Below are 56,519 nucleotides of genomic sequence, written 5' to 3'. Positions count from 1 at the left end.
GTTGTCGGCCAGCCCGGCCAGTTTGAGGAACTGGCCGAGCCGGATGGTGTCGTCGGCGATCTGCACTTCCCGGATGCTCATCGCGAGTGAGCGTACGGTCAGGCGTGCTCAAGGGCGACCTGGGGGAGTCGCCGCTCCAGCCGGCGCGGCAGCCACCAGGCGGCCGGCCCGAACAGGCGCATCACCGCGGGCACGATCAGGCAGCGGATGACCAGGGCGTCCAGCAGGACCGCGACGGCGAGGCCGAGGCCGAACTGCTGGAGCATCCGGCTCGGGTCGAGCAGGAACGCGCCGAACACCGCGATCATGATCGCCGCTGCGGCCGTGATCACACCGCCTGTGCTGGCCATGCCTTCGCGGACCGCGTGTTGCGCATCGCGTGTGCGCCGCCACTCCTCGTGCATCCGGGACACCAGGAACACCTCGTAGTCCATGGACAGCCCGAACACGATCGCGAAGATCATCACCGGGACGAACGCCTCGATCGGACCCGCTGTCGCGCCGAACAGCCCGTCGCCGAACACGAGCGTCATCACACCGAGGGACGCGCCGATGCTCAGCAGGTTCAGCACGGCGGCCTTGAGCGGCACCAGGATCGACCGGAACACGACCATCAGCAGCAAAGCCGACAATCCCACCACGACCAGGACGAACAGCGGCAACCGGCTGCTCACCGCGCCGGCGAAGTCGGCCGCCGCGGCCGTCGCTCCGCCGACCAGGTACGTGCTTCCGGTGGAAAGCGCGGGCAGGACGTCCGAACGCAACCGTTTCACCAGATCGTCGGTGGCCTTGTCCTGGGGTGCGCTGGTGGGGAACAGGATCAGCGTCGAGTAGCCCGGACCTGGTTGTGGCGGAAGGACTTTCGCCACACCTGGCGTCTTCGCCAGGACGTCGTGCGTGGTGGACGCGGGCTGCTGGCCACCACGGGCGACCACGACGAGCGGGCCGTTGAAGCCGGGCCCGAAGCCCTTGGCGAGCATGTCGGACGCCTGCCGGGTGGTCGACTCCTTGGGATCCATGCCCGGACCGGCAAAACCGAGTCGCATTCCCAACGCGGGCAACGACAACGCGCCCAACGCGACGACCGCGAGCACCAATGCGGGCCACGGCCGGCGCTGTACCAACGCGGCCCACGAGCGCCACTTTTCGCCGTGTGGCTTGTCTGCCCGCTTGAGTACGGACCGCTCGATGCGTTTCCCGAAGATCGAGAGCAACGCGGGCAGCAACGTCAGCGAAGCCGCCAGCGTGAGCAGGACCGTGAGGGTCACGGCCAACGCGATCCCTTGCAGGGAACCGAGTCCGAGCGCGAGCAGGCCGAGCAGCGCGATGATCACCGTGCAGCCGGCGAAAAGCACGGAACGTCCCGCGGTGTCCAGGGCCTTGCTCGCGGCCATGTCCCGGTCCCGGCCGCGCACGAGTTCGGCGCGGTACCGGTTGAAGATCAGCAACGCGTAGTCCACGCCCACGCCGAGACCCACCAGGATCATCACCGGCGGCGCGTAGTTCGGCAGGTCCATCAGGTGGGAGGCGAGCATGATCACCCCGACCGTGCTGCCCACCGCGAACACCGCGGTGATGATCGGCAGCCCGGCCGCGATGATCGACCCGAACATCAACACCAGGATCACCAACGCGACCAGCACGCCGACACCTTCGGCCGCGCCACCCGCCGCGTTCGCCGCCGCGGCCACCACGTCACCGCTGTACGCCACCGTCAGCCCGTCGGCCGAAGTGCCGATGATCCGACGAACGTCGTCGCCGGGGACGCCTTTCGCGTCCAGTGTCACGGTCGCGTACGCAACGTCACCGCCCTGGGTCGGCTGGCCCACCGAAGCCACATGCGGCAGTCCGCGGATCTTGTCGAGCACGCCGGCCAGGCGGGTCATGTCACCTTCGGCGACCACCTGGAGCGTGTCGGTCTGCTTGGCCCCCAAGAGGTCCGCCACTTCCTGGGACTGGGTGCCCGGCAGGGAGTTGTCGTTGTGGTAAGTGCTGCCGATCGCCTGCGCGGCCACTGTGATCCCGCCGAGGGCCACCACCCAGAGCACCACCGCCAGCAGACGGTGCCGCCGTGCCCACCCCGCGAGCCGCTCGAACCGGCTGAGAGTCTGTCCATTCACGTCACCCAGAGTCGGCCGGCCGACCCGTCCCGGTCGTCGGCCCCGAGCGGGCACCTGGTGTACCGCGCGAGTTGACACCTACGGGCTATCCCGTACGACCAGGGTTGTTGTCTAGCATTTCGGCATGGAGCCCTTGGCGGACATAGTCGCCAGATACGTCGACTTGTACTCCCAGTCGTCCGCGCACCCGCAGGTGAGGAAGGTGCTCCTGACCGAACGCCCGCTGGACGGCACCGACACCTGCCCGCAGCCAGTGGCGATGGAGACGTTCGAGCCGCGGTTCGACCAGATCAGGTCCACGGTGGACGGTCGCTGGGTCCGGCTGTCCGGCGAGCGGCTCAGCCCGGACGGCACCCTGGTCCTCACGGTCGAGCACGTCCCCGGCCGCGGGGTCAGGGACATCACCGACAGGGACATCATGGTCAACTTCTCGTTCCCGGAGACCTGAGCTCGGTAGGGTCAATTGTCACGCCACCGCACGGAGAACGATCGACAATTCATTCCGTTGCCGGACTGCTAGGGTCGTCTGTCAGACGGCGGCACTGTGCTCTGGACAAATACCGGGACGTTGACGATGGCCACTGCTGGTGAGCTCGAACTTCGGCCGAGACGGCGCTTCTTTGTCGGCATGGCGGTCGACCGGTATCCGGACTCGCCGGACGGTGGGCTGACCCGGCCCTCGGTCGACGCCGAACGCCTTGCGAGCCTGCTGGCTCCGGCGGGATACGACCAAGAACTCGCCGGAATGGGAAACTACTGGACAGCGGACCAGGTTCGTTCGTCGGTGAGCGAATGGTCGAAACACGTCAGTCTCGGCCCCAGCGACGTGGTGGTTTTCTACTTCGCCGGACACGGCCTGGTAGCAGATCGGGACCGGCACTACCTGATGTGCTGGAACAGCGACGCGGACGACCCGGCGGCCACGGCGCTGGCGACCGAGGACCTCGTCCGGATACTGACCCGGACCGGGTTGCGCAACCTGTTGATGGTGCTGGACACCTGCTACGGCGGGACAGCTGCGGCAGACGGGGCACAGGTGGCCTTGCGGACGATCGCGCGGCAGTTCACCAGCACGGACTCTGCCGGCGTATGGCTCCTGTCGTCCGCTCGCGCCAAGGACGAGGCGATTGACGGCGTGTTCATGGACGCACTTGTGCCGGCGTTGCGGGAGGTGAGCCAGCGAACCGGGCAGCGCCAGCGTCATCTCGATCTCGTCCACGTGGTGGACGCCGTGAATCGGCGATTTCATGGGGCGGGTCTGCGTCAGCGCGCAGAATTGGCCGCCGGTATGGTGACCGGTCTCGCTCCTTTCTTGGACAACGACGGCTACCGCCACAATCTGCCCGCCGGTGACACGGATCTTGAACTGCAGCGCCTGCTCGGCAAACGTGACCTGCACGACCATTTCGGGCCACGATCCCGAGGTGTGGAGTTCGATTCTGAGCCGGGCCTGTATTTCCACGGCCGGGAACGACTGCTCGAGGCTCTCGTTGGATGGCTGACCACCGAACACGCCGATATCAAAGGGCGGGTGGTTACCGGAAGCCCGGGATGTGGGAAATCGGCCGTCCTTGGCCGTATCGTGGCCATGTCCGATCCCTCATATCGGCGGAAACTGCTCCAGGAGCCGGGTGCTGCCGGCGCGGAGGTGCCCCCCAGGTTGGTCGACGTCGGCGTCCACGCCCGACACAAACTCCTGCCGGACATCGTCCAGCAGATCGCCTCCGGGCTGGGCGTCGAGGTCGACGGTCCCGGGCAGCTGCTCCGCGAGGTAAGCGTGCGCGGCCGGCAATGCGGTCCGATCGTGATCGTGGTGGACGCTCTGGACGAGGCCGGCTCCGGCACGGCCGCGGACGCTGGCGGCAAGGGCGAGCCACGCCGGATTGCCCGTGAGCTGCTGCGGCCGCTCTCCGAGGTGCCCGGGGTGCGGCTGCTGATCGGGACGCGTCCGGAGTTGGTCAGCAGCCTCGGGGTGTCGATGCACGTGCTCAACCTGGACGACCCGAAGTACCTCGGCCGGGACGACATCCCTGGATATGTGACGAATGTCCTGCTGGCCCGCAACGAGCCCGAACTGCCTACGCCGTACCGAGATCGCGTCGAGCTGGCGCACCACGTCGGCCAGGCGGTCGCCGATCGCGCGGCCGGCGTGTTCCTCGTCGCCAGAATGACCGCGCGCGGGCTGCGTTCCATGGACAAACCAATCGACGTTACCGAGCCAGGTTGGCAGAACCGGCTGCCGAGCGAGATCGGCGAGGCGTTCGAGGACTATCTGTCCTGGTTCGGTGCGGACGAAAGCCGGGTGCGCGCTCTGCTCACCCCGTTGGCCTTCGCCGAGGGACAAGGACTTCCCCGGGGCGCGCTGTGGACCGGCATCTCGACCGCGCTCGGCAACCGGCCGTTCGACGAGGACGACATCGACTGGCTGCTGGAGAAGGCGGCGGCCTACATCGCCGAGGTGGTCGACCATGGCAGGTCGGTGTACCGCCTCTACCACCAGGCACTCGCCGAACATCTGCGCGACCACTACCGCGGTGGACCGCGAGCGGCCCAGGATCGTATTGTCGACGCCGTACTCGCGACGGTTCCGCCTGATTCGGACGGCAGACTCGACTGGTTCGTCGCCCATCGGTACGTCCACACCCACGTGGCCACCCACGCGGCGGCGGCCGGGAGGCTCGACGAGTTGGTCGACGAACCCGGCTTCCTGCTGGTCGCTGAGCAGCTCGGCCTGCTTCGGGCGTTTCCCCGGGTCCGCTCACAGCGAGCACGTCAGGCGCGAAACGCCTACGAACAGGTGGCCCACCAACTGACGGCCTCGACACCGTTGGGGGAGCGGGCGGCCTACCTCCAGCTGTCCGCGCGTCGCTGTGCTGCCACCGAACTGGCCGAACAGGTCGATCGGCTGGGCATCACCATGCCGTGGCGTGCCCGATGGGCCTGGTGGTCGCCGACCGGAGTGCATCGCCAACTCGTGGGGCACGAGAAGCCGATCAGGAGCCTCGCCACCGGCGACATGGACGGTCGCCCGATCGTGCTCAGCGGCGGCGAGGACGGCACCGTCCGGATCTGGGACTTGATCACCCAACGGCCGATCGGTGAGCCACTTCGACCCGGCTCCCGGTCGATTACCGCGCTGGCCGTGGGGGAGATGGGCGAATTCACGGTCGCGGTCGTCGGCGGGAGCGACGGCCGTCTGCGGATGTGGGACCTGTCGTCCGGCCGGCCATTGGGCGAGAACCTCGACGGGCACACCAACGAGATCACCTCGATCGTCCTCGGCGATTGGGAGGACAAGACGCTGGCGGTGACAGCGAGCCGTGACGGCACCGCACGGGTCTGGGATCTCGCTGCGGCCACTCAGTTCGGCGAACCGTTCAGTGAGCACCATCGCCCGGTGAACGCGGTTGCGTGGGCCGACGTGGGCGGTCGACGCTTGGTTCTCACCGGTGGCGACGATCATCGCGTGCGGATGTGGGATGTGGTCAGCAGCGAGCCGGTCGGCGAATCGCTTATCGGACACACTGAGCCGGTCACCGCCGTCGCTCTCGCGCACGTGGGTGACCGAACGTTGGTTGTGACTGGCAGCGACGACGGAAAGGTGGGTTTGTGGGATCTGAACACTCGGCGGCAGGTGGGTGAACCGCTGGCAGCTCATCAGTACGGGGTAACCTCGTTGAGGATTGGCGAGCTTGGCTGCGTTCCGATCGCGGTGACCTGCGGTAGGGACTTCGCCCGAGTGTGGAACCTGGGCAACCGGCAGCAGATCGGACAACCCCTCACCGGGCACGACGGCTATGTCAACGCCGTTGCGCTCGGGTCGATCGACCACAGGCCGATCGCGATCACGGGCGGAATGGACCGAACCGCGCGGATCTGGGACCTCACCGCGGATCAACCGCTTACCGGACACACTGGCGACGTCGTCAGCGCTGCCGTGGCAAGGGTGAATGACCGTTGTCTGGCGATCACGGGCAGCGAGGACACCACGGCGGTGCTGTGGGACCTTGATGCGGGAGGCACGCAGGACGGACAACCGTTGTCGGGTCATCGTGCTGCTGTGTGTGCTGTGGCATTGGGCGAGGTCGGACGTCGGTCGATCGCGGTGACCGGTGATCAAGATGCTGTCGTGCTGGTGTGGGACCTTGCCACCCGGCAGCGCATCGGTGAGCCACTTGTTGGTCACACCGGGCCGATCGGTGCCGTGCAGTTGTGTGAAGTGGACGGTAGTCCGGTGCTGACGACGGGAAGCAAGGACGGCACAGTCAGACTGTGGGACCCGGTCACGGGCAGGCTGCTGGGATCACCTTTGGTCGGCCACAATGGCGATGTCAACCTGCTCGCCGTGTCCAGCATGGACAATCGAAACCTTGTGCTCGCAGCGGCGCAAGGAGGCCACGCGACCGTGTGGGAATTACGAAGTCGCCAGCGGTTGCCGATCGAGCAACCGGATCCCGATCAATGGACCGCCATGGCGGTCAGGAGTGTCGACGGCCGGGCTGCTGCTCTGTTCGCTGGGACTGACAACACTCTGTTGCTCTGGGATCTAGTCGCCGGCCGCGCCATGGGCGCACCGATGGTGGGGCACACCGACCCCATCACGTCGGCCGTTGTCGGTGAGCGAGATGGTCGTGCGGTCGCGATCACCGGAAGCCAGGACGGCGTGGTGATCGCCTGGGATCTGCGGGCAGGGAAACCGCTCGGCCCATCGTTCGTAACTGACGTGGACTATCGGGGGCCGACCCTGGCGATAGGCCCGCTCGCCGATGGCACGGCGGCGATAACGATGGATCGCAGCCAGGTGCGATTGTGGTCGCTGACGACCTTCTACCAACTCGGTGATGCCCTTCACGGGCGCACCAGCGATATCTACAACCTTGCCGCCGGCACGATCGACAGCAGACAGATCTTGATCACCGCAGGCGAAGACGGCACAGTGCGAATCCTCAACCTTGCGGATGGGCAGTTGGACGGTCCTGTGCTGAACGGGCACAGCCGCTACCTCGGCGGCGTCGGATTCAGCGACGGCCGCGGACCGGTTGCAGTCACCTCGGGGCAGCTCGACAGCAGGGTGCAGGTCTGGGACCTGACTACTCGCCGAGAGCGATCCCAATGGGCGCATCGGGAACGCGTTAGGATTGCGTATCCCGCAGTACGATTGCTTGCCGCATCCCGGAGGCAAGGAGTACCCATCGTCGCCACGGCTGCGGGCTCAACGGTCCAGATCTGGGACCTGGCTACGAAGGCGTCCCTTGCTGAGTTGACCGGCCACACGGGACGAATCAATTCGGTGTCCACCGCCGAGTGGGACGGCGTGCCGATCCTCCTCACTGCCAGCGTGGACTCCACGGCGCGGCTGTGGAACCTCGACACTCTCGAGCCGTTGGATCCGCCGCTCACCGGGCACGACGGCTCTGTGGGCGCGGTCACGCTGAGCGCGTCCGATGCGGAGGTGCGTGTGTTCACGGGAGACCACGCCGGAGTCGTTCGGGCGTGGGATCCGGCGACCAGGGCCGAGGTCGCGACCGCCGTGCCACGGCTGCAGAAGTGGGTGAGCTGCCTGGCCTCGGGGAGGCTGTACGACCATCCGGTGCTCATCATCGGTGGCGGGGACGGCACGATTCGGGTCTGGTGTCAGGCATCCGAAAGGGTCGTCGCCCAGGCGCAGCTCAACACGACTCCCCAGGACGTGGTGGTGCATCCGCCTGCTGACATCTGCGTCGCGACGGCCATGGGCGTTGTGGCACTGCACGTTCGGAACTGGACGAAGGAGGATGTTCCGTGAGCCGAGCGGTTCTGGTGCACGGAATAGCGCAACAGTACCGGGGGTCTGAGTCGCTGAGAGCGAGGTGCGTGCCCGCTCTGTGCGACGGCGTTCGGTTGGCCGGCGGCGTGATAGAACCAGGCGACGTGACGGTTGCCTTCTACGGAGATCTGTTTCGGCCGGCCGGTGCGCGTTCGCTCGATCAGCCGGACTATGAGGTGTCCGATGTGGATGATCCTGACGAGCGCGAGCTCCTGCGAGCCTGGTGGCTGGCGGCCGTGGAACTAGAGCACTCTGCGCCCGAGGCCCCAACCCGGGTGCGAACTCCCCAATGGGTGCAACGCGCCGTGTATGCCTTGAGTGGCTCACGATACTTCGAAGGCCTCACCGAACGCGCGTTGATCGGCGGCCTCAAACAGGTTCGGCGGTACTTCGCCGAAGCGGATACCAGGCGACGGATCCGCACCCGACTGCTCGACGTGATCAGCGCCGACACGGCAGTGGTCATCGGTCATTCGCTGGGCTCCGTGGTCGCCTACGAGTGCCTCAGCACCGAACCCGGCCTGCCGGTGTCGACGCTGGTCACCCTCGGCTCTCCGCTCGGTCTCCCCAAGGCGGTGTTCGACCGGCTGGACCCGCCGCCGATCGACGGTCGAGGTCATTGGCCACACGGCATTCACCACTGGACCAACATCACCGACGCGGGCGACCTCGTGGCCAATCCGAAGGAGCTCGCTCCCTTGTTCGGCAGCGATGTAGTCGATATCACCGTTCATAACGGCGCGAAGGCGCACGACATGCGGCCGTATCTCACCGCACGTGAAACTGGATCGGCCGTACTCGCTGGACTGAGAAGATCACGCAACGACGACATGTGACCGTTCCCGGCCCTCGTTTCCGGTGGGTTCTATCCGAGTTCGGGCAGGTCCAGCCGGGCGAGGCGGTCGGAGTCGGCCACGATGTTGATCTCGACCATCCGGCCGCCGCGGATGATCGGGCTGAACAGCGCGACCGGCCGGCCGGCGAGCGTCGCGAGCAGCCCGGCCGCGCCGTTGATGAGAACCGGCCGGACGAGCGCGCCACCGCCGGAGAACCTGAACGCGTGCTCGGCCACCGCCGCCGGGCCGTGGGTCAGCCTCGACGGGCCCGCCGCGCCGAAGTCCGCCCGGAGCACGACGTCCGGGTCGAGCACCGCGACCAGCGCCTCGAAGTCGCCGGCGCGGGCCGCCACCATGAACGCGTCGATCACCTTGCGTTGCGCGGGCAGGTCGGCGTCCGGCAACGCGGCGCCCCGCACCCGGCGACGGGCCCGGCTGGCCAACTGGGTGGCGGTGGCCGGGGTGCGGCCCACGATGGGGGCGATCTCGTGGAAAGGTACGCCGAACATGTCGTGCAGCACGAACGCCAGCCGTTCGGCCGGGGTCAGCGTCTCCAGGACGACGAGCAGCGCCAGCCCCACCGAGTCGGCGAGCACCGCCTGCTGCGCGGGGTCCGGGTCGGGGGAGGCCACGAGCGGGTCCGGCACGTGCGTGTCGAGCGGCTCCTCCCGCCGGGCCTTGCGGGAGCGCAGCATGTCCAGGCAGACCCGGCTGACCACGGTGGTCAGCCAGCCACCCAGGTTCGCCACCTCGGCGGTGTCCGAGCGGGCCAGCCGGAGCCACGCCTCCTGGACGGCGTCGTCCGCCTCGGCCAGCGAGCCCAGCATCCGGTAGGCCACCGACCGCAGCTGGTCGCGGTGCGCCTCGAACCGCTCGGCGAGAAACTCGTGCTCGTCCACTGTCAGGTTCCTCCCTCGGCATCCGTCATAGCGATGACGAGACAAAGTCGAACGACGTGACAGGGAGAACGAAAATGCAGTCCCGGATGACCAACCCGGCCGTTCTCATCCCGGCCGCGATGCATGGCCTGCACGCTTACGGCAAGGCCGCGGACACGCTCGGTGTGCCGGCCACCACGGTGGAGATGGTCCACCTGCGGGCGAGCCAGATCAACGGTTGCAGCGTGTGCGTGGTGATGCATTCGACCGCCCTCAGGAAGGCGGGTGAGACCGACGAGCGGATCGCCACGGTGGCCGCCTGGCGGGACGCACCCTACTTCACCGAGGCGGAACGGGCCGCGCTGGCGCTGACCGAGGCGGTCACCCGGATCGCCGACAGCGCCAACCCGGTGCCCGACGACGTCTGGGCCGAAGCCGGCCGGCATTACGACGAGCAGGGGCTGGCCGGGCTGCTCATCGCGATCACCGCGATCAACGTGTGGAACCGGCTCAACGTGGCCACCCGCCAGGTGGCCGGCGAGTGGAAGCCGTGAGCCCGATGACCGACCTACAGACCATCGCCGATCGCGTCGAGATCGAAGCCCTGCGTGCCGAGTACAGCGACGCGGGGATGATGGGCGACGTCGACCGCCTGGCGTCGCTGTTCACGCGGGACGCCGTCATGCGGTGGCCGCACGCCGCCCTTGAGGTCACCGGCCGGGACCAGATCCGCGCCTCGGTCGGGAAATTGCGCGGGCTCTGGGAGTTCTTCGTGCAGACCACGCACCCGGGCATGATCCAGGTCGACGGCGACACCGCGGTCGGCCGCGCCTACATCGCGGAGTTCGGGCGCATGCGCGCCGGCGGCTCACACCTGAACTACGCCATCTACCACGACCGCTACGAGCGCACCCCAGACGGCTGGAAGTTCGCGGAACGCGTCTACGAGGTCAGATACATGGACACCACTCCACTGCCCGGCTCGTCCCCGAACGACGTCGCGGTCACCGGCCAAGGGTGACTACCAGGGTCTGACCCGCGGCGAGTGTCACCGGGGTGCGCAGGGTGACCTCGATCTGGCTGCCGGCGGTGACGACGTCCGCGGTGAGTGGCTGGCCGTCGAGCTGGACCTGTGCCTGCGGCCGGCCGTTCAGGTTCGCCTCGACCGCGATCGTGGTCACCCGTACCCTGCCATACCGAACCTCCACTGTGGACGTTTGACGGCCGTCGGTGCGCTGCTGCCGGTACCGGCCCCACCCGCCGGCGGCGGTGAACGCGGCGGCGAAGTCCTCCGGTGTGACCTTCGGGGCGAAGGCGAGCCGACCACGCGGGCTGTGGCAGGAGAACCCGCACGCGGCGAGGAAGACGCCGTAGCCGGCCATCGCCCTGGTGTAGTGGTCGCTACATTCGATCTCGTTGTAGGGGTTGCGTTTGCTGCCCGCGTACCGGTCGTGGACCGCGCGGGTGACGTTCATGCCCTCGTCCAGGAGTCCCTCGTACACCAAGTTGGCGGCGTACTGGTATTCCTGGCCTGTCCACGACTCGTTGAAGTACTTCGCCTGGACGGCCGGTGGCGAGCCGTTCGCCTGGGCGGCGCCGCCGTGCGGGAAGGTCGTCATGATCACCGCCGGCTCACCGGCCATCGCGAACCAACGTCCCCACGGAATCGCGGTGTTGGCTCGTCGGTACGCGTCCGGATCCGGCACGAAGTTGTACCGGTAGATGCTGCGCAGCGCGATCTGCGACTTCTGCCGGTCGAACACCCTGGGCAGGTCGAGCTGCCAGGCCAGGCTCTGGCCGAACAGCTGGTCGATGTGGCAGCCGCGGTTGGAGTTCGGGTCCTCGGGATGGCGCGGGTCCACGATCTGGATGAAGTACTCGCCGGTCCACAGGTCCCGGTCCATCGCGGCGAACCCGGCGTCGGCGAGCTGACGGCACCGGCGCGCGAACGCGAGATCACCCAGTTCGCTGGCCATCGCGACCCCGGCCAACAGCGCGGCGTTGTACATGCCGGTCATCCACGCGACCTCGCCGTGCCACACCGCGTCCAGGGTGTTCGGCTGCGGCCCGGTGAGCGTGCCGGTGCTTTGGGAGTCCTGCGACATCACCCAGTTCAACGCCAGTTTGACCCGCGGCCAGACGCGGCGCAGGAAGCTGTCGTCCGGGCACATCTGGTGTTCCCGGTAGATCCGCAGGATCGTGCCGCACTGGCCGTCGGCCGCCCAGACCATGTCCGCCTCGGCGCGGTTGCCGATCTGCCCGGTGCGCGGGTCGAACCCGATGCCGAGGTCGACTCGCTCCCGCTCGTCGCGTTCCAACGCGGGGAACAGCCGGCCGATCGACTCCGCGTAGTTCCACACGTGCTCACAGGTTCCGGCGCAGCAGCCGACGCCCTCCCACGCGTAGAACCGGCCGTTGCCAAAGCGCATACAGGTGCTGGTGGCCAGTGTGGACGCCGTGGCCAGCGTTCGTTCGAGAAACCAGTACGGCAGCGTCGAATCGGCGTACCAGGTCTTTACCCACAGTTTAGTCGCGGCGCTCAACGCGTCGATCCGCCCGGCCAGGTACTTGGCCACGTCGGCGGCTGAGCCGAACCGGGTCGCGTAGTGCCGGCGCAGGTTCTCGACGTCGGACAGGAAGGACAACGCGTCCCGGTCCGGAATCGGGAAGTACCAGGATAACGCGAACCTGACCGTGCGACTTTCCTGAGGTTTCAAGGACATCGGCACGGTGACCGCGCCCGCGATCGTGCCGAGCCCGGCGTCGACGCTCCCCGGGCCAGGGCCGGACGTCGCGATGGCGGAGGGAGTGTCCCACTGCGCCAGCGACGGCCGGGACCGTGCCTTCGGTTCGAACGACGTGAGCGCGAACGTGCCGCCGTCGGTGAGCTGGTCGAGCGCGGGGCGGTCCTTCGGCAGGTCCGCGAACGAGATGGTGTCCACGTTGACGTGGCCCCAGCCGCCCGTGGCCCCGTCCACGATCTCGATGTGCGCGGTCTTTCCCTGATACCGGACGAGATCCACGAATTTCAGCCGCATCGGCTCGATGTCGTCACCGGTGAGGCTGCCGACCACGGCACCGTCCACGACGACGTTCAGGCACGTGACACCGGGGTGGTTGCCGCCGCCGACCCACGCCATCAGGTAACGGCGCTCCACGGTGAACTCGCGGCTGGTGAGCTTGCCGAGATAGGTGTCGGCCTTGCCGACGTCCCCGTTCGCGGCGATGAAGTTGTGTGAGGTCACGAACTGCGTGCCCTGTACGTGCAGCGGGCCGAACCGGCGCATGTAGTCGGGTAACCGGGCCTCGGTGAGCGGGCCGGCCCCGAACGCGTCACCCTCGACCGTCCACTGTGGATATCCGGGCTGCTCCCAGTCCTCGAACACGATGTCCGGTCGTGGCTGCGGCGCCGGCAGCTGCGCCGCGGTGAACTGGACCCCGACCTGACCGGCCCCGCCGATGGCGGCGCTGGACAGGCTGACCGGCTGCCCGAACCGGCTCCGCAGGGACACCGGGTTCTCCAGCCACCCGGTCAGCTCGACGGCCACAGCGCGCTTCGTGGTGTTGGTGACGGTGTACTCGAGCACGGTGCACGGCAGCGTCGAGTCGTCGGTTTCGCCTGGGATGAAAGGGGAGTAGGCGTCGAGCCGCACCGCGACCGGGCAGCTGTCGTCGTGGTAGTCGACCCGGCCGACGGGGTACTGGCCGGTGAACGTGACGCCGGTGAAGCCGGTGCTGTCCACCGCGCGCACGTCTCCGTTGGCCTTGATCACGAAACCGTTGCCGAACGGGAAGAACGGGGTTCGGGGGTTGGCGTAGACCGTGCCTTCGAAGTCGGCCCCGGGCGCGGGTGGCCCGTTGTCCACGTCCCAGTACCACAGCCTGCCGTCGCCGCCGAGGTAGACCTGTCCGCAGCAGCCACCGCCGACCGGCATCCCGATGAGGCGCAGGTCCGAACCGGTGTACGAGGTGGGCTCACCACGGGCCAGCAGGTCCGCCAGTGGTACGGACAACCGCTTGTCCGCGGACGCTTGCGACGGCTGGATTCCCGCGGCGAGCGCGTCCCGGGCGGTGGCCGCGAGGATGGCGGCGCTCGCGGTCGCCGCGGACAGAGTGAAGAACCTTCGGCGGTTGACGTGGCGGGTGTCGCATCCGCCGTCCGGACAGCAGGGTTGCTCGCGCATGGACCCTCCCAGGCGCTGAGAAATCGATTACCCGAAGCTAGGTCCGATGTCGTCCCGCTGTCAAGGCGCCAGTAGTGGGACAAGGGATCTTGACCGCACTTCCGGGAAAACGATTACCGTAGTACTGTCGCGATGATGGTGTGGTTCCACCCGGTGAACGGATTCCTTGGTGCCGGCAAGACAACGACGTTGCTCGCCGCGGCGCGGACGCTGCGCGAGCGCGGCCACCGGCCGGCGATCATCACCAACGACCAGGGCACCGACCTGGTCGACACCGTGCTCGCCCGGACCGCCACCGACCGGGTGGCGGAGGTGACCGGCGGCTGCTTCTGTTGCCGTTTCGAGGATCTGGCCGCCGCGGTGACCTCTCTCGTGGAGGCGGGCGCGGATGTCGTGCTCGCCGAGTCGGTCGGCAGTTGCACCGACCTGCGCGCCACTGTGGTGCGGCCCTTACGTCGTGAGTACGGCGACAAACTGCGCGTCGGCCCGCTCACCGCCGTCGTGGATCCGGACCGCTACCGGCTTTTCGCCAGGGCGTGGGACCTCGCCGCCGACTCGGACCTCGCGTACCTCTATCACCACCAACTGGCCGAGGCCGACGTGATCGCGGTCAACAAGATCGACACCGTGGCGCCGGCCCTGCTGACCGCCGTCACCGCGGATCTGGCCGTCAGGTTCCCGATGGCCACCGTGGTCACCTACTCGGCGCGTTCCGGCGATGTCGACGCTCTGCTCGACTTCGCCGAACAACCGGACCGGAGCACGGACGCGGAACTCGACTACGACCGGTACGCCGCCGCCGAGGCCGAACTGGCCTGGCTCAACCTCGCGGTCACCGTGACCCGACCCGGCGGGTTCCAGCCGGCCGCGTGGGCTCGCACGCTACTGGAGACGTTCTCCTTGGCGTGCGCGGAATCCGACTCGACAGTCGGGCACGCGAAACTCTCCATGGCCGACTCGGCCGGGCTGACCAAGGCGAGTCTCACCGCGGCCGGCGGGCCGGTGCGCCTGGACGTCGTCCAGCCGGACGCCGTGACGTCCAGTCGCGCCATGGTGAACGTCCGGGTGGCCATGCCGCCTGCCGATCTCGACCAGGCCGTGGCCGCGGCGATCGCGGCCGCCGACACGTCGTGCGACACGGTCAGCGCGGCCGAGCACAACCGGGCGTTCCGCCCGTCCTACCCACGCCCCACCCACCGGATGCCCGCGGGTTGACCTCAACCGTGGTTGAGGTTCCATCCTGGTGGTATGGCGTTCACTGAGGTGGAACTGACGTATCTGGCGTCGCAGCGGCTCGGCCGGCTGGCGACCGTCCAGCCGAACGGCACCCTGCAGGTCAGCCCGGTCGGCTTCCGGTACAACAGCGACACCGGAACGATCGACATCGGCGGCCGTGACATGGCGGCCAGCCGAAAGTACCGCAACGTCGCCGACAACGGTCGGGTCGCCTTCGTGGTCGACGACGTCCCGTCGGTCAACCCGTGGCGGGTCCGGTGCGTGGAGATCCGAGGGCACGCCGAGGTGGTCACCGACGGCGCGCCGATCATCCGGGTCCACCCGGACCGGGTCATCAGCTTCGGCATCGAGGCCCCAGCCTCATAGCGGGCCCAGTCTCTTAGCCGCACCCAGCACCCAGCCCAGCCCGCCGTGTCGCGCGTTCCCGACGTCTGTTCGTCCCGGGTGACCGGCGCGCTGTGTGTCCGGACCTCGGTCCGCGCTATTCCTCCACGGGTGGTTCGCTGGGGTCGACCCGTCGGGTGGCGGCGGCTTCGGCCACGTCGCTGAAGAGTTCGCCGAGTTCGCTCACGATGTCGCGGGCGGCGGTGGCCACGATCGTGGCGATCCGGCTCAGGTGGTGGACGGCGGTTTCGGCTACTTCCTGCACTGTGTCAGTGCCGACTTCCCTGGCCATGCGGTCCCCTCGTGTCCGTTCTCCCTCTGTGTGCCCACCGTAGCGGGATTGGGCGATCACGCGCGGCGACGACCGTAGACATCGGATGTATCCAGGTGGTAAACCTTTGCAACTCCGTGACTGGGCGGCAGGCATCCGATGAAATCCTCCGCACGGAGCGGCAAGGAGGCCGGTGATGAGAACGGTTCGGGCCTGGGGCGCGGTGATCGCGGTGACCGTCGCGCTGACGGCGTGCTCGGTCAAACAGGACACCAACAACGCTGGAGGTACTGGCGACCGGAAGGAAGTCAGCTTCCTGACCTTCGAGACCCCCAACCTGACCCCCGCCTACTGGGACGCGGCGATCAAACGGGTCACCGACAGCAACCCCGACATCAAGGTGACCAAGCTGGTCGCGCCCACCACGCAGGGGCGCACCGACTACGCCAAGCAGTTGCTGCAGTCCGGCCAGTTCCCGGACGTGATGATCGCGGTGGACCCGGCCGGGTTCGCCGAGGCCGGCAACCTGTACGACTGGAAGCCCGAGGAGCTCAAGGACTTCCAGTTCCCGAGCGCCAACCCGATCAAGGGCGGCCACCACCAGCTGCCGGCGAACACCCAGACGATCCCGCCGGTCTACTACAACAAGAAGATGTTCGCCGACGCCGGCGTCACCGGCACCCCGAAGACGTGGGCGGACCTGCTGGACGCCGCCGCGAAGCTCAAGGCGAAAGGCCTGACGCCGTTCGTGACCGGCGGTGGCAAGGACGGGTTCCCGGCCGCGATGATCATGACCGGCGTGGTCAGCGTGGACGTGTACGGCAAGACCCCGGACTGGCTGACCCAGCGGCGCGCCGACAAGGTCAAGTTCAGCGATCCGCTGTTCACCGCCGCGGTCGCCAAGTTCGCCGACCTGGCCGCCAAGGGCTACATCGACAAGGACAGCGTGTCCCGCGACTACGCCGCCACCGAGCAGGCGTTCCTGGACGGCAAGGGCGCGATGTACCCGATGGGCAACTGGTTCGCGGCCAACGCCGACACCAAGAAACACGACTTCGACATCGGGGTGTTCAACTTCCCGACCGACGACGGGCGGCTGGTGGTGCCCGCGTACACCGGCGGCGGCATGAGTGTGAACGCGCACGCCAAGAACCTGGACGCGGCCAAGCGGTTCGCGTTGGCGTTCCAGACCGACAAGCAGCAGATCGACGTGTCGGTCAAGGCCGACGGCCTGGTCCCGGCGATCAAGGGCTACCAGATGCCGGCCGACATCGGCCCGGTCCTGAAGGCCGGCTACGACCTGTACCAGGAAGCCGTGGACAAGAACGCGGTGGTGAACAGCTTCGGCTGGGAGACCGCGGACGACGGCCTGCTGCCCGGCATGAAGGCCAAGTTCTACGCGGTCGCCCAGGACGTCATCACCGGTCGCAAGTCGGTGGCCGACGCGTGCGCGTTCCTGGACACCGAGTGGGCGAAGGCCAAGTAGCCGATGGCCACCGCCGCTGAGGCCACCGCACCGCCACGCGAAGCCGGCGGTGCGATGGCCAAGGTCCGCCGCCGGCGTCCGATGTGGCCGAGGGTGTGGCACTTCGTGTCGTTCGGCGCGCCCGGGGTGTTGACGTATGTGTGCTTCGTGCTGGCTCCGATCCTGATCGCGTTCGGGTACAGCCTGACCAACTACAACCCGTTCAACCCGCCCACGAAGTTCGAGGGGCTGGACAACTTCCGGCTGCTGTTCACCGACGACGAGTTCCTGACCGCCTTGCGGGTCACGTCGATCCTCACGTTGATCGTGGTGATCGTGCCGAATGTGCTCGGTCTGGGGGTCGCGCTGCTGCTGGACAAACGCGGCGGGCTCTACAACGCGTTGCGCAGCGTGTTCTTCACGCCGGTGATCCTCAGCTCGGTCGTGGTCAGCATCATCTGGTCCCGGCTGCTGGACACCGAAGGCCCGGTGAACCAGCTGCTGCGGTGGCTGGGGGTGCGCAACCCGCCGGGGTGGCTGTCCGATCCGGACGTGGCGCTGTACTCGGTGGCGTCCATCGTGTGCTGGCAGATGCTCGGGTTCTGTGTCGTGGTGTACCTGGCCGGCCTGCAGGGTGTGCCGCAGGAACTCCTTGAGGCGGCGGCGATCGACGGCGCCGGGCCGGTACGGCGGTTCAAGGCGGTGACGTGGCCGCTGCTGGCGCCGTCGCTCACCATCAACACGGTCGTGCTGCTGATCTCCGCGTTCAAGACGTACGACTTCGTCAAGGTCATCACCAACGGCGGCCCGGGGTCGGGCGCCACGGCCACCATCGCGTTCAACGTCCTGGCCACCGGGTTCGACGCCAACCACGTGGGTTACGCGTCGGCGATGGCGATCGTCATGCTGCTCATCATCGCGGTGGTCACCGGGGTCGTGTTGAAGTTGCTGCAACGGCGTGAGGTCGACCTGTGACCCGGCCATGGATCCGTCCGGTGGTGGCGATCTTCGTCAGCGCCCTCTTCTTCGTGCCGCTGTATCTGGTGCTGGCCAACGTGTTCAAGCGTGGTGACCTGATCTCGAAGGAGCCAGCGGCGCCGCCGGTCCCGCCGACGCTGGACAACATCGAGGCCGTGGTGTCCCGCCCGGACCAACTGTTCTGGGTGAGCCTCACCAACAGCATCCTCGTCACCACGCTGTCTGTCGCCGTGTTGACTGTGCTGTCGGCGATGCTCGGCCACTACCTGGCACGGACACGCAGCCGGTGGACGCGCGTGCTGACCTTGGTGCTGCTGTCCGGACTGATGATCCCGCCGCAGGTGATCCTGATCCCCATCTCGGACGTGCTGCAGATCGCGAACCTGATGACCACCCTGCAGGGGCTGATCCTGTTCAACGTCGGCTACTACGTGCCGTTCGGGGTGTTCGTGTTCGCCGGGTTCATCCGCGCGGTGCCGATCGAACTGGAGGAGGCGGCGGTCCTCGACGGCGCCCGGCGCGGCCAGGTGTTCTGGCGGATCGTGTTCCCCCTGCTGCGGCCGGCGACCGCGAGCGTGATGATCTTCCTCGGGGTGTGGATCTGGAATGACTTCATCGACCCGCTCATCATCCTCGGGCCGAGCCAGGGGACGACCGTCACCACTGGCATCTACCGGTCGATCGGCCAGTACCAGGCGGACTTCGGCAGCGTGTTCGCGTTGATGTTCCTGGCCACGCTGCCGGTCCTGATCTTCTACCTGTTCCTGCAGAAACACTTCGTGAAAGGCCTGACCGGCGGCGCGACGAAAGGCTAGGGAGAAAAACCGGGGCCTGGTCCGTTGAGGGGGTATGCCCATTCTGCTGCTCCTGCTGCTGGGGACCGCGGTCGAGATCACGGTGTTGATCGCGATCGGGTCGGTGATCGGTGTGCTGCCGACGATCGCGCTGGTCGTGCTGGCCACCGTCATCGGCGTCGCCCTCCTGCGCCGGGAGGGCACACGGACGCTGATGTCGTTCCGCGACAAGGTCCGGTCCGGGCAGCCACCGCAGGCGGAGATGCTCGACGGCGTGCTGATCTCGGCCGCCGCCGTCCTGATCATCCTGCCCGGCTTCATCAGTGACCTCTTAGCCATCGCCCTGCTGTTCCCGCCGACCAGACGGCTGATCCGCAACCGGATCTGGCGGCGGGTGGAAGCACGCGCGCGGCGGTCGGCGGGGGAGGTCTTCATCATCGACGCCCAGCCCTGATCGCCATCTGACGACGTCTCCTGAGCGCGCACGCCCGTTGCATGTAACCCCACGTGGGGGTATAAACGGGGGCATGCCGAAAATCAACGTGTACCTGCCGGACGACCTGGCCGAAGCCGTCAAGGAGTCCGGGGTGCCGGTGTCCGCCATCTGCCAGCGGGCCTTGGAGCAGTCGGTGAAACGGGTGAGCGCGATCCGGGCCGTCGCGCTGGCCGAACTGGACCACGAGCCGGAACTGCCCCGGTTCACCACGCGGGCCAAGGCCGCGGTGAGTCTCGCGATCGGCCGGGCGTCGGTCGAGGTGGGCACCGAGTACCTGCTGTACGGCGTGATCGCCGAAGGCGGCAACCTCGCCCTTGAGGTGCTGCGGGCGGTGGAGATCTCGGTCGACCGGATCACCCGCGAGGTCGGGAAGGTGCTCGCGGAGCCGACTGGGGACCGTCCGCAGCGGTTCGCCACGGACGCCGCGAACGCGCTGGAACTGGCGGTGACCGAGGCGGTGGGGATGGGGCACAACTACATCGGGTGCGAGCACCTGCTGCTGGGCCTCATCAGTGAGGACGAAGGCGCCGGCGGACAGGTGCTGCGCGCGGCCGGCGCGGACCTCAAGTCGGTGCGGGCCACGATCGTCGCCGCCGTCGCCGGCTACGCGCACCTGCGCAACCAGGGGCCTGGCCAGATGCTGGAGCCGCTGATCCGCCGGATCGAACAGTTGGAGAAACGCCTGGGAAACGAATGATCCTGGCGCTCGCCGTCGCTGTCGTGATCGTGATCCTGGTGGGAGCGCTGTGATGAGACGGGTCCTGCTGCTGGCCACCGGCGACACCATCGCCTATCGGCCCGGCAGTTCGTCGGTGGCGTCAGCCGCCGAACTGGCGGCCGCCGCGGGACCGCTGTCGCTGGCGGTGGTGCCGGCGGACATGATGGCCGAGCCGAGCTGGGACATGCCGGCCGGCACGATGCTGGCGGTGGCCCGGCGGGTCGGGAAAGCGTTGTCGGATGAGGGATTCGACGGTGTTGTGGTCACACATGGCCTGGACGCCATGGAATCCACGTCGTTCCTGACGTCCCTGCTCGTCACGGCACCCGGCGGGATCGTGTTCACCGGCGCCCGAAGGTATCTGGACGCGCCGGGCAGCGACGGTCCGCGCAACCTGGCCGTCGCGCTCACCGCGGCCGCGTCCCGAGCCGATGGCGTCGCGGTTTGTCTCGACGGGACGGTCCAGGACGTCGTACGACGGCAGTGGCCCGAACCGAAAGGCGAACCGGAAACCGACGTCGCCCTGATCAGGACGTACCCGGGCATGCCCGGGTCGATCGTGTACACAGCCGTGGACGCGGGCGCCCGCGGGGTCGTGCTCGAAGGCACCGGCTCCGGGAGCATCCCGGTGGAGCTGTTCAGTACCGTCAGCGAGCTGTCCGACTGGGACATTCCGGTGGTCGTCGCCGCGACGGGTCCGGCAGGGATGTCCGTCGGCCCCGAGCTCGCCGAACGGATGGGCGCGATCAGCGCGCGTGGCTTGACCCCGGTCCAGGCGCGGATGGCGCTGATGGTCGCGTTGGGTTCGGGCGGCGTCACCGCGGTGCGGGACTGGTTCGCCCGAATCTAGATCGTGCCCCAACAGCGCACCTGGGGTTACCAGGCGTCGCGGATCCCTGTGCGAGGTGCCAGGGTCACCCGTTGCTCCCGTAAGCGGTGACGTGATTGTGTGGGAGGAGTCTGGGCGAGTGTCGCGCCAGCGCCACGAGCCCGGCCGCGACCAGGATCCCGGCCTGCGCGTTCAGCAGGACGTTCAGGTTCCACACGTCGATGAGGGCGCCCGCGGTGAGCGAGCCGGCGGCCTGGCAGCCGGCGATCACCGCGAACGCGGTGGCCAGGACCCGGCCGGCGCGATCCGGCGCGGTCGCGGTCTGCAGCACGGTCAGCATGCCCGAGACGTAGAACACCGCCGGCGCGCCGACCACCGCGAACAGGGCCACGTAGATGGCGGTGTCCGTGGTCACGCTCGGGAAGTTCCAGACCACTATGGACAGTGCGCCGAGGACGAGCGCGCCGCCGCCGAACAACGTGCTCGGCGCCACCCGCCGGGCGACCGTCGCGATGACACCGCCGGCCGCGAGACCGCCGATGGCCTGGATCCCGCGCAGCAGGCCGACCTCGGTGTCCCCACCCCGAAGCGGGCCGGTCACGAACACCACGAACAACACCAGGAACATGCCCTGCGCGAACGCGCACAGCACCAACGTCACCAACGCGGACCGCAGCTGGAGGTCACGCCGGAACGCGGTGAAACCGGCCAGCCATCCGGACATCGGGGCGGTACCGCGGGCGGACGTGTCGGCGAACCGGGGGAGCAGCAGCACCGCGGCGAAGACCAGAGCGGCCACGTACGCCGTCAACACCCAGCCGAGCCCGCCGATCCCCAGCACCAGGCCGCCGAGCGAACTGCCGGCGAGCCGGGACACACTGGAGTTGATGCCCATCAGCCCGTTCGCGGCCGTGATCTTGTCCGCCGGCACCAACGACGGCATCAAGGAGTTGCGGGCCGGCTCGAACAACGTGGCCAACCCCGCCTGCGCGGCCATCACGACGTAGACCACCAGCATGGCCCGCGCCCCCGCCAACAACGGGACAACGACCCCGGCCTGCGCGAGGCACACGCACCACAAGACCCGGCCGCGGTCCCACCGGTCGGCGACCATCCCGGCCACCGGGCTCAGCAGCACCATCGGCAGCACGCCGACGGCCATGGTCAACGCGGTCGCGCTGGCCGAACCGGTGGCCTGGTAGATGAAGACGGGCAGGGCGACCTGGAGCATCCACTCGGCCACCTCGGCGAACAGGCCGGCCACCCACAGCCGGGCGAACGGCCGGGACAACGTCACGTTCATGTCGACGCCTTTCCGTCCGCCTCGACCCGAAGGAACGCGCGCCAGCTCGCGTGCACCGGCCGGGAGTCCGCCGGGGCGTCCTCCCGGACCGTCGTCCGGTACGGCTTCAGCAAGGCGTCGATGGTCTCGCTCAGCTCGGTCAGCTCGTCCGGGGTGAGGCGCAGGGCATAGGTGTTCATCCCGGAGGCCCGCTGCCACTCGGCGTCGAGGGTTTCGACCGTGTCCATGTACCGCTGGGTCATGTCGTGGTCGTTGGCGATCGCCCCGCCGATCACCCCCAGCCAGGCGGCCCGTTCGCTCGGGTCGGTGCTGATGTCGCCGAACTCAAGGCCGACCTGGGTGGCCCGCCAGGGGCGTTCCCGGCCGTCGGTCCCGTCGACCCGTTCGACCAGGCCCCACCCGCCCAGCTGGCGGAGGTGCCAGCTGCAGTTCGACGCCGTGGAGTCCACCGCCGCCGCGCATTCGCTGGCGGTTCGCGGGCCCACCGCCATCAGGTAGTTCAGCAGCGCCGAGCGCAGGGGGTGGGCCAGCGCGCGCATCAGTTCGACGTCCCGTACCCGCATCCGTTCGGCCATCGCCCACCGTCCCAGAGTCTTGAAAGAGTTCTTTCGAAAGTTCTCTTTCAGAGTCGCGGACGAAGGTCCGGTTGTCAACCGGTAGCATGATCGGCAGTGTCTATTCGAGAACTTCGCGCCGACTGTGCCAACTGCTTCGGGCTGTGCTGTGTCGCGCTGGCCTTCACGGCGTCTGCCGACTTCGCGACCACCAAGGCCGTCGGCGAGCCGTGCCGCAACCTTCGGCCGGACTACCGCTGCGGTATCCATTCGCGGCTGCGGGAGTCGGGCTTTCCCGGGTGCACGGTGTACGACTGTTTTGGCGCCGGCCAGCAGGTCTCCCAGGTGACCTTCGGTGGGACGTCATGGCACGACGCCGACGCGCGGGCGATGTTCGACGTCTTCCCGGTCATGCGCCAACTGCACGAACTGTTGTGGTACATGACGTCCGCGTTGACGTGGAGCGCGGCCCGGCCGGTGCACAAGGATCTGCGGCGTGAGCTGGCGAGGGTCACGGACCTCACCAACGGCAAGCCCGCCGAGCTGCTGGCGTTGGACGTGGCCGCGGTCCGGCAGGACGTGAACACGTTGCTGCTGAAGTCGAGTGAGCTGGTCCGCGCGGATGTGCGGCCCCAGAAGAAGGACCGCAGGGGAGCGGACCTGATCGGCGCCAAGCTGAAAGGCGCCGACCTGCGGGGTGCGAACCTGCGCGGCGCGTACCTCATCGGCGCCGACCTTCGGGACGCCGACCTGCGCAAAGCGGACCTGATCGGCGCGGACCTCCGCGACACCGACCTGGCCGGAGCCGACCTGTCGGACGCCCTCTTCCTCAGCCAGACCCAGGTGAACGCGGCGAAAGGCAACGCCGTCACGCGCCTGCCCGCCGCGCTCACCCGGCCCCCGCACTGGACTTAGGGCACGCCGGCGAGTCGTAGGAGGGCTGCGGTCGCCGCGGCGGCGATCACCACGACCACGAACGGCGCCTTGCGCCACGCCAGGATCCCGCCGACCGCGACACCTGCCGGGCGGGCGATGCCGGCGAACGCGTGGTTCTGGATCAGTGCCGATGTGGCGACCAACGCGGCGAACAAAACCACGACGGCCACCGTCATGAGCTTCTCGACCCGGGGTGAGAGCACCACGCGGGAGCGCAGGGCCGGTCCCGCGAGCCGTAGCGCGAACGTGCCCGCGCCGAGGATGAACGTGAACAAGACCAGGGTCATTTCGCCGCCACCTTGTCTCCGCCGAGGCTCGCCGCCACGCCCACCAGGGCCAGCAGCACAGGGATGCCGGCGGCGACGAACGGGGCCGTAGCCACCGCGATCACGACACCGGTGAGCGCCGCGCGGATCGTTGCCGCGCCCTTCAGCTGGGGCAGGATCAGGGCGAGCAGGACGGCCGGGAACGCCGCGTCGAGCCCGAAGGCGTTGGGGTCGGTCAGCAGGGTGCCGCCGTACGCGCCGATGACGACACCGATGTTCCAGCAGATGAACAGGGCGATCCCACAGGCCCAGAAGGTGGCGCGGCGCCGGGCGGGATCCCGTTGGGCGACGGCGAACGCCACGTTCTCGTCGGTGAGCACGTGGGTGCCCAGCAGCCGGATCGGGCCTTTGCCCAGGAGGTCCCCGACGGCGAACCCCATCGGCACCAGCCTGGTGTTCACCAGCAGGCCGGCGAGCACGGCGGCGATCGGGTTCCCGCCCGAGGCGACCACCGCGACGAAGATGAACTGCGACGCCCCCGCGAACACCACGACGGACAGCAGCATCGGTAACCACACGGGTAAGCCGGAGCTGACGGTGATCGCCCCGAACGACAGTCCCACGACGGTGTCGGCGACGCAGACCAGCGCGATGTCCCGCACCAGGTCGGGACCGAGGGTCCGCCATATCGAACGCATCATCCGCTATAATGAACACCGCTGGGCGGCGTTTGTCAAACCGAACGCATGGACTGATGGAGCGAACGCATGGTCGACTCGTCGAAGGCGGTGATCACCGTGATCGCGGCCGCGTTGCAGCGGGAACGGCACCGCGCCGGGCTGTCGCTGGCCGAGACCGCCCGCCGGGCCGGGATCGCCAAATCCACCCTGTCCCAACTGGAGTCCGGCACCGGGAACCCGAGCGTGGAGACGCTCTGGGCGCTGTGCGTCACCCTGGACGTCCCGTTCGCGCAGCTGATCGAACCGCCCCAGCCGAAGGTGCAGGTGATCCGCGCGGACGAGGGCCTGGTCGTGTCCGCCGAACACGCCGACTACATCGCCAAGGTCCTGTCGTCCTGCCCGCCCAACGCCCGCCGCGACATCTACCTGGTCACCGCGCAGCCCGGCACGGTACGGGAGTCAGAGCCCCACCGGCCCGGGGTTTTCGAGCATGTTGTGCTCAGCGCCGGCCGCGCGCTGGTGGGGATCCTGGAGGAACCGGTGGAACTGCGGCCGGGGGACTATGTGGGTTACCCAGGGGACGTGAAACACGTTTTCGAGGCGCTGACGCCGGACACGGTCGCGGTGTTGGTCTCCGAACACGTGTGATACGGCTAGATGGCCGCTGACCACCTGGCCGAGCAGGATCACCAGGACCAGCAGCAGCGGCGCCCGCCAGGTGCCGGTCTCGGTGTGCAGCCAGCCGCACGCCAGCACGCTGAAGCCGGCGATCACGTACCCCACGCCTTGGACCACCGCGGACAGCGTGGGGGAGTTGTCCGTGCTGCGCAACGAGATCGTGGTTAGTGCGAACGCGAGCGCGCCCATCCCGAGCCCGGTCGCGCACGCCCACAGCCAGGGTGCCGCGGCTGGCGCGACAAGCAGGCCGGTCACGCCGATGACGTTCGGCGCGGCCAGCGTGACGACGAGCAGCGTCTGGTTGCGCCACTTGCGTGTCCAGGCGGGGACCAGCCACATCATCGGCAGTCCCATCGCCATGGACACCGCCAGGCACGCGCCCGCGGTCGTCGGATGCACGCCCGCGTTGCGGAGGATTCCCGGGAACCAGCCCATGACCAGGAACGTCACCGTCGAGATGAGTCCGAAGTGGATAGTCAACGCGCCGGCCTTGACCTTGCCGGGAACGGCCCGCGGCGGCAGCACTTCGATCCGCGTCCGCCACCACACCTGTTGGGCCAGCAACGCCACGAACGCCCACACACCCAACGCGACCTGCCATGACGACGACGTCACGACCGCCGGGGTGACGAGGGCGCCGGCCGTGCTGCCCAGGCCGAGCCCCAGGGTGTAGCCGGCGGAACCGCGGGCCAGCAGGGGCAGCATCGTGCCGAGCACGGCGATCGAGAAACACGCCAAAGCCGTGCCGGACAACAGCAACGCGACCCCACCGAGAACCCTGACGACCAGCGACAACGCCAAACCGACCAGGGACACGGTCACCGTGCGATGGGTTCCCCACCGTTGCCGCAGCCATGGCGTCGCCCAGCCGCCGACGCCGATCGCCCACAACGGCAAGGCGACCAGGACGGCCGCGGTCAGGTTCCGGGCCACGGACACGTCTTCCAGCGCCGCGCCGAGGCTGGTCACGGCGGGCCGCAGATTCAGCGCCAACGCGAAGACGACGGCCGTGGAGATGGTGGTATCGCGTGACATCGCTCCCCCTCTTCATTGAGGTTCGGAGCGTTACGGCCCCGCCATGGAGATGGTCCGTGGCGGGGCCGCGTCAGACATCAGTCACTTGACCGACATGCTCAGTTTCACTCACGTTCAACTGGTCACCGTGATGTCCATGTCCATGCCTTGGGAGCGATGGTTGCCGACCGGGCAGAACACCTGATATTTCCCCGGGGTCAGCGCGACCGTGATCTGGTCGGAGTGCCCTGGCTGGATGTTGTCGGACCGGGTGTCCGTCTGGTCCTCGCGCACGATTTCCAACGAGTGCGTCACTTTGCCCGTGTTGCGCACATCGAACGTGTACGTGCCGGCGCGGAACGACTGTTGGGACAGCTCGACGTGGAAGTCCGTCAACGTCGCCGTGACCTTGGTCCCGCTGCCCAACACCGGCCGCGGCCCAGGCGGGGGGCTTGGCGTGTTCGTGTCACACCCCGCCAGCAGCAGCGTCACCGCTGTGAAAGTCAACCCGACACGTCTCATCGTGTGCAGGCTACTCACCAGGCGTCGAAGCCGGTCCGCCAGGACGGGTGTCGCGGCACCCAGCCGAGCCCGCGCGCGTGACTGTTGTCCGCGCCACGAGCCCAACCGTGCCTGGTGTCGCTGGTCGAGGGCGGCGGCGCGCCGACGGCCGTGCAGAACACCGGAAGCCAGTCGTGTCCGGCTGCGGGCTCGTCGTCCACGACGTTCACCACGCCGGAAGGCCAGTCCAGAGCCGCCACGGCGGCCGAGGCCGCGTCGTCGACGTGCACGAAACTGCTGACGTCGCCGTCCGCGACCAGTTCGCCCGCCCGCGCCTGCTCACCCATCAGCCCGTCCCGCGCGTACCACGTCGTTGGGCCGTAGAACAGGCCGTACCGCAACACAACCCATTCCGGCGCCTCCCGCACAGCCTCCTCCAACGCCGCCACCGCGCCCACGGTGCCTGCTCGTTCGGGCGCGTTGTCCAGCGGTGTCTGCTCGGTCGCCGGCTTGTCTCCGGGTTCGTACACCCACGCGATGCTCTGCGCGATCACCTTGCCGGCGCCCGCGGCCAGGGCGGCGTCGACCAGATTACGGGTGCCGGTGCGGCGGATCTCCGCGTTCGCCGCGAAGTCCCGGCCGCTTAGGTCGGTCAGCTGGTGCATCACCACGTCCGGCGACACCCGCCGCACGGTCTCGATCAGCGCTTCGCGGTCGAAGACGTCGCCGATCACGACGTCGACCGGAAGGTCCTGCGGGCGCCGGGACAACGCGGTGACCTGATGTCCGTGCGCCACGAGCAGCGGAACCACCCGGCGGCCCACGACGCCGGACGCGCCGGCCAGGAGAACATGACTCATGCCGGCGACGGTAACCCGGCAGTGGTCCAGTGGTGTGGACCAGTTCGGACCGGGATCAGTGATCCAGTGTGCCGGGACTGAGCATCAGCGCGACGGCGTCGGTGATCTCCTTGGCCAGGGCGGCGTTGATCGGCGCGTGCCGGCTGAGCAGCCGGTACCACATCGTGCCCCACGCGAAGTCGACGACGAGGCTGAGCGGGACGGACTCGGCGAGCGTGCCGGCCTCCACCCCGCGTCGCAGGATGTCCCGCAGCGCGGCCCGGCGTGGGCCGATCACCATGCCCTGCAGGCGTTTGGACAGCTCCGGGTCGCTCTGGGCGTCCGCCATGACGCCGACCAGTGCCCGGCCGGTGATCCGCTGGGAGTAGTCGAACGTCAGCCGCAGAATGGCTTCGACGTCCCGCAGGGTGTCGCCGGTCTCGTGGAACATCTGCGGGAGTTCGCGTTCGGTGAGGTCGAGCAGCGCGTCCAGGACGACCTCGGTCTTGTCCGGCCACCACCGGTACACCGTCTGCCGGCCGACCCCGGCCTCGTCCGCGATCGCCTTGATCGTCACCTGCTGGTAGCCGTCGCGCTCGCACAACCGCAGCGCGGTCTTGAGGATGGCGATCCTGGCTTCCTCGCTGCGCGGGCGTCCCCGTGTTCCGACCATGCCGGGCACTTTACAAGACACGATGCCTCGAATATGTTTACGAGGCATCGTGTATCGATATTGATCTGGAGGGACGGCTGTGCCGGAACTTGTGGTTGTCGTGGGCGGAACGTCAGGAATCGGCCTGGCCACGGCGCAGCGCCTGGTGGATGGCGGGCGCGAGGTGGTGGTCGTCGGCCGGGACGGGACAAAGCTGGCCGCGGCACTGGACCAGTTGGGCAAGAACGCGCGCGGGCACGCACTGGACGCCCGCGACCAGACGGCGATGACGGCCATGTTCGCCGAGTTAGGGGCGGTGGATCACGTGGTCGTGACGGTCACCGGGCCGTCCGGCATGACGCCGTTCGCGTCAATGCCGTTGTCGCACGTGCAGGACCATGTCGACGGGAAACTGGTGACGCACATCGGGGTGGCTCAGGCCGCGCTGCCGGTGTTGCGGAAGGATGGGTCGATCACTTTTGTCTCGGCGATCTCCTCTGGCGGGGCCATGCCGGGGACTGCGGCGCTGGCCGCGGTGAACGCGAGTGTCGAGGCGATTGTGCCGGTGCTGGCGGTGGAGTTGCGGCCGGTGCGGGTGAACGCCGTTTCGCCTGGGGTGATTGCCACGCCGTGGTGGGACTTCCTGCCGGCGGACGTTCGGGCGGAGACTTTCGAGGGGTTCGCTTCGGGGACTCCGGCCGGTCGGGTTGGGCAGCCTTCGGATGTCGCGCACGCTATCGGGTTCTTGATCGACAACTCTTTCACCACCGGTGTGGTGCTGCGCGTTGATGGCGGGGCTCAGTTGGGGGTCGTCGCCTAGTAGTACTACTTGTGGAGGCCCTCAGCGACCTTGAGGGCCTCTGAAATCAGCGCCTCCTGGTCATTCGGTGTGCCATCGGCCGGGCGGATGGACACCGTGAACCACCATTCGCCTTCCTGCCAGACGACCGAAATGGTTCGCATCGGCTCGTATGGCTTGCCCGTGCGCGGATCCGTATAGGGCTGCCCGGTCTGCGGGTCGATCTTCGGTGGAATGCTGGACAGGTACACCGTGCCCGGTCCACCCCGAACCGAAACGTCCCGCACCCGCTCCCCATCGCGATAGGGCATGGTGCCCTGGACGATGTTCAACGCGTACCCGCCGTCCAGTTCGGTGTTGTACATCCTGACCCAGGCCCCCGGCTGCGGGGAGTTCACGTCCCACACGCCCTGGAAGAACGGCTTGTCGGGCACTGGAAGATACCCGGGCTTGAGCACCTTGCTGACGTCGAACAACTGGTGGGGCTTGCCGTCCGCGGCGTCGAACACCGGCTTGCCTCGCTGCGATTCGGTCAGCCGGGCCGTGGCCTGGCCGAGGACGGAGACCAGGGCACACCCCTGATGGGGATCCTGGGTGCCGATATCCTCCAGCCCGAGGATCACCACCTGATCGCGCTCAATGACCCGCAAGTGCCACGGTCCATCGCACGTCCCGTGCCTGAAATCGACCGTAACCGTGCCATCCCGATCGATCTGCCCCTCGCCCCATGACCAGAACTTCCCGGCGACCGGCGCAATCGAGGACGGCGTATTCGGAGCAGTCGCGACGCCCACGCCGCCGTTTCGGGTTGTTCCAATGGCGATCACCGCGCCCACAGCGATCACGGCCACCGCGGCACTCGCGATCGGAACAACCGGCCGGGTACGCCGACGCCGTGGTGTCGGTGCGGCGAGCGCAGCGGGCGGATCGGGCAGATGGTCGGTGAGCAGGGTTTTCAACAGGTCCTCAGCGCTCATGGCAGTGCTCCCTCCGTCAACAGCTCTCGTAGTCCCGGGCGAGCGCGCAGGCTTTCCAGCGCCCGCGCGGTATGGCTTTTCACCGTGCCCACCCCGATTCCCAGCACCCGCGCGGTATCCGCCTCGGTCAGGTCACAGTGGAACCGCAGCATCAGCACCGCCCGTTGCTGACGTGGCAGACCGCGCAACACATCCGCCAGTGCCGACCGTAGGTCGCTGGCGGCGTGCTCGTCCGTCCCGGGATGATCGGGTAACTCGGCAGTGGGAATCTCCCCGCGCCATTTTCGCCGCCATAAGGACAAATACGTGGTCAGAAGAATCCTGCGCACATAGCCGTCGGGATGGTCTCCGGCCACCTTGCGCCAGCGTGGATAGGTCTTGGCCAGCGCGGTTTGCAGAAGGTCCTCGGCCAGATACCAATCACCGGTCAACAGCCAGGCCGAACGCAGCAGCCGCGGCCACGCGTCGGCGACATAGCCGTCGAAATCCTCGGTACCGCCCATCGCGCCCTCCCGTCGTCCCTACCCCTACAACCGCCTGGGCGCCACCAATGGTTGTCCACGCCGCGGAAACCAGGTCTTTGCTGGGTTGCTCGACAGAATGCCCTCGCCGGGCGGCAGATCGACCAGGAGGAGGGGCTGCGCCCAGGTCGGCCGGGAGACAGAACGAAGCACAGGTGTGTGGCGCGGGCACGCGTCTTCTGGGTCTCAGGTTGTGTGCGGGATGTGGTCGCCTGGGATGACTCCGAAGCTTCCTCGTTGGTAGTCCTGGAGGGCTTGCAGGATTTCTTCGCGGGTGTTCATCACGAATGGTCCATACTGGACTACTGGTTCTCGGATCGGTTTTCCGCCGAGCAGCAGTATCTCGAGGTTGGGTTCCGCTGTCGGTTGGCTGGTGGCTGCGGCCATGGTCAGTGCGTCTCCCTGGCCGAACACCGCCAGCTGTCCCTTGTGGACTGGGTTGCCCTCAGGGCCGACTGTGCCGTTGCCGGCCAGGGTGTAGGCCAGGGCGTTGAAGTCCTTGCGCCAGGGGAGTTGTAGTTGGGCGCCGGGGCTGATGGTGGCGTGTACCAGGGTGATCGGGGTGAAGGTGGAGCCTGGTCCTTCGTGGCCGCCGATGTCACCCGCGATGACTCGGAGGAGTGCGCCGCCGTCGGTCGATGACAGCAGGTTTGCCTGGCGGGCGCGGATGTCCTGGTAGCGCGGTGGGTTGAACTTGTTGGCTCGGGGCAGGTTCACCCACAGTTGGATGCCGTGGAACAGGCCGCCGGACAGCACCAGGTGCTCCGGTGGTTTCTCGATGTGCAGGATGCCGCTGCCGGCGGTCATCCATTGGGTGTCGCCGTTGGTGATCACGCCACCGCCGCCGTGTGAGTCGGAGTGCTCGAACACGCCGTCGATGATGTACGTGACGGTCTCGAAACCGCGGTGTGGGTGCCACGCGGTTCCCTTGGGCTCGCCGGGTGCGTACTCGACCTCGCCCATTTGGTCCATGTGGATGAACGGGTCGAGATCGGCTGTGCTGACTCCGGCGAACGCGCGCCGGACGGGGAAGCCTTCGCCTTCGAAGCCGCTGGGCGCGGTGGTCACGGACCGTACCGGTCGCTGCTGGGCGGCGGTGGCGTCCGGTGCGGTGATGCGGGGGAGGGTCAGGGTGTCCGCGGTCACGGCCGGCATGACAGGCTCCTCGGGTTGTTGAGCGTTCAACTTACCATGGGGAACGGTGTCCTGTGCCGTGGCATTCCCGGGGTGTCAGCGGGTGAATTCGAAGAGGCGCACACCCAGAAGGAACGGTGTGGGTGCGCCGGCGAGCCGGTTGGTGCCGACGGAGAACAATGTGTCGGCTGGGCTGTCGAAGGCCACCTCGGTGAAGCCGTTCTCGGTGAACCATCCACGGATCGTGGTGGGCAGGTCGTTGTCGACCCGGTGGCGTGTCCAGATCACGGTGCCGCCGGGGCGCAGGAACATCGGCAGGTGCTCGACCGTGGTGCGGATGTCCTGGTCCGAGATGTTGCCGAAGACCCCGCAGACCAGGGCGATGTCCACCGGGGCGATGCCGTCGTACGCGTCGCTGGTGCCGGCGTCCGCCAGGACCACCGCCACGCCGGGCGGGGCGGACTCCCTGGCGACGGCGACGTTCCGCGGGTCGAGTTCGACCAGGCGGGCCTGGACGTCCGCGGCCCGCGGGTGGTCGGCGAGGACGCCGAGCAGGTCACGCCCTTGACCGGCGCACATGCTCAGGACCCGGACAGGGCCCGGTCCTACGGTGTCCAGCGCCTCGCGAACCCGGTGCTGGATCACGCGGAGGCGGCGGGCGAGAAAGCTCTCCGGGTCGTCGTACGTCTCGTGCCAGGCGACCCAGTCCTGTGTCGTCATGTGATCAGCAATCCGTCGAAGTGGGCACGGTCAGGTCCTGCAGGCTGATGGCCTGGATCACGAACGACGTCACCACGTGGTTCGTGGGGAGTTCCGAGTGGCTCACCCGGACACCCGGGCACACGCTCTGCAACGGCACGTTCACCGCGCCGTCCAGGCGGGCCGAGTCGGGCGGCACCACGGTCTGGTCCTGCTCGGTCCAGATCGACATCCACGGCACGGTGACCGGTTTGTCCGCCAACGGCCGCAGCACCGAACTGCCGACCGCGAGCTGCTGGCACGCGACGGGACACGCGTCCGGCGCGAGCGTGTTGCCTGCCGTGGCGACCTGCGTGCCGTGCATGGGCGAGCCGAGCGTGATGATCCGGCGCGCTTGTTTGCCGTAGCGTTCGGCCCACAGCCGCGCCACGACACCGCCCGCGGAGTAGCCGATCAGGTCCACCGAGGTCGCGCCCTGGCTGTAGGCGTCGTCGACGGTCTGCCGCAGCACGGCGACCTGTTCCTGGAGGTCGCCTGTGCCGTCCCCGGGTAACGCGATGACCATCGCGGGCCGGCCCGACTGCCGGATCCGGTCGGCCAGGACCGACAGCGACGCCTGGTTGCCGCCGTACCCTGGGATCAGCAGGACCGGCCCCAGGTCAGAGCGGTCGGCGACGGCCGACTGGTCGAACAGCCGCTGGATCCCGAGCGACGCCAGGAACACCGCGACCACCGAGCCGACCACGGTCATCAGGAGGCGCCGGCGCGGACTCAGGCCGAGCCACCAGGACTTCACCCACCCATCTTTACCCGAATCATTCGCGTTTTGTGGATCGTTAGAAGGGTGAGTGTGCCGAGAAGCAGACGCTGGTTCGTGGTCGCCGGCCTGACCGCCGCCGCGGCCGCCGTGCCCGTCGTCTCCAGCGTGTGGCCAGCGCGGGACACCCGGACGGACGCGGCGAAGCTCCGTGAGCGGATGTTGCGTTCCGCGGACGTGGCGCATCAGGGCTACGCCGAGAGTGTCGGCCGGCTCGCTGTGCCTGAGCTGCCGAAACTCGCCTCGGTGACCGCGCTGCTGAGCGGCACCACGCAGATGCGTACCTGGTACGCGGCGCGGGACCGCTATCGGTTCGCGGTGCTGAACACGGCAGGCGAGCGGGACGTATTTCACGAGGTGGACGCCGAGTACCTGTGGGATTCCGGCCAGAACACGTTCACCGAGGCCGCCGACCTGATGGTCCGCCTGCCGCGGGCGGGCGACCTGCTGCCGCCGGACCTGGCCCGCCGGATCCTCGCCGGGGCGCCTGGGGACGCGGTCAGCGCGATCGCGTCGAAACGGGTCGCCGGGGTGTCCGCGGCCGGGTTGCGGCTGGCGCCGGCCGATCCGGACACCACCGTCGGGTACGTCGACATGTGGGCGGATCCGGACAGCGGCCTACCGTTGCAGGTCGAGCTGACTGCCAAGGGCGCGTCGTCGCCGGTGATCATGGGCCGGTTCCTGGAGATCGACCTGGGCCCGCCGCCGGAGAGCGCGTTGAGCTACGAAGTGGGGCCGGACGTCGGCTTCAACACGGCGGAACTGCCGGACGTCACGTCTGTGCTGGCCTCGGGCGGCCTGGTCCGCCCACCGGGTCGGCTCGCTGGCCGGGCCCGACGGTCCGACGCGCTCGCCGGCCTGCCCGGAGTCGGCCTGTACGGCGCGGGGCTGTCGTCGTTCGTGATGCTCCAACTGCCGCGTGACCTCGCGAACTCCGCGGTGGACGCGGCGGTGAAGGCCGGCGCGCAGCAGACCGAGGACTTCGTGCGGTTGGAGATCCCACCGTTGTCCCTGGCGGTCCAGCGCGTGCCCCGCAACCGCCGCACCTACCTGCTCGCGGGCCTGGTGTCCGCCACGGTCCTGCAGCAGGCGGGCACCGAACTGGCCGCGCTGCCGAGGGGAAACCGATGATCAGAACCGAGTCGCTGACCAAGCGTTTCGGGCCCGTGGTGGCCGTCGACTCGGTCTCGCTGCATGTCCGCGAGGGTGACCGGTACGGCTTCCTCGGGCCCAACGGATCAGGCAAGACGACGTTGGTCCGGATGCTGCTCGGCCTGGTGTACCCGACCAGCGGCACGATCGAGGTGATGGGCCGCCGGATGCCCGCCCGCGCCGCCGAGGTCCTGCCCGAGGTCGGCTCGTTGATCGAAGGGCCGGCCGCGTACCCGTACCTGTCCGGGCGGCGCAACCTGAGCCTGATCGACGCGATCGGCTCCCGCGACAAACGGTCGGCCCGCCGTGCGCGGATCGAGAACGTCCTGGGCCAGGTCGGGTTGGCCGGCGTGGACGAACGCCCGGTGAAGGCGTACTCCCTGGGCATGCGCCAACGCCTTGGCCTGGCCGCCGCGCTCCTGCGCGAGCCTCGGTTGCTGATCCTGGACGAACCCACCAACGGCCTTGACCCGCAAGGCATCCGCGAGATCCGTGACCTGCTCACCGAGTTGAACAAAGCGGGCACCACAGTGTTCCTGTCCAGCCATCTCCTGTCCGAAGTGGAGCAGTTGTGCACTCGTGTCGGCGTGGTGGACCGGGGGAAACTCGTGTTGGAGGAGGAGTTGACGGCGTTGCGCGCGCCCACTGGCCGGATCCTGGTGGAAAGCCCGGACGCGGACAAGATCACCGGGATCCTGAACGGCCGCCTGGTCTCCCGCGCCGGCGAACACATCGTGGTGGAGCACGAGGACGCGGCCGAGTTGAACGCCTGGCTGGTGGGCGAGGGAATGCGGATCGCCTCGATCACCCCGGAGCGGCGCTCACTGGAAGAAGTCGTCCTGGCGGCCACCGGCCCCGGCGCGGACAGGCTGGACCGATGATCCGGGAGGTGGCGTCATGATCAAGGTCGAACTGCACAAACTCGTTCTCCGCCCGCGGGTGTGGCTCAGCGTGGGCATGCTGTGCGCGTTGCCCGCTGTGGTCGCTGTTTTCCTGGCCACCACCAAGATCGCTCCGCCGCCGGGGCAGGGCGCGGCGTTCCTGTCCGCTGTGCTCAGCAACGGGTCGCTGTATCCCGCGGCCGCGTTGGCCTTGGTGCTGCCCGTGTTCCTGCCGCTGGCGGTCGCGGTGATCGCCGGTGACTCGATCGCGGGCGAGGCCACCACCGGTACCCTCCGGTACCTCCTCGTCCGGCCCGTCGGACGGACGAAGTTGTTGCTGGCCAAGCTGATCGCGCTGGCCGTGTTCGTGGTCGGCGCGGTGGTGCTCGTGGTCGTCACGTCGTTGATCTTCGGGATCACGCTGTTCGGCAACGGCGACGCCGCCGCGGTGGGCCAGCCCGGGGGAGTGACGTCGCTGTCCGGTGCTTCCCTTGGCCCGCTTGACGTCGTGTTCCGGCTACTGGGCGCGGTCGGCTACATCGTGTTGTCGATGCTGGGGTTCGGGGCCATCGCGTTGTTCATGTCCACCATCACCGACTCGGCGCTGGGGGCCGCGTTGGGCGCCATCGCGGTGCTGGTGACCAGTTCGGTGCTGGAGGCGTTGGAGGCGGCCACGGTGATCAAACCGTACCTGCCGACGCACTACTGGCTGTCCTGGATCGACTTCTTCCGAGATCCGGTGGCGTGGCGCAACATCGACAACGGGGTGATCCTGCAACTGGTCTACATCGGCTTGTTCTTCGGCGCCGCGTGGGCGAACTTCGCGACGAAGGACGTCACCAGCTGACGCTCGCGCCGCGGGTACAGCAGCATGACGGAGTCGGTGAACGACCACGCCAACGCGAACCACGCGAACCCGACGAGCGTCACCGAAACGGACAGCGGCAGAATCCCGGAAGCCGCGACGACGAGCACAACGCCCTGCACGGCGGCAACGGTCTTGCGCGCCATGCTCGGCGCGAGCGAACCCCGCAGCCACGGCAGGAACCAGCCGGCGGCCACGTACGCGTACCGCATCAAGCCGATGGTCAACACCCACCAGCCATGCGTGCTGGCAACGAAAGCACTCAACACCAGGATGAGGAACGCGTCGACCTCCATGTCGAACCGCGCACCCAACGGCGACACCGTTCCCGTACGGCGCGCGACTTTGCCGTCCACCGCGTCCAGAACCAACGCCACGGACGCGATGACGACCATCAGCGGGATCGGCGGCGACTGGTGGAACGCGTCCGCGATCATCGCCGTCACGCACCCGACGAGCGTCGCGCGGGCCAGGGTCACGTAGTCGGCCGGGCCGAGCCGGGCCGCGCCGGACCGGTAGAGGGCGGTGATCAGGACCGCGCTGTACACGGTCCCGGCGAGCCAGCCGAGCACACCCAGCCCGGCGGCCAGGCTGAGGATCGCCAACAGGACCACTTCGGCGATCGCGCCGGCTGCCAGAGCCATTCGGCCTGCCCTGCTCATGTCGGACCTTCCACGTATGGTGTGCGTCCGACCACACATCGCTGTCAACCGAAGCCGTCAACGAGAGGAATGTGCTGGTGGAGCGCGCCTTCTGGGTACGGTCGGCCGGCCATGGGGACATCCGGCCGGTCCGACTCCCTGAATACGTACGGGATGACCTTCTGGTTCGAACTCTATACACGGGTGTGAGCAGAGGCACGGAAACACTTGTGTTCCGGGGAGAAGTGCCGGCGAACCAGTACGACGTGATGCGGGCGCCGTTCCAGGAGGGCGACTTCCCGGCGCCGGTGAAGTACGGCTACCTCAACGTCGGTGTCGTCGAGCAGGGGCCGGACGACCTCCTCGGCCGGGCCGTGTTCTGCCTGTATCCACACCAGACCCGGTACGTGGTGCCGGCCGCTGCGGTGACACTGGTGCCCGACAACGTCCCCGCCGAGCGCGCCGTCCTCGCCGGCACGGTCGAGACGGCCGTGAACGTGGCCTGGGACGCGGCGCCGCGGCTGGGGGACCGGATCGCGGTCGTCGGTGCCGGAATGGTGGGCTCGTCGGTCGCCGCAATTCTGGCTCGTTTCACCGACGTGCAATTAGTGGACATCGATCCGGAAAAGGCGGCGGTCGCCGCCGCGATCGGGGTGGAATTCGTCTCACCCGACAGCGCGAAAGGCGGCTGCGACCTGGTGGTTCACGCCAGTGCGACGGAAACCGGGTTGGCCTGCGCGATAGGCTTGACCGCGCCAGGGGGTGAGGTCATCGAGGTCAGCTGGTACGGCGACCGGCGGGTGAACGTGCCGCTCGGCGAGTGGTTTCACTCCCGCCGGCTGGGGATTCGGGCCAGCCAGGTGGGTACGGTGGCGCACCCTCGGCGGACGTACCCGCAACGGATGGCGCTGGCCATGGAACTGCTCGCGGATCCCATGTTCGACGCGCTGATCAGCGGGGAATTCCGGTTCGATGAGCTGCCCGAGGTGATGCCGAAGTTGGCCAGCGGTGAACTTGGCGGCCTTTGCACGCGTATTCGGTACGAGCGCGCATAACGGAAGGGGACCTGTGTTCAGCCTGACCGTCCGCGACCACGTCATGGTCGCGCACAGTTTCCGTGGCGAGGTGTTCGGCCCGGCGCAGCGGCTGCACGGGGCGACGTTCGTGGTGGACGCCACGTTCCACCGCGCCGAACTGGACGCCGACAACATCGTCGTGGACATCGGCCTGGCCACCCAGGAGCTGCGCGCGCTGCTGGAGTACGTCAACTACCGCAACCTCGACGAGGTGCCCGAGTTCAAGGGTGTGAACACGTCCACCGAGTTCCTCGCCAAGTACGTGGCCGACCAGCTGGCCGAGCGGGTCCACGGCGGCAAGCTCGGCGCGGGCGCCAAGGGCATCGCGGAGATCGAGGTGACGCTGCGTGAGTCGCACGTGGCGTGGGCGGGGTACAGGCGGCCGCTGTGATCGCCTTCGTCGTGCCCGGTGACGTCGCCGACGCGGACGTTCCCAGCGGTGGGAACGTCTACGACCAGCGGATGTGCGCGGCATTGGGGCTCGAGGCGCGGGCCGTCGGCGGAACCTGGCCGACCCCGGACGACGACGCCCGGACCGAACTGGCGCGTACTTTGCGTGATCTTCCGGACGGGACGACGGTCCTGCTGGACGGGCTGGTGGCGTGCGGTGTGCCGGAGGTCGTCGTGCCGGAGGCGGATCGGCTGCGTGTCGCGGTCCTGGTCCACATGCCGTTGGCGGACGAGACCGGCCGTGACCCGGCCGTCGCCGCCGACCTGAACGCCCGGGAGAAGGAGACCCTGCGGGCCGCGGCCGCGGTGATCGCGACCAGCCGATGGTCTGGGCGCAGGCTGGTGGAGCACCACGGCCTGCCGGTCGACCGCGTGCATGTGGCGTCGCCGGGTGTCGATCCGGCGCCGGTGGCGACAGGCACGGGCGGGCGGCTGCTGTGCGTGGCGGCGGTGACTCCACGCAAGGCGCAGGACGTGCTGACGGCGGCGTTGGCGGACCTGAAGGACCTGCCGTGGACGTGTGAGTGCGTCGGGCCGCTCGCGCGTGATCCCGAGTTCGTCGTCCAACTGCGTGGCCTGATCGCGCTGCACGGACTGACCGACCGGATCCTGTTGGCCGGTCCGAAGAGCGGCGATCCGCTCGAAGCCGCGTACGCCCAGGCGGACCTGCTCGTCTTGCCTTCTCATGGCGAGACGTACGGCATGGTGATCACCGAGGCGCTCGCTCGCGGCATCCCGGTGTTCGTGTCGGCCGTGAACGCCGGCCCGGACACGCTGGGCCAAGCGCCGGACGGGAGCGTGCCCGGCATGGCGATCACCCCCGGCGACCCGGCGGAACTGGCGGCCGCGCTGCGCCGGTTCCTTACCGAGCCCGACTTCCACCAGCGCCTCAGAGCGTCGGCGCTGGCGCGGCGAAGCACGTTGACCGGATGGGACACCACGGCCCGGCTGCTCGGCGAAGTCCTCAGCCGGCTGGAAACGGGGGCGGTATGCGCAGCATGAGCGCGTTGACCACGATCCCGCCGGAGTGGCTGCGGCTGCGCGAAGGCGCGGACGCGGCTGCCAGGTCGACCGAACTCGTCGACCTGTTACGTCCGGCGCTCAAGGGCGACCTGCTCATCCGCGACCTGGGGTGCGGCACCGGCTCGATGGGCCGCTGGCTGACCGGGCGGTTGCCGAACCGGCAGCGGTGGATCCTGCACGACCGCGACCCGCAGCTGCTGGCGTTGGCCATCACCGACAACGCGATCGCGGAGCAGCGGGACATCACCAGCCTGCGCGCGTCCGAACTCGCTGGGACGTCGCTGGTGACCGCGTCCGCGTTGCTGGACCTGCTCACCGAGGACGAGATGAGGGAGTTGGCGAGGGCGTGCGTCAAGGCCGGATGTCCCGCCTTGTTCGCACTGTCGGTGACCGGCCAGGTCGAGTTCGCGCGGCCGGACCGGTTGGACCGGGAGTTCATGGCCGCGTTCAACGAGCACCAGCGGCGTGAGACGGACGGCCGCCGGTTGCTCGGGCCAGACGCGGCAGACGCCGCTGTGCGTGCCTTCGGCTTCGGCGGTTTTGACGTGCACCTGCGGCCCAGCCCGTGGCGGCTGGGGCCGGACGACGAGGCGCTCGCGGCGGAATGGCTGCGCGGCTGGGTGTCGGCCGCGCGCGAGGTTGAACCGGATCTGCCTGGTCGCCCGTATCTGGAGCGGAGGCTTACGGACTTGCGGGTGGTGGTCCATCACACCGACCTGCTGGCGATCCCGAAGGTGGTGCGGTGATGCGGAAGGTGTGGCCCTGGCTGCAGATGCTCATCGGAGTGGGCATTCTGGGAGTACTTGTCTGGAAACTGGGTACTCGGAGCTTTGTGGACAGTCTGGAGCTGATCAGCACCACGCACATCATCGCCGCGCTGGCCCTTGGCCTCGGCACGACCGTGGCGTGCGCGTGGCGGTGGTGCCTGGTCGCCCGCAGCCTTGGCCTGAACCTGACGCTGTCACAGGCAGTGTCCGACTACTACCGTGCGCTGTTCCTCAACTCCGTACTGCCCGCGGGCGTCCTAGGTGACGTGCACCGCGCGTGGAAGCACGGACGTAAGGAAGGCGACATAGCCCGTGGCGTGAAAGCCGTCGTGCTCGAACGGACCGCCGGGCAGATCGTGCTCATCGCAGCCGGTGTCGCGGTGCTCGCGGCCACGCCGACGTTGGTGCCGCCGAGCGTCCAGGACATCGTGTGGGTCGTGCTCGTCGTGGTGGGGCTGCTCGCGGTCACGCTCATGGTGAGCCGCCGGCTGGCCCGCCGCGGGTCGAGCCTGCGCCGCACGCTGGACGACGTGCGTCGCGGCCTGTTCTCGCGGCAGTCGTGGCCGGGTGTGTTGGGGCTGTCCGTGGCCTGCCTGGTCGGGAACATCACGCTGTTCATCGTCGCGGCGGACGCGACCGGCCTGAAGGCGAACGTCGGGCAGTTGCTGCCGTTGGCGTTGCTGTGTCTGCTGGCGATGGGGTTGCCGATCAACATCGGCGGCTGGGGTCCGCGGGAAGGTGTGGCGGCGCTGGCGTTCGGCGCGGCCGGGCTGGGGGCGGCCCAGGGGCTGACCACCGCGGTGGTCTACGGCGTGCTCGCGATGGTCGCGGGCCTGCCCGGGGCCGGCGTGCTGCTGGTGCAGGCGCCGGTGCTGCGGAAATGGGGAAAACGGTATGCGGCAAGCGGAACTTGAGCGGTCGGCGGACACTGTCCTGCCCACGGTCTACGGGGACTTCCGGGCCGTCGGGTACCACGACCCCGATCTCGCTTGTGAGCAGATAGCTTTGGTGTACGGCGACATCCCGACTCGCGGGGTGCTGACCAGACTACATTCCGAATGCCTGACCGGAGACGCGTTCGGCTGCAACCGTTGCGAATGCGGCGAACAGTTCTCCGCCGCGATGCGCGCGATCGTTGCCGAAGGCGCGGGCGTACTCGTCTACCTGCAAGGGCACGAAGGCCGGGGGATCGGCCTGCTCGCCAAGCTGAAGGCCATGCAGCTGCAGGAAAACGGCTTGGACACCGTCGAAGCGAATGTCGCGTTAGGACTCCCGGTGGACGCGCGGGACTACCACATCGCCGCGGACATTTTGCATGACCTGGGGATCGCGTCGGTCCGGCTGCTGTCGAACAACCCGCACAAGCTGGACTCGTTACGCCGCCACGGCATCAGCATCACCGAACGGGTGCCCTTGCTGATCACGCCGAACGAGGAGAACCTGCCGTACCTGCAGACCAAGCGGGAACGGCTGGCGCACATCCTGCCTCAGCTGGACGGCTTCAGCACGTCCAGCAGCTGACCGAAGGACTTCACCAGGCTGGCCAGCACGTACTGGCCCTTCTCGGCGGTGGCCAGCGAGGGCTCGCCGACGACTCCGGTGGTCGTGTACGCGTTCAACCCCAGCGTCAGCATGTGCCGGCGGTCGTCGGCGAGATGGTCGTGGTCGGCGTAGTCCGCGCGCACCAGTTCCGGGTGGGCGTGCAGCAGGATGGATGTCTCCAGTTCGCCCGCGTGCATGTCACTGTCCACAGGCGTTTCGATCCCACCTTCGAACCGGGCGGTGTTCCAGTCCACTTCGGTCGGGAACAACCCCATCCGCTCGCTCTCCTGGACCACGTTGGACAGCACGTAGTTGCCGCCGTGCCCGTTGACGACCACCAGGTGGTGGACACCGGACCGGGCCAGGGACGCCTGGATGTCCTTGACGATGGCGTAGAGCGTGGTGGCCGAGATGCTGACCGTGCCTGGCCAGGCGGCGTGCTCGTGCGAGCAGGAGATGGTGACCGGCGGAAGGTGCAGCAGCGGATAGGCGTCGGCGACCGCCCGAGTGATGGTCGTGGCGATGGCCGTGTCGGTGATCAGCGGCAGGAAAGCCCCGTGCTGCTCGAAACTGCCGACCGGGAGAACAGCCACTTGGACTGCCCGATCGCGCACGTCAACACTCGTATCCAGCGGCAGCAGGCCGTTCATCGGTAACCTCGCGATATGCCCAGCACAGTGGTGTCCCCTGACGGTACCGTGATCGGCTACGAGACTCTCGGCGAAGGCCCGCCTCTGGTGCTTGTCCACGGCGGCACGGCCACCCGGATCCGTTGGGCCCCTGTCCAACACAAACTGGCTGCGCGGTACAAGGTCTACCTGATGGACCGTCGAGGCCGCGGCCTCAGCACCAACGAGGGCTCCGCGTATTCACTCAAACGTGAGGCCGAGGACGTCGCCGCGGTCGCGGAGGCGGCCGGCGGTGACGTGTACGTCGTCGGGCATTCCTACGGCGCCCTGGTCACCATCGAAGCCGCGCTGCTCCACGGCTTCCGTCGAATCATGTTGTACGAGCCGCCGATGGAATCACCCGGCCTGCCCGTCGTCTCACGGGACGCGCTCGCGCGACTCCAGGCCCTCACCGACCCGGCGGAGCTGTTGGACGGGTTCTACCGCGAGGCGTTGCACCTGCCGCAAGCGATGATCGACACCATGAAGGGAACAGAGGTCTGGGCGGCGCGGGTGACCGCGGCGTTCACGATCCTTCGGGAGTTGGACGAGGTGATCGCGTTCGCCGCCGACTCCCGGCTGGCGGAGATCAAGGCGCCGGTGCGGATGCTGCTGGGCACGGAGTCACCGGGCTACGTGCGAGCCGCCACCGCCAATATCGCCGCGCAGATCCCCGGATCGAACATCGTCGCCCTGCAAGGACAAGCACACCAAGCGATCGACACCGACCCGGACCAGTTCGTCGGCGCGATCCTCGCCTTCGACCAGCCCTGACCGTCCATATGCGCGTTACTCATACACAATGACTGTCTGTCACCCGTGGTGGTTCTCATACCGTGACAACCTGGGCACTCCAGGTGACGGACTGGTATACCGGGCCGTGACCTACTGGCAAGTAGTCAGCGGGGCGGTAGGAGGTGCCACGATGAGTCACGGCAAGGGGCGGCAGGGCCGAAACACAGGCAAACACAGACGTCAAAGGCAAGCGACACGGGCCGCCGGCCCGAAGTACGCCCTGCCGGCCATGGTGGTCGGCGGCGCGGTGGCCGCCGGCACCCTGTTCGCCCAGCTCACACCCGGCTCGGAAAGCCTAGTCACGCCGTTGTCGCTGGGCCCGGACACGACGGTGGCAGTGCTTCCGTCCGCGGCGATGTCCCGGCAGGTCGTACCAGCGACTCAGCCCGGCGGCGAGAGCAAGGACCAGACGGCGTCGAGCGGCAAAGCGGCGGTGAGCGATCTGGCCAGCCCGCCCAAGGTGGCTCAACATCCCGATGCCGACAGCCAGTCCGGACCGGTGCGGACGGCAGTTCTCGGCGGGTCGGCCGGGCGGGTTCAGTTGGTCGCACACGCCCTGCCGGCAGCCGAGGCATTGCCGACCGCGGCCACGGAACCGCTGGCGGCCCGGGTCGAGGCGCTTCCAGCCAAGCAGCCGGCGCGGCGAAATGGGCCTGTGGCGACTGAGTTCGCCGCCGTGGACACTCCATCCCAAAAGGCCCCACGGGCCAAGGCCACTTCGCCGGCCACAGGCCTGGACGACCTGGTTCCGTTCGGGATCGACACGGGCAAGCAGATCGGCAAGACCCTGGGTGGCTTGGCCGGCCAAACCGCCGGTGGGCTTGCTGGCCGTATCGCCGGAACCCTGACCGGCAACGACCCCGACGCGGCTCAACAAGCGGGTGCGGAAGCCGGCCGTCAGTTCGGCGAGCAGGCCGGCGGCCAGGCGGGCGCGGTTGCGGGTGGCGCAGCGGCCGGAGGTGTCACCGGCGCCATCGGTGGTGCCACGGGAACCGCCACCGGCACCGCCAAAACCACGAGTGACATCGGCCGTTCGGTCGGCGGAAGTGTCGGCGGCGCTGTGGGGCAGGCCACTGGGTCAGCTGCGGGAAGTGCCGCCGCGGGCGCCATTTCACCGGCTTTGGCCCCGATTGGCGGCACTGTCGGCGGTGCGATCGGCGGAGCCGTTGGCCAGGAGGGCGGCGCGTTCGCCGGAGCGACGCTCGGCGGGGCCGTTGGCGGTGCCTACGACGGTGCCGTCGCGGGCCTTGGTGACGGGTTCGACTGGTTCGCGTGAACCAGGGCCAGGTGTCCGGCACGGAGTGCCGGACACCTGGGATTTCTCAGCCTTCCACGCGGTGGTTGGCCCAGAAGGACGTCAGGTCCGTCGAGCCGGCCGCCGCCTGGGCCGCGGCCTTGAATTCGGCCACTGTGGACACTCCGTACCAGTGCGACTGGGCGTAGGACTTCAACAGGTTGGCCATTGTCGTGTCACCGAGGAGACGGCGCAGGTCGTGCAGGGTGCACTTGCCGTAGCCGTAGATCACTGTGCTGTACCGGGACGAGTGGGCGTCCCAGTAGCCCATGTTGTTGGTCAGCTTCTCCGCGCTGGACTGCCAGGTGATGCCGCAGCCCGCGCCGGTGATCCCGTTGTACAGGTCGGTGGCGTAGTCGGTGAAGCCCTCGTCCAGCCAGGGAGTGCTGTACTCGTCGTCGCCGACGATGCCGTAGAACCACTGGTGGGCCAGTTCGTGCGCGAGTGCCGTGGACGACACGACGTCGAGCACGAAGCCCGGGTACTCCATGCCGCCGAACCAGAAGTTGTTGTCCAGCACCACGTCCGCCTCGCCGTACGGGTAGTCGCCGAAGCGTCCGGAGTGGACGTCCAGGGCGTTCGTCGCGGTGCTGAGCATGGACTGGGCGTTGCCGCTGCTGATCCCGCTCGTGGAGTAGACGTTCACCACGAAGCCCTTGCTGGACGTGCCGGTGATCTTGGTGAACGGACCGGTGGCCCACGCGAAGTCGCGGACGTTGTTGGCGATCGCGTGCGTGGTCGTCGTGCCGCCGCTGGTGGTCTCCGTCGACTTGCCGGACGCCGGGGTCGGCAGGGCCGTCGGGTGGGCCAGGGTGACGTCGAAGTTGCTGATCACCGTGTAGAACGACTCACCGTTGTTGGTGTACGGGTCGAGATGCCAGCCCGCGGTGTCGCGGATCGCCAGGACGGGCAACGCGTTGCCGATGAAGTTGTTCGGGCCGTCGTGGCCGAACCGGTCCGCGCCGCTGGGCACCACGATGCCCAGGTTGAAGCCGATGGTGGCGGACTGGCCCTGGTTGAGCGGGGTGGGCAGGGTGATCTTCATGGCCGTGCAGTTCACCGACAACGGCGACGCGGTGCCGCCGGTGACGTTGGTGACCGTGATCGGCGTCTGTGGGCACGAGCCGTGGAAGTTGTCCCACAGCCGCAGGTAGACCTCGGGCAACGGGGTCGACGAGGCGTTGGTGAACGACACCGACTCGGTGCCGGTCCAGGTGTCCCCGGTGCTGTTCGACGACAGGTTTACAGTGTAAGAAGGACTGCTCGGCGTGCGCGTGCCGTCCGAGCCGCCGGACGTGACGGTCCACGAGAACGTGGCAGACCCGGTGTGGCCGCCGGGATCCCGTGCGGTCACCGTGGCCGACGAACTGCCGGCCGCGCTCGGCGTCCCCGAGATCAGGCCGGTGGTGGCGTTGATCGACAGGCCGGCGGGCAGGCCGGTCGCCGAGTACGTGAGGCTGTCGCCCTGCGGGTCGGACGCCTGGATCTGCAGGCTCGCCGCCTGTCCGACGGTGCCGCTCTGCGGGCCGGGGTTGGTCACGGTCGGGCTCTGGTTGCCGGAGCCGCCCGTGGTGGTCAACGCGATGTCGTCGACGACGAAGTCGGTGGAGAGGCTGGCGTCCTCCACACCGGTGAACTTCAGTGTGACGGTCTGGCCGAGGAACGGGGTGGCGTCGATCGTGCGCTGTTGGTATCCGGTGGCCTTGTCCAAATTCGAATAACTGGCCACGGTGGTCGAACCAATTTGCGCGACCAATGTGTCGAATTTGGTCGTTGTGGTCGTTTCGTCGGAATCAATGTGCAGCCAGTAGGTGAGCGACGCCGACGTGCACCCGGCCGGCAGCGTCACCGACTGGGACACCGTGTCCGTGTGCGCGCTGCCGTACCCGTCCAGCCAGCCCATCTGCGTCCCGCCGTGGGCGGGCTGCTGTGCGGTGGCGGTCGAGACAACGCCGCTGGTGGCGGTCCACCCGGACGAACCACTTTCGAACCCGCCGTTGGCGATCACCTGGTCACCGCAGGCGGCGGCGGTCGCGGCGGGGGCTGTGGCCGCGACCGACGCCAGTCCCAAGGCGAGCAGGATCGCGAATGCTAACGGTCTCCGTTTCATCGGCCGACCTTTCCAAGACAATTGCAGGGCAGGAAAAGCGTGACCGCCGGCATGAATTCGTTCAACGCTATGTTTTTGCCTGTTAACCGCCATCTCTCGCGTTGACCAGGGGATACGGCGCGGTCCGAGGCATCCAGGGCGGCCATAGGGCCGTCTTATGACCGCGGCCGAATGGCGGAATACCGCCGCGATGTTCGATTTTGTTGAATCGGGCTGCTTGACTGTGTCTACTCTTGCTGGTTACTGTCCGAATACTGTTGGTCACTGTCGCTCAACGGAACACGGGAGGGCTGGCGCATGGGCGCGGCTCGATGGTCGGCGTGGACACGACAAGCGCTCAGGGCGGCTGTGGCGGCGCTGCTCCTGCTCCTCGGGACGGCGGTGCCGACCGGTGCCGCCCCGACAGCGGCACAGCCTGCCGGCCATACGGTCAGCTACGACGGTTACTCGTTCATGATCGACGGGCAACGCACCTACCTGTGGTCGGGCGAGTTCCACTACTGGCGGTTACCGAGCCCGGGGCTGTGGCGGGACGTGCTGGAGAAGATGAAGGCCGGCGGGTTCAACGCGGTGTCCATCTACTTCGACTGGGGCTTCCACTCGCCGGCGCCAGGGGTCTACGACTTCACCGGGATCCGCGACATGGACCGGCTCCTGGACATCGCCCGGGACGTCGGGATCTACGTGATCGCCCGGCCCGGCCCGTACATCAACGCCGAAACCGACTCCGGTGGCTTCCCGGGCTGGCTGACCACCCAGCCCGGCCGGGCGCGCAGCACGGCCCCGGACTACCTGGCCGCGGCGGACGAGTGGCTGTCGAAGATCGACCCGATCCTGGCGCGCCACCAGCTCACCAACGGCACCGGCTCGGTGATCCTCTACCAGGTCGAGAACGAGTTCTACGACCCGTCCGGCCCAGCCCGCGACTACATGACCCACCTGGAGCGCAAGGCGCAGGCCGACGGCATCACAGTTCCGTTGACGGGCAACCACAACGGCACGTTCTCCAGCGGCGCGGGCGCCCTGGACGTCGACGGCCCGGACTCCTACCCGCAGGGCTTCAACTGTTCCAACCCGACGGCGTGGCACGGCCTCAGCGACATCACCTACGCGCGGGTCGAGGGGAAGCCGTTGTACTCCCCGGAGTTCCAGGGCGGTTCGTTCGACCCGTGGGGCGGACCGGGCTACGACAAGTGCCGCCAGCTCACCGGCCCTGACTTCGTGAACGTGTTCTACAAGAACAACATCGCGGTCGGGGCGACCGCGCAGAGCTTCTACATGACGTACGGCGGCACGTCCTGGGGCTGGCTGGCCGACCCGAGCCAGGTGTACACGTCCTACGACTACGGCGCACCGATCACCGAGTCACGCCAGCTCGGCCCGAAATACGACGCGGACAAGCGGATCGGCTACTTCACCCAGGCGGTGGCGCCGCTCGCCAAGACCGACCAGCTCGCCGTGACCGCGCCCAGTTCCGCGGCGGTGGTGGACACCGCCCGGATCAACCCGGACGACCACACACAGTTCCACACGCTCCGGCACAGCGACCCGACGTCCACGTCCACCGACGACACGCACATCGCCATCGACCTCGGCGCCCGCTCGACCTACACGCACGACGACGTGGCGGCCGAGTTGGCGTACAGCGGAACCTGGAGCCATGTCGGGCCCGAGCAGAACTACACCAGCGGGGACTTCCGGCACACCGAGTCGTTCAGCCAGGTCGCGGGCGACTCCGTGACCGTGCCGTTCACCGGCACCGGCGTGCGGTGGGTGTCGTCGAAGGACCCGAGCCACGGCGTCGCCGACGTCTACCTCGACGGCACCAAAGTGGCCACTGTGGACGGATACGCCCCGAACAAGGTGTTCCAGCAGGTGTTGTACGCGGCCAGCGGCCTGGCCGACACCCAGCACACGCTGCGGATCGTGGTGACCGGTCAGCGCAACCCCCGTGGCACCGCGCCGTTCGTGGTCGTGGACGCGGTCGACGTGCCACCCACCGGTTCCGTGTACTACCCGTCAGTGCCGCAGCAGCCCGGGACGGCCATCACGTTGGCCGGTCGGGATTCCAAGATCCTGGTCGCCGGCTACCAGATGGGGGACCAGCGGCTGCGGTACTCCACGTCGGAGATCATGACCCACGCCCAGATCGGCGCCCAGGACGTCGCGTTGCTGTACGGGCGGGCCGGTCAGGCCGGCGAGACCGTCCTGCAGTACGACACCAAGCCGACGGTCACCGTTCTCGACGGCTCGGTAGAGTCCACATGGGACGCCGACCGCGGCGACCTGCGGTTGAACTACACGCACACCGGGCTGGCGCGAGTCCTTGTGACAGGCGGAAAGCGTCCGCTGCTGCTCCTGCTGGGCACCGACGAGACCGCGAGCACGTTCTGGCGTCAGGACACAGCATCCGGTCCCATTCTGGTGCGCGGACCGTCTTTGGTTCGTAGTGCCAACGGACTAGCACTGACGGGTGACACAACGGCCGCAGGTGATCTGGAGGTCTTCGCCGCGCAAAGCGGGGATGTGCGGTGGAACGGCGTGCGGGTGGCCACGCAACAGACGGCCAGCGGCAGCAGACTGGGGAGGCTGGGCGGTCCCGCGCCCGTGACGCTACCGGCGTTGACGTCGTGGCGGTACAAGGCCGAATCGCCGGAAGCGCAGCCCGGGTTCGACGACTCGCGATGGCAGGTGGCGACGAAGACCAGTTCGCCCAGCACGACCGCGCCCGGCACGTTGCCCGTCCTGTTCGCCGACGACTACGGGTTCCACTACGGCGATGTCTGGTACCGAGGCCGATTCCGGGGCACCGGCAAGGAAACCGGGATCACGTTGGCCGCCAACACCGGTCGCGCGGGCGCGTGGTCGGTCTGGTTGAACGGCACGTTCCTCGGCACGTCGAACACCGCCCGCAACACGTTCACGTTCCCCGCCGCTTTGGCGGGCAAGGACAACGTGGTGTCGGTGCTCGTGGAGAACATGGGACACAACGAGGACTACGGTTCCAACGACACCCACAAGGAGGCGCGTGGCCTCACCGGCGCTGTGCTGACCGGCGCGCCGCTGACCGCACTCACCTGGCGGATCCAGGGGCAGCAGGGGAGTGACCCGGTTCGGGGGCCGATGAACAACGGCGGGCTGTTCGGCGAGCGGGCCGGCTGGTCGCAGCCGGGCTTCCCGGACGGTTCGTGGCAGCCGGCCACGTTGCCGAACACTGACCGAACGCCGGGTGTGGCCTGGTATCGCACGACGGCGAACCTGGATCTGCCGCGCGGCCAGGACACTTCGGTGGGGATCAGGATCGACGACGACCCCGCACGGCACTATCGCGCGCAGATCTTCGTCAACGGTTGGCAATTAGGCAGGTACGTCAACGACCTCGGCCCGCAGCACAGCTTCCCGATCCCGACCGGGATCCTGAAACCCAACGGCGCCAACACGATCGCGATCGCGGTGTGGAACACCGACGGGACCGGCGGCTTGGGCAAGGTCAGCCTGGAGTCGTACGGCACCCAGGCGACCGGCCTGCAAGTGCCCACAGTGGAGAGTCCGCGATACGACCCTTTTCAGCACATCCCGGCCCTGAATCTGCTCGGTGTGTCCGCCACCGCGCCGAACACGGTCGAGCCGGGGCAGGTCGTGGACGTCTCCGCCCAGGTGAGTGCCGTGCTGCCGGTGGCCGGCGTGACAACCGACCTGGCACTGCCGGCCGGCTGGACCGCCGTGCCCACGTCACCCACAAAACTGCGGTGGCTGCTGCCCGGCCGACCTGCCACCGTGAGCTGGCGGGTCACCGTCCCGGCCAGCGCGGTCGCCCAACCCCAACCGCTGTCTGTGTCCGCGCACCTCGGCCGGTTCTCGGCGACCGACACCCGGATCGTCCGCGGCCTGCCTGTGCCACCTACAACCACAAGCCTGGCCAGCGCATTGCCGTTCCTCACGGCCACCAACGGCTGGGGACCAGCGGAACGCGACACGAGCAACGGTGAGAACGGAGCAGGCGACGGCCGCCCGATCACCCTCCGCGGCACCGTCCACCCGAAGGGCCTGGGCGCGCACGCCGACAGCGATATCGGCCTCTACCTGGCCGGACACTGTTCCCGGTTCACGGCCACGGTCGGCGTGGACGACGAAACCCACGGCGGCGGAAGCGTGACCTTCGCCGTGGTTGCCGACGGGACAACGGTCTACACGTCACCCACGCTCACCGGCACCTCCGCGCCGCTGGCGGTGGACGTCCCGCTCGCGGGTGCGCAGGTGGTCGACCTGGTGGTCGGTGCCGCGGGCGACGGGAACGGTCTGGACCACGCCGACTGGGCGGACGCCCAGGTCACCTGTTCTCCAGGCGAACGGTGATGGTGACGCGGCCCTTCTCGTCCCGCTGGGTGATCGCGTGGCCCAGGTGATCGGTCCCGTCCAGTTCCAGCGAGATCGGGCCGCCTTCGCCCAGGAAGTTGCGCCACCAGTTCTTGAGGTCGGGCATGGCGACACCGATCGTGACGACGTCGCCTACTCGTCGGTAGGCGACAGGTGTGCTGAAGGTGCGCCCGGAACGCCGGCCGGTGTACGTCACCATCGTGATGCGCTTGCGCACCATCCGGCCCCACCGGGGCGAGTTCCGCAGACCCGCCACGAAACTGTTGAAACGACTGACCATCTGCCGGGGCAGCGTGTTTTGGTTTGCCACCCGTCCACGGTAGCGGGAGAAGTGGAGTGGTCCATCCACTTGGTCTAAAGTGAGAGACATGAGTGCCGACGTGTCTCGCATCCGGTTGCGCGTCGACGCGCGGCAGAACCGGGACCGGATCGTCGAGGTCGCGCGGCGGCTGTTCGCCGAACGCGGGCTTGACGTGCCGATGGCGGCGATCGCGCGGCACGCCGGTGTCGGGGTCGCGACGCTCTACCGCCGCTTCCCGACGAAGGAGTCGTTGGTCAAGGAGGTGTTCGCCGAGCAGTTCGCGGAGTGTGTGTCCGTTGTGGACGACGCGTTGGCCGATCCAGACCCGTGGCGGGGGTTCTGTACCGTCATCGAGAAGGTGACTGTCATGCACGCCGTTGACCGGGGTTTTTGCGCGGCTTTCGGTGAAGCGGTGGACTTCGAACAGGAACGCGACCGAGGCCTGCGCGGTTTCGCCGATCTTGTGCGGCGCGCCAAGGAGACCGGTCAGCTGCGGGCCGATTTCGTGCCCGGCGACGTGACGCTGGTGTTCAAGGCCAACGGTGGCCTGGCCGCTGACTCGGTGGAAGCGGCGGTGGCCGCGTCGCGGCGGCTTGTCGCCTACCTGCTCGAAGCCTTTCGGGGCGACCGCACGGATCCGGTCATCCCGTTGCCTCCGCCCGCCCCGCTCTCGTTGGGAGACATCGCCCACTTGTCATCGTGAGCCGGCGACGTCCTGCTGGTAGATGTTCACCCGGTAGGCGGCGGTCATGCCCAGTGACTCGTACAGGCGGTAGGCGCCCGTCGGGTTGGTGGTGTCCACGCCGAGCCCGACAGCGGTCCGGCCCTGCTCGGCGTACCCGGCGAACGCGGTCGACAACAGCGCGGTGGCCAGCCCGCGTCCCCGATGGTCCGGCAGGACACCGAGCCATTTGACCCAGCCCTCGTTCTTGTCGGCGGACTGGTTCGACGACAGCAGGACCCCGGCCAGTGCGCCATTGTCGGCCTCGGCCACCAGGCACTCCGCCCACAGGATGTTCGGCGCGGCCGCCAGTTCGTCCACAGTGCTCTGGAAGGCTTGGGCGGTGTCGGCGAACGCGACTCGCAGGATCTCGTGACAGTCAGGCAGTTCGGCAGTACGCAATTCACGTACGGTGTAACCCGGTACAGGCGTGGGCTTTTGCTCGTTCCCGGTCAGTGGCCGGGTCATCCGGGCCTGCTGCCGCTCGAACGCGAAGCCGGCGTCGGTGAGCACCTGGATGTACTGCGTCTCGGTCGGTATCGCGCCGGCCTTGGCCGTCACCTGCGGCCGGCCGGCGGCGCGTTCGGCGAGTCGGCCGAGGAGCAGGTCGATCAGCGTCGCCTGGACTGCGGAATCCTGGCCGGGATGGGCGTACGCCTCGCAGAACACTTCGTCGGCGTCCGCCGAGGGCGCGTCCAGGTAGCCCCATCCCGCCAGCCGGCCCTGCCCGTCACGCACCAGCCAGGAGTCCGCGGCCGGGTCGAAGCCCGGCGCGGTCAGCGCGGCCACCACTTCGGACTCGTCGAAGTCGGGGAACCCCACCGCGGCGACATCGCTGGCGTGGACCAGCGCCAGGATCTCCGGCACGTGGGCGAGGGCGGGACGCTCGGTCCGGTAACCATCGGGAAGAGGCACGGAGACAGTGAAGTCCACGCGGGCTGGGACGGTCCAACCAATATCGGTCAGACTGTGACCACGACCTTGCCCTGGGTGTGCCCCTGTTCCTGGTAGGCGACGGCGGACTGGATCTCCTCGAAGGGGTAGCACCGGTCGATGACCGGAGTGACCTTGCCGTCCTCGATGAGCGTGCTCACCATCGTGAGGTGCTGAGTTGTCCGCATCGCCTTGACTGCGTCGATAGCCCCGACACGCTGGGACACCATGGGCGCGGTGGCCATCGTCGACAGGAGGTGACCGACCGGTTGGAGCCATCGCCCGGCCTTGCCGCCGATGGAGACGAATGTCCCTTTGGGAGTCATCGCGCGCCGGCATGCTCGCACTGAACGGCTGCCCGCGATGTCCAGCAAGAGGTCGTATCGCTGGTCGGTACGCGTGAAGTCCTCCTTGCCGTAGTCGATCGCGTCGTGGGCGCCGATGGACCGAACCAGATCGGTGTTACGACCGCTACAGACGCCGATGACGATCGCGTCCAAAGCCCGCGCGATCTGCACGGCGAACGTGCCGACACCGCCCGCGGCACCGTTGACCAGGACCTTCTGTCCTGGCTGGATCTTGCCGACGTCGCGCAGGCCCAGCAGGGCGCTGACGGCCGCCATCGGCACCGCCGCAGCCTGTTCGTAGGACAGGTTCTTCGGCTTCGACACCAGCAGGTCTTCCGGGACCGTGACGTATTCGGCGAAGCCGCCCTGCTCCCGCAGCGCGAACACGTCGTCGCCGGGCTGCCAACGGGTGACCGCCTTGCCGACCGCCTCGACCTGGCCGGCCATGTCGCAGCCGAGGATGGGCATCTTCGGGCGACGTAACCCGAGGCCACTGGGCATCAGGCGGGCGATGTACGGCTCGCCTTTCATGAAGTGCCAGTCGTACGGGTTGACGGACGTCGCGCGTACCCGGACCAGGACCTCGTTGTCGGCGGGACTGGGTGTGTCGATCTCCCTGAGCTCGGCCGAACCGTAGGACCGCAGGACGTAGGCCTTCATCTAGCTCCCCTTACGTTGTAAGTCGTACAACGTAAGATAGCCGTACACCGTAAGACAGGTCAATACCTCAGCCTTACCTTGTAAGATCATCAAGGTGACCATGCCCGAACCAGAGCCCCGGGTGCCGCTTACCCGCGACCGAGTGCTACACGCCGCGGTGGCCCTCGCCGACAACCAGGGCCTCGGCTCGGTCACCATGCGCCGCCTGGCCGAAGCGGTCGGCGCGGAGGCAATGTCCCTCTACTACCATGTGGCCAACAAAGAAGACGTCCTCGACGGCCTCACAACGGTGATCGCCCGGGAGATCAACGACACCGTCGACAAGCTCGACCTGCCCGCCCACGGCGCCAACTGGAAGAACGCGGTGCGCCACCGAATCCTGTCGGCCCGCGAAGTCCTCCTCCGCCACCCCTGGGCCCCCAGCGTCTTCGAGACCCGCACAACGACAAGCCCAGAAGTCCTCAAGTACTACGACGGCCTACTCGCCCTGATGAGAGCCGGCGGCTTCTCCTACGACCTGGCCCACCACGCCCTGCACGCCCTAGGCAGCCGAGCCCTCGGCTTCACCCAAGAACTCTTCGACCCCTCCACCGGCCCCACCACCCCCGAAGAAACAGCAGCCATCCTCGCCAACCTCGCCGACAACCTCCCCCACCTAGCCGCCATGATGGCCGACATAGTCCACAACGACCCCACCTCCACCCTCGGCTGGTGCGACGACAAAGCCGAATTCGAATTCGGCCTGGACCTGATCCTCAACGGCCTGGATGGCCTTCGCGACTCCTTCTGACCATGATTTCGCTGCGGTTCCTTGAATTCGCTCTTTGGTTTTCCGGACTGAAAAGATTGTTCGCTCGCCGCTCAGGCAGGCCGCCAAGAGGGAGTCCTTTGTTGGGTGTTGCTGGTTGTTTTAGTTGTCTTGGTCGTAGGGTCTCCCTCCCGTATGGCCTGCCCAAGGGAATCATATCTGGCACGTGGTGTCCGGCTTGGGTTTCGGTCCGTATGGCTCCCGCTTGTTGCTGATTTCCGTAGGCGGACCGGACGGCTATCGAAGGTTCGGACACCACGTGCCAGATATGATTGGCTGCGCCCAGGCCATACGGGAGGGAGACCCCACTCCAGTCTGGGGTGTGTTGCGCGGGCACGCGCTTTTCCCGGTTGCGGGCGTGATTCGCTGGCGCGGCTAGGTGAATCATGCCGTCCTCGGGAGGGGGCCGTGGATGTGGTTGCGTCTGGGGGTGCGTGACGGGTCCACATATGCTGGGGGAATGAATTGGGGTCTGCCGTTGACCATTTCTGCTTGCCAGTCACTATGGTGGATCAATCGGTGGTGATGCTGGCAGAGGAGCGCTAGATTTTTCAGCTTGGTCGGGCCGCCTTTTCGCCATTCGAGGACGTGGTGTGAGTCGCATACGTTGGAGGGTCGGTCGCACGCGGGGAAGCTGCATCCTCGGTCGCGGAGGACTAGTGCGCGGCGGATGTGGGCTGGGGTGGTGTAGGCCGGGACGGCCACATCCAATGGTTGGGAGTCGGTGCCGAGGACGGCGGGGATGATCCTCGCGTCGCAGGCGAGGCGGCGGGCGTCGCGGGCGGTGAGCGAGGTGTTGTCGGTGAGGACCGCGTTGTCGAGGGCGTGTTGCAGTTCTTGGTAGGTGATGGTGACCGCGACTTCGGTCCTGACTCCGTTGTGGGTGGGCAGGTCCGGGCTGTGGGCGGCCATCTTCAGCACGTCGGCGAAGGCATCACCGGCCCGTTCGGCATAGCCCCGGGTGTCGTTGCCTTCCGGGTGCGGCTTCTCGAACGGCTTGAGGAGGTTCTCGAACAGCTGGGCTGACTCAAGGTCGAGGTGACCCTTAAATTCCAGGGTGCCGTCCCGGCGGATATGCCGCCGCAGCATCCGCTCCGGCCGCTTGGGTTCATCGTCGGTGGGTGGTGGGCCGTCGGGGTCGACGATGTCGCGGACTCGGGTGGCGAATCGGGTCAGGGCTTTCGGGTCATCCTCAGCGGCCCGGTCCAGCATCACTTGCTCGGCGGTGGCCCGCTGTTCGGTGTCCAGGTGCGGTAGGTCGGCCAGGGTCTTGCGGATGACGTCCACGTGTTCGGACCCGACTTCGCCGCGCGCGAGCGCCTGGGAGGTCTGCGGCAGCACCGGGTCGATCACCGATCCGGTGGGTGTGGTGGTGGGGTGGAGGTCGTTGGCTTGGGCGAGGCGGTGTCGGGCGTCGGCGCGGCTGATGCGCAGGGTGTGCATCAGTAGTGCGGGGGTGTTGGAGTAGCCGATTTTGGTGGCAACTCCGCGATTATCCAATTCAGACAGCAGGTGGACAGATTCGGCGTATGCTTGCCGTAGGCGGGTTTCCGCAGCCGTGGCGGCATCGAGCAGCTCAGCGTCGCTGATCTGCCACATGGGGCCTGCGTTGGACATACCCTCATTCTATCTGAAGAACGGCGTAACTAGTGCTGCATAATCTGTTTCACCCGATAGTGGTGGCCCAGAGTGGTGTCTCCCTCCCGTATGGCCTGGGCGGAGCCAATCATATCTGGCAGGCGG

The 56,519-nt window shown here is 68.1% G+C and carries 54 protein-coding genes and 1 pseudogene (1 of these 55 running past the window's edge); 30 read left to right on the top strand and 25 right to left on the bottom strand.

All coding sequences use genetic code 11. The annotated features are described in order from the left end of the window. Positions 1-81, bottom strand: the start of a protein-coding gene (locus EV192_RS46560; protein WP_132125195.1) for an RNA-binding S4 domain-containing protein. 141 nt of this gene lie to the left of the window's left edge; the window shows 81 of its 222 coding nt (coding positions 1-81); its start codon is at positions 79-81; its stop codon lies beyond the left edge, outside the window. 17 nt (positions 82-98) lie between these two features. Further along, complete coding sequence (locus EV192_RS46555) at positions 99-2,120, bottom strand: MMPL family transporter (protein ID WP_243727513.1); 2,022 nt, start codon at positions 2,118-2,120, stop codon at positions 99-101. Positions 2,121-2,244: 124 nt separating this feature from the next. On the opposite strand from EV192_RS46555, the gene EV192_RS46550 reads away from it, so the two are divergent. The 3 genes from EV192_RS46550 (at position 2,245) to EV192_RS46540 (ending at position 8,762) form a co-directional block, all read left to right on the top strand. Then, positions 2,245-2,568 (top strand): hypothetical protein, encoded by a 324-nt coding sequence (locus tag EV192_RS46550; RefSeq protein ID WP_132125194.1) that lies wholly within the window; start codon positions 2,245-2,247, stop codon positions 2,566-2,568. A gap of 180 nt (positions 2,569-2,748) precedes the next feature. Next, on the top strand, positions 2,749-7,905 hold the full coding sequence (locus EV192_RS46545; protein ID WP_165960959.1) for a caspase family protein: 5,157 nt from the start codon (positions 2,749-2,751) through the stop codon (positions 7,903-7,905). 95 nt (positions 7,906-8,000) lie between these two features. After that, a complete protein-coding gene (locus tag EV192_RS46540; RefSeq protein WP_207926807.1) occupies positions 8,001-8,762 on the top strand; it encodes a hypothetical protein in 762 nt (253 codons plus the stop codon). Positions 8,763-8,791: 29 nt separating this feature from the next. Here the strand turns inward: EV192_RS46540 and EV192_RS46535 are convergent, their stop codons facing one another. Next, positions 8,792-9,661, bottom strand: a complete 870-nt coding sequence (locus EV192_RS46535; protein ID WP_132125191.1) for a sigma-70 family RNA polymerase sigma factor — start codon at positions 9,659-9,661, stop codon at positions 8,792-8,794. A gap of 74 nt (positions 9,662-9,735) precedes the next feature. Between EV192_RS46535 and EV192_RS46530 the strand changes: the two genes are divergently transcribed. Both EV192_RS46530 and EV192_RS46525 read left to right on the top strand, forming a co-directional pair. Next, complete coding sequence (locus EV192_RS46530; protein ID WP_132125190.1) at positions 9,736-10,194, top strand: carboxymuconolactone decarboxylase family protein; 459 nt, start codon at positions 9,736-9,738, stop codon at positions 10,192-10,194. 5 nt (positions 10,195-10,199) lie between these two features. Then, positions 10,200-10,661 carry a nuclear transport factor 2 family protein gene (locus EV192_RS46525; protein ID WP_132125189.1) on the top strand — a complete coding sequence of 154 codons (462 nt, stop codon included), beginning with the start codon at positions 10,200-10,202 and terminating at the stop codon, positions 10,659-10,661. Here the strand turns inward: EV192_RS46525 and EV192_RS46520 are convergent. After that, positions 10,645-13,824 (bottom strand): GH116 family glycosyl-hydrolase, encoded by a 3,180-nt coding sequence (locus EV192_RS46520; RefSeq protein ID WP_132125188.1) that lies wholly within the window; start codon positions 13,822-13,824, stop codon positions 10,645-10,647. The genes EV192_RS46525 and EV192_RS46520 overlap by 17 nt on opposite strands. 135 nt (positions 13,825-13,959) lie before the next feature. Here EV192_RS46520 and EV192_RS46515 point away from each other — a divergent pair, with 135 nt between their 5' ends. Together EV192_RS46515 and EV192_RS46510 are read left to right on the top strand one after the other, a co-directional pair. Further along, complete coding sequence (locus tag EV192_RS46515) at positions 13,960-15,039, top strand: GTP-binding protein (RefSeq protein WP_207926805.1); 1,080 nt, start codon at positions 13,960-13,962, stop codon at positions 15,037-15,039. Between the two features lie 33 nt (positions 15,040-15,072). After that, positions 15,073-15,426, top strand: a complete 354-nt coding sequence (locus EV192_RS46510; RefSeq protein WP_132125186.1) for a PPOX class F420-dependent oxidoreductase — start codon at positions 15,073-15,075, stop codon at positions 15,424-15,426. A gap of 115 nt (positions 15,427-15,541) precedes the next feature. Here EV192_RS46510 and EV192_RS46505 read toward each other — a convergent pair whose 3' ends face one another. Beyond that, on the bottom strand, positions 15,542-15,736 hold the full coding sequence (locus EV192_RS46505; RefSeq protein ID WP_132125185.1) for a hypothetical protein: 195 nt from the start codon (positions 15,734-15,736) through the stop codon (positions 15,542-15,544). A gap of 175 nt (positions 15,737-15,911) precedes the next feature. Here EV192_RS46505 and EV192_RS46500 point away from each other — a divergent pair, with 175 nt between their 5' ends. The 6 genes from EV192_RS46500 to EV192_RS46475 all read left to right on the top strand — a co-directional run bounded on the left by EV192_RS46500 (position 15,912) and on the right by EV192_RS46475 (position 21,016). Then, positions 15,912-17,201 (top strand): ABC transporter substrate-binding protein, encoded by a 1,290-nt coding sequence (locus tag EV192_RS46500; RefSeq protein WP_132125184.1) that lies wholly within the window; start codon positions 15,912-15,914, stop codon positions 17,199-17,201. 3 nt (positions 17,202-17,204) lie between these two features. After that, positions 17,205-18,155, top strand: coding sequence for a carbohydrate ABC transporter permease (locus EV192_RS46495; RefSeq protein WP_132125183.1), 951 nt, complete (start codon positions 17,205-17,207; stop codon positions 18,153-18,155). Further along, on the top strand, positions 18,152-18,973 hold the full coding sequence (locus tag EV192_RS46490; protein WP_132125182.1) for a carbohydrate ABC transporter permease: 822 nt from the start codon (positions 18,152-18,154) through the stop codon (positions 18,971-18,973). The genes EV192_RS46495 and EV192_RS46490 overlap by 4 nt, the downstream gene beginning before the upstream one ends. Before the next feature lie 34 nt (positions 18,974-19,007). Further along, positions 19,008-19,406 carry an FxsA family protein gene (locus tag EV192_RS46485; protein WP_132125181.1) on the top strand — a complete coding sequence of 133 codons (399 nt, stop codon included), beginning with the start codon at positions 19,008-19,010 and terminating at the stop codon, positions 19,404-19,406. Between the two features lie 73 nt (positions 19,407-19,479). Next, positions 19,480-20,145 carry a Clp protease N-terminal domain-containing protein gene (locus EV192_RS46480; protein ID WP_132125180.1) on the top strand — a complete coding sequence of 222 codons (666 nt, stop codon included), beginning with the start codon at positions 19,480-19,482 and terminating at the stop codon, positions 20,143-20,145. A 52-nt stretch (positions 20,146-20,197) separates the two neighbouring features. Further along, the gene (locus EV192_RS46475; RefSeq protein ID WP_132125179.1) at positions 20,198-21,016 is read left to right on the top strand and encodes an asparaginase; all 819 of its coding nucleotides are present in this window, start codon (positions 20,198-20,200) and stop codon (positions 21,014-21,016) included. 64 nt (positions 21,017-21,080) lie between these two features. Here EV192_RS46475 and EV192_RS46470 read toward each other — a convergent pair whose 3' ends face one another. Together EV192_RS46470 and EV192_RS46465 are read right to left on the bottom strand one after the other, a co-directional pair. Beyond that, on the bottom strand, positions 21,081-22,298 hold the full coding sequence (locus EV192_RS46470) for an MFS transporter (protein WP_132125178.1): 1,218 nt from the start codon (positions 22,296-22,298) through the stop codon (positions 21,081-21,083). Continuing rightward, positions 22,295-22,873, bottom strand: coding sequence for an ArsR/SmtB family transcription factor (locus tag EV192_RS46465; RefSeq protein ID WP_132125177.1), 579 nt, complete (start codon positions 22,871-22,873; stop codon positions 22,295-22,297). Before EV192_RS46465 ends, EV192_RS46470 begins: the two co-directional genes overlap by 4 nt. Positions 22,874-22,969: 96 nt before the next feature. Between EV192_RS46465 and EV192_RS46460 the strand changes: the two genes are divergently transcribed. Further along, positions 22,970-23,767 (top strand): pentapeptide repeat-containing protein, encoded by a 798-nt coding sequence (locus EV192_RS46460; protein WP_207926803.1) that lies wholly within the window; start codon positions 22,970-22,972, stop codon positions 23,765-23,767. On the opposite strand, the gene EV192_RS46455 is transcribed toward EV192_RS46460, so the two are convergent. Both EV192_RS46455 and EV192_RS46450 read right to left on the bottom strand, forming a co-directional pair. After that, the gene (locus tag EV192_RS46455) at positions 23,764-24,075 is read right to left on the bottom strand and encodes an AzlD domain-containing protein (protein WP_132125176.1); all 312 of its coding nucleotides are present in this window, start codon (positions 24,073-24,075) and stop codon (positions 23,764-23,766) included. The two genes, EV192_RS46460 and EV192_RS46455, sit on opposite strands and share 4 nt — an antisense overlap. Then, complete coding sequence (locus EV192_RS46450) at positions 24,072-24,752, bottom strand: AzlC family ABC transporter permease (protein ID WP_132125352.1); 681 nt, start codon at positions 24,750-24,752, stop codon at positions 24,072-24,074. The genes EV192_RS46455 and EV192_RS46450 overlap by 4 nt, the downstream gene beginning before the upstream one ends. Before the next feature lie 69 nt (positions 24,753-24,821). On the opposite strand from EV192_RS46450, the gene EV192_RS46445 reads away from it, so the two are divergent. Then, positions 24,822-25,382 (top strand): helix-turn-helix domain-containing protein, encoded by a 561-nt coding sequence (locus tag EV192_RS46445; RefSeq protein ID WP_132125175.1) that lies wholly within the window; start codon positions 24,822-24,824, stop codon positions 25,380-25,382. A gap of 183 nt (positions 25,383-25,565) precedes the next feature. On the opposite strand, the pseudogene EV192_RS57230 reads toward EV192_RS46445, so the two are convergent. From EV192_RS57230 to EV192_RS46425, 4 genes and pseudogenes are all read right to left on the bottom strand, one after another. Beyond that, positions 25,566-26,447: pseudogene (locus tag EV192_RS57230) on the bottom strand (MFS transporter); the annotation flags it as partial. Between the two features lie 114 nt (positions 26,448-26,561). Continuing rightward, the gene (locus EV192_RS46435) at positions 26,562-26,948 is read right to left on the bottom strand and encodes a cupredoxin domain-containing protein (protein ID WP_132125174.1); all 387 of its coding nucleotides are present in this window, start codon (positions 26,946-26,948) and stop codon (positions 26,562-26,564) included. Positions 26,949-26,962: 14 nt separating this feature from the next. Next, positions 26,963-27,787, bottom strand: coding sequence for an NAD-dependent epimerase/dehydratase family protein (locus EV192_RS46430; protein ID WP_132125173.1), 825 nt, complete (start codon positions 27,785-27,787; stop codon positions 26,963-26,965). A 55-nt stretch (positions 27,788-27,842) separates the two neighbouring features. Then, positions 27,843-28,439 (bottom strand): TetR/AcrR family transcriptional regulator, encoded by a 597-nt coding sequence (locus EV192_RS46425; RefSeq protein ID WP_132125172.1) that lies wholly within the window; start codon positions 28,437-28,439, stop codon positions 27,843-27,845. A gap of 79 nt (positions 28,440-28,518) precedes the next feature. Between EV192_RS46425 and EV192_RS46420 the strand changes: the two genes are divergently transcribed. Next, entirely contained in the window at positions 28,519-29,238 is a 720-nt protein-coding gene (locus EV192_RS46420; protein WP_132125171.1) for an SDR family oxidoreductase, read from the top strand. A gap of 5 nt (positions 29,239-29,243) precedes the next feature. Here the strand turns inward: EV192_RS46420 and EV192_RS46415 are convergent, their stop codons facing one another. From EV192_RS46415 to EV192_RS46395, 5 genes are all read right to left on the bottom strand, one after another. Next, on the bottom strand, positions 29,244-30,194 hold the full coding sequence (locus tag EV192_RS46415; RefSeq protein ID WP_132125170.1) for a hypothetical protein: 951 nt from the start codon (positions 30,192-30,194) through the stop codon (positions 29,244-29,246). After that, positions 30,191-30,697, bottom strand: a complete 507-nt coding sequence (locus tag EV192_RS46410) for a SigE family RNA polymerase sigma factor (protein WP_132125169.1) — start codon at positions 30,695-30,697, stop codon at positions 30,191-30,193. Before EV192_RS46410 ends, EV192_RS46415 begins: the two co-directional genes overlap by 4 nt. Positions 30,698-30,901: 204 nt before the next feature. Beyond that, on the bottom strand, positions 30,902-31,870 hold the full coding sequence (locus EV192_RS46405; protein WP_132125168.1) for a pirin family protein: 969 nt from the start codon (positions 31,868-31,870) through the stop codon (positions 30,902-30,904). Positions 31,871-31,945: 75 nt separating this feature from the next. Beyond that, positions 31,946-32,569 (bottom strand): class I SAM-dependent methyltransferase, encoded by a 624-nt coding sequence (locus EV192_RS46400; protein ID WP_132125167.1) that lies wholly within the window; start codon positions 32,567-32,569, stop codon positions 31,946-31,948. A gap of 4 nt (positions 32,570-32,573) precedes the next feature. Beyond that, positions 32,574-33,344: an esterase/lipase family protein gene (locus EV192_RS46395; protein WP_243727512.1), complete on the bottom strand. Its 771-nt coding sequence runs from the start codon at positions 33,342-33,344 to the stop codon at positions 32,574-32,576. Positions 33,345-33,392: 48 nt separating this feature from the next. On the opposite strand from EV192_RS46395, the gene EV192_RS46390 reads away from it, so the two are divergent. From EV192_RS46390 to EV192_RS46380, 3 genes are read left to right on the top strand one after another with little or no spacing between them, the layout of a single operon-like run. After that, on the top strand, positions 33,393-34,496 hold the full coding sequence (locus EV192_RS46390; protein WP_165960958.1) for a LolA-like protein: 1,104 nt from the start codon (positions 33,393-33,395) through the stop codon (positions 34,494-34,496). Next, on the top strand, positions 34,493-35,398 hold the full coding sequence (locus EV192_RS46385) for an ABC transporter ATP-binding protein (RefSeq protein WP_132125166.1): 906 nt from the start codon (positions 34,493-34,495) through the stop codon (positions 35,396-35,398). Before EV192_RS46390 ends, EV192_RS46385 begins: the two co-directional genes overlap by 4 nt. Positions 35,399-35,414: 16 nt before the next feature. Then, positions 35,415-36,245 carry an ABC transporter permease gene (locus EV192_RS46380; RefSeq protein ID WP_132125165.1) on the top strand — a complete coding sequence of 277 codons (831 nt, stop codon included), beginning with the start codon at positions 35,415-35,417 and terminating at the stop codon, positions 36,243-36,245. Here EV192_RS46380 and EV192_RS46375 read toward each other — a convergent pair. Further along, positions 36,182-36,907 (bottom strand): CDP-alcohol phosphatidyltransferase family protein, encoded by a 726-nt coding sequence (locus tag EV192_RS46375; RefSeq protein ID WP_243727511.1) that lies wholly within the window; start codon positions 36,905-36,907, stop codon positions 36,182-36,184. The genes EV192_RS46380 and EV192_RS46375 overlap by 64 nt on opposite strands. 95 nt (positions 36,908-37,002) lie before the next feature. Here EV192_RS46375 and EV192_RS46370 point away from each other — a divergent pair, with 95 nt between their 5' ends. Genes EV192_RS46370 through ribA form a run of 6 tightly spaced genes read left to right on the top strand, consistent with a single transcriptional unit; the run spans position 37,003 to position 41,741 of the window. After that, positions 37,003-37,959 (top strand): zinc-dependent alcohol dehydrogenase, encoded by a 957-nt coding sequence (locus tag EV192_RS46370; RefSeq protein ID WP_132125348.1) that lies wholly within the window; start codon positions 37,003-37,005, stop codon positions 37,957-37,959. A gap of 13 nt (positions 37,960-37,972) precedes the next feature. Beyond that, on the top strand, positions 37,973-38,371 hold the full coding sequence (locus tag EV192_RS46365; protein WP_132125163.1) for a 6-pyruvoyl trahydropterin synthase family protein: 399 nt from the start codon (positions 37,973-37,975) through the stop codon (positions 38,369-38,371). Next, positions 38,371-39,432, top strand: coding sequence for a glycosyltransferase family 4 protein (locus EV192_RS46360; protein WP_243727531.1), 1,062 nt, complete (start codon positions 38,371-38,373; stop codon positions 39,430-39,432). Before EV192_RS46365 ends, EV192_RS46360 begins: the two co-directional genes overlap by 1 nt. A 5-nt stretch (positions 39,433-39,437) precedes the next feature. Beyond that, positions 39,438-40,199 (top strand): class I SAM-dependent methyltransferase, encoded by a 762-nt coding sequence (locus EV192_RS46355; protein ID WP_132125347.1) that lies wholly within the window; start codon positions 39,438-39,440, stop codon positions 40,197-40,199. Continuing rightward, positions 40,199-41,134: a lysylphosphatidylglycerol synthase transmembrane domain-containing protein gene (locus tag EV192_RS46350; RefSeq protein WP_132125162.1), complete on the top strand. Its 936-nt coding sequence runs from the start codon at positions 40,199-40,201 to the stop codon at positions 41,132-41,134. The genes EV192_RS46355 and EV192_RS46350 overlap by 1 nt, the downstream gene beginning before the upstream one ends. Further along, complete coding sequence (ribA, locus tag EV192_RS46345; protein WP_132125161.1) at positions 41,115-41,741, top strand: GTP cyclohydrolase II; 627 nt, start codon at positions 41,115-41,117, stop codon at positions 41,739-41,741. The genes EV192_RS46350 and ribA overlap by 20 nt, the downstream gene beginning before the upstream one ends. Here ribA and EV192_RS46340 read toward each other — a convergent pair. Further along, entirely contained in the window at positions 41,708-42,412 is a 705-nt protein-coding gene (locus tag EV192_RS46340) for a creatininase family protein (RefSeq protein ID WP_132125160.1), read from the bottom strand. The genes ribA and EV192_RS46340 overlap by 34 nt on opposite strands. A 15-nt stretch (positions 42,413-42,427) precedes the next feature. Here EV192_RS46340 and EV192_RS46335 point away from each other — a divergent pair, with 15 nt between their 5' ends. Together EV192_RS46335 and EV192_RS46330 are read left to right on the top strand one after the other, a co-directional pair. Next, positions 42,428-43,204: an alpha/beta fold hydrolase gene (locus tag EV192_RS46335; RefSeq protein ID WP_132125159.1), complete on the top strand. Its 777-nt coding sequence runs from the start codon at positions 42,428-42,430 to the stop codon at positions 43,202-43,204. A gap of 151 nt (positions 43,205-43,355) precedes the next feature. Next, entirely contained in the window at positions 43,356-44,501 is a 1,146-nt protein-coding gene (locus tag EV192_RS46330; RefSeq protein WP_132125158.1) for a hypothetical protein, read from the top strand. A 46-nt stretch (positions 44,502-44,547) separates the two neighbouring features. Here EV192_RS46330 and EV192_RS46325 read toward each other — a convergent pair whose 3' ends face one another. Continuing rightward, positions 44,548-46,629 (bottom strand): putative Ig domain-containing protein, encoded by a 2,082-nt coding sequence (locus tag EV192_RS46325; RefSeq protein ID WP_132125157.1) that lies wholly within the window; start codon positions 46,627-46,629, stop codon positions 44,548-44,550. A 297-nt stretch (positions 46,630-46,926) separates the two neighbouring features. Here EV192_RS46325 and EV192_RS46320 point away from each other — a divergent pair, with 297 nt between their 5' ends. Beyond that, positions 46,927-50,985 carry a beta-galactosidase gene (locus tag EV192_RS46320; RefSeq protein WP_132125156.1) on the top strand — a complete coding sequence of 1,353 codons (4,059 nt, stop codon included), beginning with the start codon at positions 46,927-46,929 and terminating at the stop codon, positions 50,983-50,985. Here EV192_RS46320 and EV192_RS46315 read toward each other — a convergent pair. Then, positions 50,960-51,286, bottom strand: a complete 327-nt coding sequence (locus tag EV192_RS46315; RefSeq protein ID WP_132125345.1) for a hypothetical protein — start codon at positions 51,284-51,286, stop codon at positions 50,960-50,962. The two genes, EV192_RS46320 and EV192_RS46315, sit on opposite strands and share 26 nt — an antisense overlap. An 88-nt stretch (positions 51,287-51,374) precedes the next feature. On the opposite strand from EV192_RS46315, the gene EV192_RS46310 reads away from it, so the two are divergent. Beyond that, on the top strand, positions 51,375-52,010 hold the full coding sequence (locus EV192_RS46310) for a TetR/AcrR family transcriptional regulator (RefSeq protein ID WP_132125155.1): 636 nt from the start codon (positions 51,375-51,377) through the stop codon (positions 52,008-52,010). On the opposite strand, the gene EV192_RS46305 is transcribed toward EV192_RS46310, so the two are convergent. Both EV192_RS46305 and EV192_RS46300 read right to left on the bottom strand, forming a co-directional pair. Continuing rightward, a complete protein-coding gene (locus EV192_RS46305) occupies positions 52,002-52,943 on the bottom strand; it encodes a GNAT family N-acetyltransferase (RefSeq protein ID WP_132125154.1) in 942 nt (313 codons plus the stop codon). The two genes, EV192_RS46310 and EV192_RS46305, sit on opposite strands and share 9 nt — an antisense overlap. A 47-nt stretch (positions 52,944-52,990) precedes the next feature. After that, a complete protein-coding gene (locus tag EV192_RS46300) occupies positions 52,991-53,968 on the bottom strand; it encodes an NAD(P)-dependent alcohol dehydrogenase (RefSeq protein WP_132125153.1) in 978 nt (325 codons plus the stop codon). 100 nt (positions 53,969-54,068) lie between these two features. Between EV192_RS46300 and EV192_RS46295 the strand changes: the two genes are divergently transcribed. Beyond that, positions 54,069-54,758: a TetR/AcrR family transcriptional regulator C-terminal domain-containing protein gene (locus EV192_RS46295; RefSeq protein WP_132125152.1), complete on the top strand. Its 690-nt coding sequence runs from the start codon at positions 54,069-54,071 to the stop codon at positions 54,756-54,758. Positions 54,759-55,160: 402 nt separating this feature from the next. Here EV192_RS46295 and EV192_RS46290 read toward each other — a convergent pair whose 3' ends face one another. Beyond that, entirely contained in the window at positions 55,161-56,393 is a 1,233-nt protein-coding gene (locus tag EV192_RS46290; RefSeq protein ID WP_132125151.1) for an HNH endonuclease signature motif containing protein, read from the bottom strand. Between the last annotated feature and the right edge of the window lie 126 nt (positions 56,394-56,519).

The sequence above is a fragment of the Actinocrispum wychmicini genome (assembly GCF_004345645.1).
Classification (GTDB): Bacteria; Actinomycetota; Actinomycetes; order Mycobacteriales; family Pseudonocardiaceae; genus Kibdelosporangium; species Kibdelosporangium wychmicini.
This window is presented reverse-complemented; position numbering and strand designations above follow the sequence as displayed.

Bases quoted from the DNA above. Each gene is read 5' to 3' on its own strand.
- EV192_RS46550 (WP_132125194.1), top strand. From the start codon at position 2,245: ATGGAGCCCTTGGCGGACATAGTCGCCAGATACGTCGACTTGTACTCC.
- EV192_RS46545 (WP_165960959.1), top strand. From the start codon at position 2,749: ATGGCGGTCGACCGGTATCCGGACTCGCCGGACGGTGGGCTGACCCGG.
- EV192_RS46530 (WP_132125190.1), top strand. From the start codon at position 9,736: ATGCAGTCCCGGATGACCAACCCGGCCGTTCTCATCCCGGCCGCGATG.
- EV192_RS46525 (WP_132125189.1), top strand. From the start codon at position 10,200: ATGACCGACCTACAGACCATCGCCGATCGCGTCGAGATCGAAGCCCTG.
- EV192_RS46520 (WP_132125188.1), bottom strand. From the start codon at position 13,824: ATGCGCGAGCAACCCTGCTGTCCGGACGGCGGATGCGACACCCGCCAC.
- EV192_RS46515 (WP_207926805.1), top strand. From the start codon at position 13,960: ATGGTGTGGTTCCACCCGGTGAACGGATTCCTTGGTGCCGGCAAGACA.
- EV192_RS46510 (WP_132125186.1), top strand. From the start codon at position 15,073: ATGGCGTTCACTGAGGTGGAACTGACGTATCTGGCGTCGCAGCGGCTC.
- EV192_RS46505 (WP_132125185.1), bottom strand. From the start codon at position 15,736: ATGGCCAGGGAAGTCGGCACTGACACAGTGCAGGAAGTAGCCGAAACC.
- EV192_RS46500 (WP_132125184.1), top strand. From the start codon at position 15,912: ATGAGAACGGTTCGGGCCTGGGGCGCGGTGATCGCGGTGACCGTCGCG.
- EV192_RS46495 (WP_132125183.1), top strand. From the start codon at position 17,205: ATGGCCACCGCCGCTGAGGCCACCGCACCGCCACGCGAAGCCGGCGGT.
- EV192_RS46485 (WP_132125181.1), top strand. From the start codon at position 19,008: ATGCCCATTCTGCTGCTCCTGCTGCTGGGGACCGCGGTCGAGATCACG.
- EV192_RS46480 (WP_132125180.1), top strand. From the start codon at position 19,480: ATGCCGAAAATCAACGTGTACCTGCCGGACGACCTGGCCGAAGCCGTC.
- EV192_RS46475 (WP_132125179.1), top strand. From the start codon at position 20,198: ATGAGACGGGTCCTGCTGCTGGCCACCGGCGACACCATCGCCTATCGG.
- EV192_RS46470 (WP_132125178.1), bottom strand. From the start codon at position 22,298: ATGAACGTGACGTTGTCCCGGCCGTTCGCCCGGCTGTGGGTGGCCGGC.
- EV192_RS46465 (WP_132125177.1), bottom strand. From the start codon at position 22,873: ATGGCCGAACGGATGCGGGTACGGGACGTCGAACTGATGCGCGCGCTG.
- EV192_RS46455 (WP_132125176.1), bottom strand. From the start codon at position 24,075: ATGACCCTGGTCTTGTTCACGTTCATCCTCGGCGCGGGCACGTTCGCG.
- EV192_RS46450 (WP_132125352.1), bottom strand. From the start codon at position 24,752: ATGCGTTCGATATGGCGGACCCTCGGTCCCGACCTGGTGCGGGACATC.
- EV192_RS46445 (WP_132125175.1), top strand. From the start codon at position 24,822: ATGGTCGACTCGTCGAAGGCGGTGATCACCGTGATCGCGGCCGCGTTG.
- EV192_RS46435 (WP_132125174.1), bottom strand. From the start codon at position 26,948: ATGAGACGTGTCGGGTTGACTTTCACAGCGGTGACGCTGCTGCTGGCG.
- EV192_RS46430 (WP_132125173.1), bottom strand. From the start codon at position 27,787: ATGAGTCATGTTCTCCTGGCCGGCGCGTCCGGCGTCGTGGGCCGCCGG.
- EV192_RS46425 (WP_132125172.1), bottom strand. From the start codon at position 28,439: ATGGTCGGAACACGGGGACGCCCGCGCAGCGAGGAAGCCAGGATCGCC.
- EV192_RS46415 (WP_132125170.1), bottom strand. From the start codon at position 30,194: ATGAGCGCTGAGGACCTGTTGAAAACCCTGCTCACCGACCATCTGCCC.
- EV192_RS46410 (WP_132125169.1), bottom strand. From the start codon at position 30,697: ATGGGCGGTACCGAGGATTTCGACGGCTATGTCGCCGACGCGTGGCCG.
- EV192_RS46405 (WP_132125168.1), bottom strand. From the start codon at position 31,870: ATGCCGGCCGTGACCGCGGACACCCTGACCCTCCCCCGCATCACCGCA.
- EV192_RS46400 (WP_132125167.1), bottom strand. From the start codon at position 32,569: ATGACGACACAGGACTGGGTCGCCTGGCACGAGACGTACGACGACCCG.
- EV192_RS46385 (WP_132125166.1), top strand. From the start codon at position 34,493: ATGATCAGAACCGAGTCGCTGACCAAGCGTTTCGGGCCCGTGGTGGCC.
- EV192_RS46380 (WP_132125165.1), top strand. From the start codon at position 35,415: ATGATCAAGGTCGAACTGCACAAACTCGTTCTCCGCCCGCGGGTGTGG.
- EV192_RS46375 (WP_243727511.1), bottom strand. From the start codon at position 36,907: ATGGCTCTGGCAGCCGGCGCGATCGCCGAAGTGGTCCTGTTGGCGATC.
- EV192_RS46350 (WP_132125162.1), top strand. From the start codon at position 40,199: ATGCGGAAGGTGTGGCCCTGGCTGCAGATGCTCATCGGAGTGGGCATT.
- ribA (WP_132125161.1), top strand. From the start codon at position 41,115: ATGCGGCAAGCGGAACTTGAGCGGTCGGCGGACACTGTCCTGCCCACG.
- EV192_RS46340 (WP_132125160.1), bottom strand. From the start codon at position 42,412: ATGAACGGCCTGCTGCCGCTGGATACGAGTGTTGACGTGCGCGATCGG.
- EV192_RS46335 (WP_132125159.1), top strand. From the start codon at position 42,428: ATGCCCAGCACAGTGGTGTCCCCTGACGGTACCGTGATCGGCTACGAG.
- EV192_RS46330 (WP_132125158.1), top strand. From the start codon at position 43,356: ATGAGTCACGGCAAGGGGCGGCAGGGCCGAAACACAGGCAAACACAGA.
- EV192_RS46325 (WP_132125157.1), bottom strand. From the start codon at position 46,629: ATGAAACGGAGACCGTTAGCATTCGCGATCCTGCTCGCCTTGGGACTG.
- EV192_RS46320 (WP_132125156.1), top strand. From the start codon at position 46,927: ATGGGCGCGGCTCGATGGTCGGCGTGGACACGACAAGCGCTCAGGGCG.
- EV192_RS46315 (WP_132125345.1), bottom strand. From the start codon at position 51,286: ATGGTCAGTCGTTTCAACAGTTTCGTGGCGGGTCTGCGGAACTCGCCC.
- EV192_RS46310 (WP_132125155.1), top strand. From the start codon at position 51,375: ATGAGTGCCGACGTGTCTCGCATCCGGTTGCGCGTCGACGCGCGGCAG.
- EV192_RS46300 (WP_132125153.1), bottom strand. From the start codon at position 53,968: ATGAAGGCCTACGTCCTGCGGTCCTACGGTTCGGCCGAGCTCAGGGAG.
- EV192_RS46295 (WP_132125152.1), top strand. From the start codon at position 54,069: ATGCCCGAACCAGAGCCCCGGGTGCCGCTTACCCGCGACCGAGTGCTA.
- EV192_RS46290 (WP_132125151.1), bottom strand. From the start codon at position 56,393: ATGTCCAACGCAGGCCCCATGTGGCAGATCAGCGACGCTGAGCTGCTC.